The sequence below is a fragment of the Streptomyces sp. NEAU-174 genome, from assembly GCF_052665095.1.
Genome location: NZ_JBQTCE010000009.1, coordinates 146113 through 203783, shown reverse-complemented (window position 1 = coordinate 203783; position 57671 = coordinate 146113). Strand labels below are relative to the sequence as shown.

The window sequence follows — 57671 nt, the reverse complement described above, 5'->3', positions numbered from 1 at the left end:
GCGCGGTCAGCGAGACGCCACCGAGATACGCCGCTCCCAGCTCCCGCACGCCCAGCCGGAGATCGGGAGCGTCGTTTGTGCGCTCACAGGAGGCGCCCTTGGCGTCGCCGCTCAGCCGCCAGCGCCCCTCGTTCCAGGGGCAGAAGGGGTCGGTGACCTCCAGGACGGTCTCCACGGGCGTGGGGTACGTCCGCGCCTCGAGCGCGGCCCCCACGTCCACCAGGCGCACGAACAGCGAGTCGCGCAGCCTTACGGCGCACCGCCGGATGTCCGAGACCAGGAGCTGCCAGGGATCGTCGACCGGACGGGGGCCGGTCCGGACCACCGAGGTCAGGTCGAGGTCGAAGAGGAAGCGCCACAGGGCCGCGTAGGACGCCGGGTCCAGGGCCTCCAGGTCGCGCAGGACGACCGTGCCCTTCGGCCCGGCCAGATCCCAGTCGGGCTTGACCGCGAACCGCACATAGCCGCTGACCTCGCCGCCCGACTCGGCCAGCACACAGCGCAGCGGGGACGCCCCCTCGCGGTCGCCCGGCGGGTCGAGCAGCGGCACCCGCTCCCAGCCGGGGATCCGCTCCAGCATTCCCGGCCGGGTGCGCACCCGGCGGGCGTAGACGGCCTCGCACGCCTCGACGGCGGACTCCAGGGGCACGGCACGCAGCCGTACGTCGTCCACGCCCTCGGGGGCGGTCAGCCGCACCCGGGTGGTGTCGATCTCGGCGTAGGCGGACTGCGTGGCCGCGCCGTAGCCGAACCGTCCGTAGATGTCCGGTTCCGACGCGGTCAGAACGGCCAGCGGCTCATCGCCCGCCGCGCGGATGTCGTCCAACTGCCGCCGCATCATGGCCCGGAGCACCCCGCGCCGCCGGTGCGTGGCCTGCACGCTCACCATCGTGACCCCGGCCGCCGGGACGATCCCGCCGCCCGGGACCGACAGCCGGAAGCTGAACAGCCCCGCCGTGCCCACGATGTCGGCGCCGTCCCAGGCGCCGATCGAGCGCTCGCATTCGGTCAACTCCCGCCAGAGCGCGGATTCCTCCGGCGCTTCGGGAACCCCACCGAATCCGAGTACCAGTTTTCCGTACCAATCATCCCAAATCGATGGGTCGAGCACGCGCAGCTCAGTCCTCATATTCCCATCCCTAGCAGCCGTTTCCCGTACACGCGAACGAATTTCGCTTACGATTGCCCCCCTGGCTGGGTGGTTCAACGCGCCACGAATCGACGCGCGTCCGAACGGGTGGGTAGGGTCCCGATGCAATGACTGGCGGCGTGGACACTCCGTGGGCCCGGATGCGCAGAGTTCTGCACCGGGCTCGCACAGGCGTGCGCAAAGCCGGAGTGGACTACTTCCGGGGTGAGGGCTCCGACCGGCTCGCCCTGACCGCGCTGCTCCTCGGCGTCCCCGCCATCGCCGGAGGCACCATCGCCCAGCCCGACTGGTGCTCCCCGTCCGCCCTGGTCCTGCCCATCGTCGCGGGCGGGCTGCTGCTGCGCCCCGCCAGCCTGCTCGCCCTGTACGCGGCGGCCGCCACGGCCCTGATCGTGGAGTCCGCCGTGCTCGGCCCGTACACCGAGGAGGACGCCTCCTCCCGGGTCACCCCCGGCACCATCCTGGTCGTCGCCGCCGTCGGCTTCTTCGGCCTGCTGATCGCCCAGTTCCGCAGCCGCGTCGGGGTGCCCTGGCGGCGCGGCGGCACCATGCTCTTCGACCTGCGCGAGCGCATCCGCGTCCAGAGCAAGCTGCCCAACCTGCCGCGCGGCTGGCACCGCGAGATGGCGCTGCGCCCGGCCGGCGGGCAGTCCTTCTCCGGTGACTTCGTCGTGGCCGCCCGCACCGGCGGCGGCCGCACCCTCGAGGTCGTCCTCACCGACGTCTCCGGTAAGGGCATGGACGCCGCCTCGCGCGCCCTGCTGCTCTCCGGCGCCTTCGGCGGCCTCCTCGGCTCCCTGCCCCCGCACGGCTTCCTCCCGGCCGCCAACGGCTATCTCCTGCGCCAGGACTGGGACGAGGGCTTCGCGACCTCCATCCATCTCGTCCTCGACCTCGACAGCGGCGACTTCGAGCTCTTCTCCGCCGGACATCTGCCCGCGCTCCAGCTGAGCGCGGGCACCGGCAAGTGGGAGGAGAAGTCCGCGGACGGCCCGCTGCTGGGCGTCTACGACGGCGCCCAATTCGACCCCACCAAGGGCACGCTGCGGCCCGGCGACGTCCTGATGCTCTTCACCGACGGCCTCGTGGAGACCGCGGACCGGGACATCAGCGAGGGCATCGACCGCCTCACCGGCGAGGCGGACCGCTATGTCGGCTCCGGCTTCCACGGCGCCGCCTGGCATCTGATCGAGACGGTCGCGAAGGACGTCAACGACGACCGCGCGCTGCTGCTGATCTGCCGCCAGTAAGGGCGACTCGGCGCCTTACGGCTCGATCGGCCCGCCCGGCGGGGGTTAGCCCCACCCCGGATACGCCGGTGGCCGTCATGGCTGCCGAGGGGCCGTGATCCGTACGTTCGAGGGGAATCGGGCGAACTCCTCGGAAGGGTCACCACCATGGGGCTGCGCAAGCGGCGACAGACAGCGGCGGCACCGGCCCCGCACCACGCCCATGCCATCGAACTCCACGGCGTCCAGCGCCGCTACGGCCGGGGCCGTACCGCCGTCCACGCCCTGCGCGGTATCGACCTGGCCCTTCCGCACGGCAGCTTCACCGCCGTCATGGGCCCCTCCGGCTGCGGCAAATCGACATTCCTCCAGTGCGCGGCCGGGCTCGACCGGCCGACCGCCGGGACCGTCAAACTCGGCGGTATCGAAATCACCGGAATGAGTGAGAACACGCTCACCGCGTTGCGCCGCGCCCGCCTCGGGTTCGTCTTCCAGTCCTTCAACCTCCTCCCCTCCCTGACCGTCGAGCAGAACGTGCTGCTCCCGATGCGGCTCGCGGGCGCCCGCCCGGACCGTCACCGGGCCCATGAGGTGCTCGCCCAGGTCGGTCTTGGGGACCAGGCCAGGCGGCGGCCCGGTGAGCTCTCGGGTGGGCAGCAGCAGCGTGTGGCCATCGCCCGGGCCCTCGTCACCCGCCCCGACGTGGTCTTCGCCGACGAGCCGACCGGCGCCCTGGACACCAACACCGCCGCCGAGGTGCTCACCCTCCTGCGGCAGGCCGTGGACGCGCTGGGCGCGACGGTCGTGATGGTCACCCACGACCCGGTCGCCGCGAGCTATGCCGACCGCGTGCTGTTCCTCGCCGACGGCGCGATCGCCGACCGGCTCCTCCGCTCCCCGGCACATGAGATCGCCGAGCGGATGGGCCGCCTCACCGCCCGCACCCCGGCCCTCGCTTCGACCGTCGAGGGGGCCTGGTGAGGCCGCTCACCAACGGGCTGGCCCGCGCCGCCGTCCGTTTCAAGCCGTCCGCCTTCGCGGGCACCTTCGTCGCCCTGGCCATGGCCGCGGCGATCGTGTCCGCGTGCGGCATCCTGCTGGAGACCGGCCTGCGGGCCTCCGTACCGCCGCAGCGCTATGCGGGCGCCCCGGTCGTGATCGCCGCCGACCAGCGGGTGCACTACGTCATCGGCCACGGCGACGGCCGCTCGGAGGAGTCCGAGCAGGTCCCCGACCGGGCCCGGCTCGACGCCTCCCTGGTGGCCACGGCGGCCCGTACCCCCGGAGCCGCGGCCGCGGCACCGGACGTGACCTTCCCCCTACGCAGCGCCCATGGGGCGCTCACCGGCCACGGCTGGGGCGCCGCGCCCTTCACCGGGGTGGTGCTCGCCTCGGGCTCGGCGCCCCGTGAGGGCGAGGCCGTGCTCAGCCCCGGGGCCGCCCGTGCGGCGGGCACCGGCGTCGGTGGCCGGATCACGGTGACCGCGCCGGACGGCCGCCACACCTTCCAGGTCTCCGGTGTGACCCGTAAGGGGGGCGGCGCCGACGGTGACGGCCTTACGGCGTGGTTCACCGACCGCGGGGCCCGTGCGCTGAGCGGTCACCCCACCACCGTGGACGCCGTCCTCGTCCGCCCCCGCACCGGCACCGGTCCCGACCGGCTGGCCGCCCATCTGGAGCGGGCGGTGAAGGGCGCGGCGCACTCCCCTCGTGTGCACACCGGCGGCGGGCGCGGCGCCGTCGAGGAACCCTCGCTCGCCAACGCCAGGGAGACGCTCATCGCGCTCGGCGGCTCCTTCGGCGGTATCGCGACCGCCGTCGCCGTCTTCACCACAGCGGGCACCGTCGCCCTCTCCGTGGGCCAGCGCGGCCGTGAGATGGCCCTGCTGCGGGCGATCGGCGCGACCCCGCGCCAGATCCGCCGCTCGGTCGCGGCCGAGGCGCTGCTGGTCGCCCCGCTCGCGGGCGCGGTCGGCCTGCTGCCCGGATGCGCGCTCGCCCGCTGGTGGTTCGGGCAGCTCGGGGAGAAGGGCGCCATCCCGGGGCCCGTGGAGCTCTCGATCTCCTGGATCCCGCTCCTCGTCGCCGTCGGGGCGGGCCTCCTCACCTCGCTCCTGGCGGGCCTGATGGCCGCCCGCCGCCCCGCGCGGATCCCGCCGGGGCGGGCGCTCGGCGAGGCGGCCGTGGAGCGGCTGCGGCCCGGTGTGATCCGTACGGTCCTCGGCGTCGCGGCCCTGGCCGGCGGCTGTGTCATGACCGGCGTCGCCGCCTCCGCCTCCGGCGACGACGCGGCCAACGCCGCCCTCGGGGTCGTGATGCTCTTCATGCTCGCCGTGGCCCTGCTCGGCCCGGTCATCGCCCGCCTGTGCGCCTGGCTGATCGGCCTGCCGCTGCGCGCCGGACCGGCGCCGGCCCATCTGGCCTCGGCCAACAGCCGGGCCAACGCCCGCCGCCTGGCCTCGGCGATCACTCCGATCGTGCTGGCCATGGCCTTCGCCTCGACCCTCGTCTTCATGCACACCAGCGAGGACCACACGGGCGCCCGCCAGCGGCGGGCGGGCATCGTCGCCGACCAGGTGATCTCGGCCCCGGAGGGGCTGCCGTCCGGTACGGCGGCCCGCGCCGCTTCCGTACGGGGCGTGGCCGCGTCCGTGGGGCTGCTGCGCACCGGAGTGCTGGTCCCGGTGGGCTCGGGCGACGGCCGCTGGCTGCGGACCGCGTCGGCGCAGGGCGTCTCCGGCAGCGGCCGCGACCTGGCGGCCGTACAGGACCTGGACGTCCGTGAGGGGCGCCTGGACGCCCTGGGACCGGGCCGGGTGGCCGTGGACGGGCTGCTGGCGAAGGCGGCGCACGCCCGGGTCGGCCACCGCCTCGCCCTCCACCTCCCGGACGGTACGACGATCTCGCCCACCGTGGTCGCGATCTACGGGCGCGGGCTGGGGATCGCCGAGCTCACCCTTCCCCGTACGGCGCTGTCCGGCCATGTGACGTCGGCGTACGACAGCCATGTGCTGGTGCGGGACGCCGAAGGCGCCGACCGTAAGGCCGTCGCCGCCGCGCTCGGCAGGCGGCTCGGCGAGGACGTCACGGACCGGGACGGCTATGCGGCGGCCCAGGACGAGGAGCGGAAGCTGAACGCCTGGGCCAACACCGTGATGGCGGGCGTCCTCGGCGGCTTCGCGGCCGTCGCCGCCGTCAACACCCTGGTGATGACCGTGCTGGACCGCCGCCGCGAGCTGGGCATGCTGCGGCTGATCGGCACCACCCGGCGGCAGGTGCTCGGGATGGTGCGCTGGGAGGCGCTGCTGGTGGCCACGGCGGGCATCGGCCTGGGCACGGCGATCGCCCTGGCCACGCTCGTGCCGATGATGCGCGGCCTGACCGGCGAGGACCCGTACGTCCCGCCGCTCACCTACGCGGGCTTCGCGGGCACCGCCGTGGCGCTGGGCCTCGCGGCGACGGCGCTCCCGGCCCGCGCGGCGCTGCGCCGCGCGACGCCGAAGCCGTGAGCCGTGGAAGCCGTGAGCCGTGAGCCCGTGGAAGAGCCGTAGCTGAGCCATGGCTGGGCCGTAGCTGAGCCGAGAAAGGGCTGGCCCGTGGGAATCCCCGGTCCAGCCCTTCGTGTCGTGGCGGCCGTTTGGCGCGCTAGCCCGCCGTCGTCGTGCGGCTGCGGGCCTGTTCGGCGGGGTCCTTACGGAAGGCCCAGGCCATCTTCGGCTCCATGGCGAAGCGGAAGGCCCGCTGCACGGGAGGCGTGCACAGCACGGTGACCACGCTACCGGCGATGATCGTGACCGCGATCTCACCCAGCGGCTTGTGCAGCCACTCGTACTCGTCGAACCAGCCCCAGAACCGGGAGCCCTTGGCCAGGAAGCCGTGCAGCAGATAGCCGTACAGCGTCCCGGCGCCCAGCACCGTGAACCACATGTGGCGCCGCGGCACCCAGGCGAAGAAGCAGCTGACGAGCACGACCGAGCAGCCGAAGAGGGCGAGCGTCATCACCGGGCCGGTCCACGGCGGCGCACCCAGCTCCTGGACGCTGTCGCGGTGGTAGAACCACGCCGAGCTCATCCGCGGTGCCGCCCAGTAGGCGAACACGAAGGCACACGCGAAGATCGGCACCGACGCGATCCGCACCGAGCGGCGGCGGATCATCTGGAAGTGCTCGGGCTTCATGCACAGGCCGAGGATGAAGAACGGCAGGAACTGGAGCAGCCGCTGCATGTCCAGGTCGTCGCCGATGTCGGGAGAGACCGCGGCGAGCGTGGCGACGGCGAGCGCGAGCGGGAGCGGCCAGCGCACCAGCTTCCAGATCGGAGTGGTCAGCCGCCATACGAACAGCGAGACCAGGAACCAGGTGAGGTACCAGGGGTCCAGCAGGCTGAAGTCGTACGTCGGATCGTCGTCCGCCCAGCGCTTGAAGAACGTGTACGCGACCTCGAAGATCACGTAGGGCACCGCGATGCCGGTGATCAGGCGCTTGAGCCGGTCCGGCCGCATGTCGAAGCTGCGCGAGAAGTAGCCGGAGATCACGATGAAGGCCGGCATGTGGAAGGTGTACACGACCATGTACAGCGCTTCCGCGGTGCGGCTGGTGTCGGTGAGCGGCTCCCAGGAGTGGGCCATCGCGACCAGCACGATCGCGAGGTACTTCGCGTTGTCGAAGAACGCGTCCCGCTGTTTGGGCTTCTGCCCGGCGGGGGAGGCGGCCGGCGGGGTGGTCGCCTGCTGCCCTGGTTCGTCGGCCCGCGGCGAGGGGGGAGTGGGCGCCGCCTCCTGGGGGAGCGGGGTCCGCTGATAACCGTGCGGGCGCAGGGAGTTGGTCACAGGCCCTCCCACCAGGAACTGGGGGAGACCACCCGGGACCTCACTGCGCGTGGGGGAGTCATGGCAGCGTGAAACATCTGAGGCACGATAGCGCTGAAACCTGTATTGCGTAAAACCTCGTTCAGTTTGCTTTCCGTTCATAGTCTTCGCGGCGCGGCCGATAGTCGCTCCCGGTAAGTCGACCGAGGAGTCGACAAAGCGATGCGATCATTCGATATCCGGGTGCGGGCTGTCCGTTCTGGGGCTTTCATCCCGCTTAATTGGGGCATATGCCCCGCAGGAGGCTCTGGCGGAATGTCTGATTCATTGATGTTTTGTCACCCTGCCGAGTGACCGCCGAGTGAATTCCGAATTCCTGCCCGAGATCATCCGGGGTGATCGGAATTCACCGCCCGGGCGGCTCGCCGAGTTGTGGGGAGGGTCACCCGTAACCCTTTGAATGAACGCTAACCGGACGGGTACCGGAGGGGTGGGTGTCGTGTGCACATGTGACCGTTTATCGCTCCACCCCACTGCTGAGCGGCGGGAGTTGATGGCACGATGGTGGCTGCGGGGGTGTGCGGGGTCGCGTGCTTCCGGGGCCTGTGAGACGTGTGCGACCGAGGGTGGGATGTTGTGGCCATTTCCCTGTCATTGGTACTGCTGGTGGGCATCATCCTGGTGTTCATGATCCGCAATGGCCGGGTCAAGTGGGGACCGGCCCTGGTCGCGATCCTCTTCGGGTTCCTGCTCGCCTCGTCCAATGTCGCGCCGGACATCCAGAAGTTCCTCGACTCGGCCGCCGAGGCCATCGCCGACATCAACCCCTGATCGCCGACCCCGGCATCGACTCCCGAGGCATCCACCCCCGCGTCCCGGGGAGCGGGTGCCCGAACGCGTGCGAGTGTGCGCAAACGCGAACGGCCCGGCTCCGGGGAACTCCCCGGGCCGGGCCGAAAGCCATGGAGCGGGCGACGGGAATCGAACCCGCGTAGCCAGTTTGGAAGACTGGGGCTCTACCATTGAGCTACGCCCGCACACGCCGCGTACACGGATGCACCGGTCTCCCGGACACCTCCGCCCAGGCATGATCACCCGGTTCGCGGCACGGCATGCATCGTAGCGGTTCCCGACCGTTCCCCGCACACCCTTGCCCACCAGTCGAATAACCGGCAGCCGGGGCGTCCGCGGGCATGTACCCTACGTGTCGCACCGACGGGGTGTGGCGCAGCTTGGTAGCGCGTCCGCTTTGGGAGCGGAAGGTCGTCGGTTCGAATCCGGCCACCCCGACCATCCACAGGCGTCAAGATCGCGTTGTGGGGCCCGTCATGCTTGCGGTTACTATGCAAGCTGCGTGTCTGTGTCTTTTTCACCGGACGCGAATCCGCTGCGACGCGACAGCGCACCGCAGCTGAACACCACACGTCAGCCCCCAAGGAGACCGAACCGTGAAGAGCGCCGTGGAGAACCTGAACCCGACCCGGGTTCGGCTCACTGTCGAGGTGCCCTTCGAGGAGCTCAAGCCCAGCCTCGACGCGGCGTACAAGAAGATCAACCAGCAGGTCACGGTGCCTGGGTTCCGCAAGGGCAAGATCCCGGCCCGCATCATCGACCAGCGGTTCGGTCGTGGCGCCGTGCTGGAGGAGGCCGTCAACGAGGCGCTCCCGAAGTTCTACACCGACGCGGTCAACGAGGGTGAGCTGAACCCGCTCGGCCAGCCCGAGGTCGACATCACCGAGCTCAAGGACAACGAGCTGCTGACCTTCACCGCCGAGGTGGACATCCGCCCGTCGATCGAGATCCCGGACTACTCCGGCATCGAGGTCACCGTCGACGCCGTCGAGGTCTCGGACGAGGACATCGACAAGTCCGTCGAGCAGCTGCGGGAGCGCTTCGCCACCACCAGCCCGGTGGAGCGCGCCGCCGCCGAGGGCGACATCGTCGTGATCGACCTCGAGGCCAAGGTCGACGGCGAGGTCCTGGAGGACGGTGTCGCCTCCGGCGTCACCTACACCATCGGCTCGGGCGAGCTGCTGGACGGCATCGACGAGGCCGTGACCGGCCTGGAGGCGGGTGGCGAGGCCACCTTCACCTCCGAGCTCAAGGGCGGCTCCGCCCAGGGCAAGGAGGCCGAGGTCTCGGTCAAGGTCTCCGAGGTCAAGGCCCGTGAGCTGCCCGAGCTCGACGACGACTTCGCCCAGCTGGCCAGCGAGTTCGACACCCTCGAGGAGCTGCGCGGCGACAGCCGTAAGCGCCTGGAGCGGTCGAAGAAGTTCGAGCAGGCCACCCAGGCCCAGGAGAAGGTGCTGGACGCCCTGCTGGAGCTGGTCGAGGTGCCGATCCCGGAGAAGCTCCTCCAGGACGAGATCAACACCCGTAAGCACAACCTCGAGCACCACCAGCTCGGCCAGATGGGCCTCAACCTGGAGTCGTACCTCCAGATGCAGGACAAGACCGCCGAGGAGTTCGAGGCCGAGCTCAGGGAGCAGGCCGAGAAGGGCATCCGGACCCAGTTCGTCCTCGACGAGCTGGTCAACAAGGAGCAGCTGTCCGTCGGCCAGGAGGAGCTCACCGAGCACCTCATGCGCCGTGCGCAGTCCTCCGGCATGAGCCCGGACCAGTTCGCCCAGGCCGTCGTCGAGGGCGGCCAGGTGCCGATGCTCGTCGGCGAGGTCGCCCGCGGCAAGGCGCTGGCCGTGGTGGTCGAGGCCGCCAAGGTCGTCGACGACAAGGGTGAGACCGTCGACCTGGACGACGAGGAGGACGAGACCGGCGAGACGGTCGAGGCCACCTCCGAGACGGCCGAGACCGCCGAGGAGCCCGCCGCGGCCGAGGCCGCCGAGGCGCCCGCGGAGTCCGAGGAGAAGCAGGACAAGGCCGAGAGCTGATCCCGGTCCGCTCCACAGCCCGTACGAACGGGCCCGAACGTCTGCGCGCGTCCGGGCCCGTTCGTGTTCCGCGACGCCGGTCCGGCGCCGGGACATGCGCTCAGAGCGAACAGTTCCTGATGCGGGATGGCGCCCGCCGACCAGCGCGTTAGGGTCCGTAGATACGAGGGCAGGGGAGTCTCGCGAGCCCGCCGGCCACAGCGGCGGCCAGGTCCCCACACCCCAGAAGAAGACGCTGAGACGGCCAGTCAGCCGTCAGAGACGAGCAGGTGGATACGTGACGAATACGATGCCTTCCGCCGCCGGCGAGCCGACCGTCGGTGGCCTCGGCGACCAGGTCTACAACCGGCTGCTCGGCGAGCGGATCATCTTCCTCGGCCAGCCGGTCGACGACGACATCGCCAACAAGATCACGGCTCAGCTGCTCCTGCTCGCCGCCGATCCGGAAAAGGACATTTACCTCTACATCAACTCCCCGGGCGGCTCGATCTCGGCGGGCATGGCGATCTACGACACCATGCAGTACATCCAGAACGACGTGGTCACCATCGCGATGGGCCTCGCCGCCTCCATGGGCCAGTTCCTGCTGAGCGCGGGGACCCCGGGCAAGCGCTTCGCGCTCCCCAACGCCGAGATCCTGATCCACCAGCCCTCCGCGGGTCTGGCGGGTTCCGCCTCGGACATCAAGATCCATGCCGAGCGGCTGCTGCACACCAAGAAGCGCATGGCCGAGCTGACCGCCTTCCACACCGGTCAGACCGTTGAGCAGATCGTCCGTGACTCCGACCGCGACCGCTGGTTCTCCGCCGAAGAGGCCAAGGAGTACGGCCTGGTCGACGACGTCATGACGTCCGCCTCCAGCGTTCCGGGCGGGGGCGGCACCGGGGCCTGAGGCCCGCCGTCCCGTAGCCGACCTCCAGCCCTCAGATCGCCACAGGATGGTGAAGACCCAGATGAGCAACTTCCCCGGCAGCGGCCTGTACACCGGCCCGATGGCCGAATCCCGCTATGTCGTTCCGCGCTTCGTCGAGCGCACCTCTCAGGGCATCCGCGAGTACGACCCGTACGCCAAGCTCTTCGAGGAGCGCGTGATCTTCCTGGGCGTCCAGATCGACGACGCCTCGGCCAACGACGTCATGGCGCAGCTGCTGTGCCTGGAGTCGATGGACCCGGACCGTGACATTTCGGTCTACATCAACTCTCCCGGCGGCTCGTTCACCGCGCTGACCGCCATCTACGACACGATGCAGTTCGTCAAGCCCGACATCCAGACGGTGTGCATGGGCCAGGCGGCGTCCGCCGCGGCCGTGCTGCTCGCCGCCGGTACGCCGGGCAAGCGAATGGCCCTGCCCAATGCCCGGATCCTGATCCACCAGCCGTACAGTGAGACCGGGCGCGGTCAGGTCTCCGATCTGGAGATCGCGGCCAACGAGATCCTGCGGATGCGCTCGCAGCTCGAGGAGATGCTGGCCAAGCACTCCACGACGCCCATCGAGAAGATCCGCGACGACATCGAGCGTGACAAGATCCTCACGGCCGAGGAGTCCCTGGCGTACGGTCTTGTGGACCAGATCGTCTCCACCCGTAAGACCTCGGTCGGTCTCGGCTGAATCTTCGGTGGAAACACCCCCCTTGGACCGAGTAGGTCCAAGGGGGGCCCGAACCGGGGGCCCGGCAAGGTACCGTCATAGAGGGCTGAGGGCCCCGGCCCACGGGAAAAGAAGCAGAAAGCGCAGCGCAAGCACCCGGTTCCGCGCAGCAAAGCGGATCCAAGGCGAAGGGGAAGCACCTCGTGGCACGCATCGGTGACGGCGGCGACCTGCTCAAGTGCTCGTTCTGCGGGAAGAGCCAGAAGCAGGTGAAGAAGCTCATCGCGGGCCCGGGTGTGTACATCTGCGATGAATGCATCGATCTCTGCAACGAGATCATCGAGGAGGAGCTCGCCGAGACCTCCGAAGTGCGCTGGGAGGAACTCCCCAAGCCGCGCGAGATCTATGAATTCCTCGAGGGCTATGTGGTCGGCCAGGAGGCCGCCAAGAAGGCCCTCTCGGTCGCCGTCTACAACCACTACAAGCGGGTCCAGGCGGGCGAGAACGGCGGCCACAACCGCGACGACGGCATCGAGTTGGCCAAGTCCAACATCCTGCTGCTCGGCCCCACCGGCTCCGGCAAGACCCTGCTCGCGCAGACCCTCGCCCGGATGCTCAACGTGCCCTTCGCCATCGCCGACGCCACCGCGCTCACCGAGGCGGGCTATGTCGGCGAGGACGTGGAGAACATCCTCCTCAAGCTGATCCAGGCCGCCGACTACGACGTCAAGAAGGCCGAGACGGGCATCATCTACATCGACGAGATCGACAAGGTGGCTCGCAAGAGCGAGAACCCCTCGATCACCCGCGATGTGTCCGGCGAGGGCGTTCAGCAGGCGCTGCTGAAGATCCTGGAAGGGACCACGGCGTCGGTGCCGCCGCAGGGCGGCCGGAAACACCCGCACCAGGAGTTCATCCAGATCGACACCACGAATGTGCTGTTCATCGTGGGCGGCGCCTTCGCCGGTCTGGAGAAGATCATCGAGGCGCGGGCGGGCGCCAAGGGCATCGGGTTCGGCGCCACGATCCGCTCCAAGCGCGAGATCGAGGCGAGCGACCAGTTCCAGGAGGTCATGCCCGAGGACCTGGTGAAGTTCGGAATGATCCCGGAATTCATCGGCCGTCTCCCGGTCATCACCTCCGTCCACAACCTCGACCGCGAGGCGCTGCTGCAAATCCTCGTCGAGCCGCGGAACGCCCTGGTGAAGCAGTACCAGCGGCTGTTCGAACTCGACGGGGTGGAGCTGGACTTCGACCGCCCGGCCCTGGAGGCCATCGCCGACCAGGCGATCCTGCGCGGCACCGGGGCCCGGGGCCTGCGCGCGATCATCGAGGAGGTGCTGATGTCGGCGATGTACGAGGTGCCCTCCCGCAAGGATGTGGCCCGCGTCGTCATCACCGAGGACGTCGTGCACTCCAATGTGAACCCCACGCTGGTGCCCCGCACCCGCGGCACCGAGCCGGGCGAGCGGCACGAGAAGAGCGCGTAGCCGCTCCCGCACGCGCAGCCGCCCCGCTGAGGGCGTACGAAGAGGGCCCCGGTCTCCCGGGGCCCTCTTCGTGTGGTACGCGCCCTGTGGCCGCTTTACGGGCGGTTCAGGCGGGCTTGCGGGTGTCCTGGTAGATGCCCGCGGTCACCTTGGCGAAGGACTCCATGTCGGCGTCGGACGCCGAGGTGTTCTCCGCGTTGACGTCGAGCACCATCGCCGCGTCCGTCTCCTCCGCCCAGACGCAGGCCGGGGCGTAGATCCGGTCGTAGAGCTTGACCACCTCGCACTCCACCGACGGGCCGTCAGCGCCCTTCGGCTGGAACCGCTCGCGCTTGCGCTCCACCGTGGGGGAGCCGTCGCCGCCCGCGAAGCCCTTGAACATCTCGTCGCGGACCGTGTCCGGGTCGCTGATGTCGCCGTACATACCGGAGAAGGCCAGCCCCGAATTGTCGTCGTCCGACCGCTTGTACTGGGCCAGGACCGAGGTCGCGCCCTCGGGCATGCTGCCCTGCACGCTGGTGCCCTCGTTGTCGAGGTCGTCCGTGCCCTTGTCCAGCGTGTAGCTGCCGTCGGCGAGCGTCTTGGGGGTGACCAGCTTCATCGCCTTCGGGCCGTCGTCGCCACCGGTCAGCACCACGGCGCCGGTGACGATCGCGCCCACCACCACGAGCCCGGCCACCGTCACCGCGATGATCTTGGTGCGGTTGCCGCCCCCGCCGGCCGCGGGCGGCGCGGGGTAGGGCGGCTGGCCGTAGGGACCCGCCTGCTGCGGGTAGCCGTAGCCCTGCGGGGGCTGCGCCTGCGGATAGCCGTACCCCTGCGGCTGTGCCTGCGGATAGCCGTACCCCTGCGGCTGCGCGTAAGGGTTGGGCTCCGCGGGCCCCTGCTGCCCCCCGCCGTACGGATGGGGCTGGGCGCCCCCGTACGGGCCGGGTCCGCCGCCGTAGGGCCCCGGCGGCGGTGGCTGGTTGTGGCTCATGGCTGTGGGGGTCCCCCTCCGGATCGGCTGTGGCCTGTGAACTGCGCGGCCCGCTCGGCTACTTGATCTCCACGCGCGCGTCGTTGCGGACCTTCGCGGTGATCTCACCGGCCTCGTCGAGCGACATGCTCTTGCCGGACAGCGCCGCGGCCGCGTCGGAGACGACCACATAGGCCACCGTGCTGTTGTCACCCCACATGCAGATCGGGATCGAGAAGCCCTTGGTGGGTATGCCGCTGGAGCCGGAGTCCCCGGTCGGGGTGAACTTGGTGTTCTGGCACTTCATCACGGCGTTCTCGAAGCCGCTGGGCGTCACCGTCTCCGGGCTGCCCACGAGCTCGGCCTTCATCCCATTGCTGGTGGAGGGGTCCTTCTCGGCCTCTTGCGCGATCTTCGAGAAGGCGCCGTCGACGACCGCCTCGGGGTCCTTCACCTCGCCCCAGACGCCGTTGAGCTGGAGCTGCTTGGCGCTCATGCCCTCGCCGGACTTGTACTCCGCGCTCTCGGTCTTGGGGTTGGTGACGCCGAACTTCTCGAAGTCGTCCGCGTCCGAGGAGGTGAGCCCGCCGCCGCCGGAGGAGCTCTTGGTGTAGTCGCCGGCCACCGTCGCGGGGGTGGTGAGCTTGTACCGCTTGCCGTCGTCGGCGACCTTACCGCCGCCGCCGTCGCTGTCGTCCCCGCCCTGGAACATCAGGACACCGCCGACGACCGCGGCCACCACGACCACCGCGCCGATCGCGATCGCCAGGCCCTTCTTGTTGCCGCCGCCCTGGCCCGGGCCCGGCTGGTACGGCCCCGGCATGCCCGGCTGGCCGTACGGCTGCTGCTGCTGGGCGTACGGGTTCGGCTGCTGGCCGTAGGGGCCCGGCTGGCCCTGCGGCTGCCCGGGGTAGCCATAGCCGGGCTGGGGCGGCTGCTGCGGCTGTCCGTAGGGACCCGGCTGACCCGGCTGCTGCGGGTAACCGTAGCCGGGCTGGCCGGCCGCTCCACCCTGTCCGTAGGGACCCGGCTGTTGGGGCTGCTGGCCGTAGGGGCCCGGCTGGTTGTAGCTCATCTGTATCCCTCGTTAGAAATCGTGCTGTTGTGTTGCTCCGGGCCGGCCGCGGGCTAGCCCTCGACCTCGACGCGCGCGTCCTTGCGCACCTTGGCCGTGATGCCGGCGGCGTCCTCAAGGGACATGCCACCACCGAGCACCGCGGCCGCCGGATCCGCCATGACCGTGACGCCCAGGGTGTCCTTGTCGCCCCAGACGCACGCGGGGGCCTCCATGGATCCCTGATCCGAGGTGAACTTCATGGACTGGCACTTCAGGACGTCCCCGTCGAAACCGTCCGGGGAGAACGTCTGGGGGCTGCCCTTGGCCTGCGCGGTGCCGTTGTCCTGGAGCGTCTTGACGATGACCGCCAGCGCGAGGTCCGCGCCCCGCTCGGGGTCGGTCACCTCGCCCCAGACGCCGGTGAACTTCAGCATCTCCTTACCGGAGGTCTGGTAGTCGGCCGCCACCAGGTGCGGGTCCTTGACGACCGGCACCTGCTGGAGGTCCTTCCGGCCCGCCGCGGACAGATCGCTGTCGTCCGTGCCCGAGCCCTGGCGTTCGTAGTCCGAGGCCACGGTCTCGGGCGTGGTCAGCTTGTACGGGCCGCCGCTGCCGCCGCCGAACAGCGCGAACGCCCCCGCCCCCAGCGCCGCCACGACCACCACCGCGCCGACCGCGAGACCCACCTTCCTGCCCTTACCGTTGCCACCGGCCGCCGGCCCCGGGGGCGGCGGCGTCTGGGGCGCGCCGTAGTAGCCCCCCGGGCCCTGCTGGGGCACGGGGCCGGGCTGCGGCGGCTGCGGCGGCTGACCGTAGGGGTTCGCGGGCTGAGGATGGCCATAGCCGCCGCCGGACCCGCCGTACGGGCCCGGCTGGCCCTGCGGCTGCCCGGGGTAGCCGTAGCCGGGCTGCTGCGGCTGCCCGTAGCCCGGCGTCTGCGCGTACGGATTGGGCACGGGAGGCCGGCCGGCGCCGTACGGCCCCGGCTGGCCCCCATAGGGGCCGGGCTGCGGCGGCGGCTGCTGATGGCTCATGTGCCTCTCCTTATGCGCATGACAGGTACCAAACATCCTTCCCGACGCCCTCGGGCGCCTCGGCGCCGGGGCCACAACGGGTTCGTAACGGAAGGCCGCGGCCCTTTAGACTGCGGGCGTGACCGAGAACTCTTCGCAGCGCCCCACGAGCGGGCCGAACAGCCACCCCGAACTGCCGACCCAGTACGCGCCGGCCGATGTAGAGGGGCCGCTGTACGAGCGCTGGGTAGAGCGCGGTTACTTCGAGGCGGACGCGAAGAGCGACAAAGAGCCCTACACCATCGTCATCCCGCCCCCCAATGTGACCGGCTCGCTCCACCTCGGCCATGCCTTCGAGCACACGATCATCGATGCGCTCACCCGGCGCAAGCGAATGCAGGGCTTTGAGACGCTCTGGCAGCCGGGGATGGACCACGCCGGTATCGCCACGCAGAACGTGGTCGAGCGCGAACTGGCCAAGGAGGGCGTCTCCCGCCACGACCTGGGCCGCGAGGCGTTCGTCGAGCGCGTCTGGCGGTGGAAGGGCGAGTCCGGCGGGCAGATCTCCGGCCAGATGCGGCGCCTGGGCGACGGCGTGGCCTGGAACCGCGAGCGCTTCACCATGGACGAGGGGCTCTCCAAGGCCGTCCAGACGATCTTCAAGCGGCTCTACGAGGACGAGCTGATCTACCGCGCCGAGCGCATCATCAACTGGTGCCCGCGCTGCCTTACGGCCATCTCGGACATCGAGGTGGAGTACGACGACGATGACGGCGAGCTCGTCTCGATCCGGTACGGCGAGGGCGACACCTCGATCGTCGTCGCGACGACCCGTGCCGAGACGATGCTGGGCGACACCGCGGTCGCCGTCCACCCCGACGACGAGCGCTACCGCCACCTGGTCGGCACCGAGATCGAGCTGCCGCTCACCGGCCGCCGGATCCCGGTCGTCGCCGACGAGCACGTCGACCCCGAGTTCGGCACCGGCGCGGTCAAGGTCACCCCGGCCCACGACCCGAACGACTTCGAGATCGGGCAGCGGCACGGCCTGCCGAACCTGACCGTCATGGACGAGCACGCGGTGATCACCGCCCACGGCCCCTTCCAGGGCCTGGACCGGCTGGAGGCGCGCAGCGCCGTCGTCGGCGCCCTGCGCGCCGAGGGCCGGATCGTGGCCGAGAAGCGCCCGTACACCCACTCCGTGGGTCACTGCTCGCGCTGCAAGACCACCATCGAGCCGCGGCTGTCCATGCAGTGGTGGGTCAAGGTCGGCCCGCTGGCCAAGGCCGCTGGCGACGCGGTCCGCGACGGCCGGGTGAAGATCCACCCGGAGGACATGTCGAAGCGCTACTTCGACTGGGTCGACAACCTCCACGACTGGTGCATCTCGCGCCAGCTGTGGTGGGGCCACCGGATCCCGGTCTGGTACGGGCCGAACGGCGAGGTCGTCTGCGTCGGACCGGACGAGCAGCCGCCGAGCGGCGAGGGCTGGCACCAGGACAGCGACGTCCTGGACACCTGGTTCTCCTCCGGCCTGTGGCCGTTCTCCACGCTCGGCTGGCCCGAGCGGACCGAGAGCATGGAGAAGTTCTATCCGAACTCGGTCCTGGTCACCGGCTACGACATCCTCTTCTTCTGGGTCGCCCGGATGATGATGTTCGGCCTGTACGCGATGGACGGCACCCCGCCGTTCCACACCATCGCGCTGCACGGCATGGTCCGTGACCAGTTCGGCAAGAAGATGTCCAAGTCCTTTGGGAACGCGGTCAATCCGCTGGACTGGATGGACACCTATGGATCGGACGCGGTCCGCTTCACCCTGGCCCGGGGCGCCAACCCCGGTGTGGACGTCCCGATCGGCGAGGACTGGGTCCAGGCGTCCCGCAACTTCGCCAACAAGATCTGGAACGCCACCCGCTTCGCGCTGATGAACGGCGCCACGGTCGAGGGCGAACTGCCCGCCCCCGAGCGGCTGTCGGCCACCGACCGCTGGATCCTGTCCCGGCTGAACGCGGTGGTCGCCGAGGTCGACGCGTACTACGAGGACTACCAGTTCGCCAAGCTCTCCGACGTCCTCTACCACTTCGCGTGGGACGAGGTCTTCGACTGGTACGTCGAGCTGTCCAAGACCACCTTCGCCAAGGGCGGCGCGGAGGCCGACGCCGCGCGGCGCGTCCTCGGTGAGGTCCTGGACGTCACGCTGCGGCTGCTGCACCCGGTGGTCCCGTTCGTCACCGAGAAGCTGTGGACCTCGCTGACCGGCCAGGAGTCCGTCGTCATCGCGGACTGGCCGGGCGACAGCGGCTTCCGGGACGAGGCGGCCGAGCGGGAGATCGAGAACCTCCAGCAGGTGGTCACCGAGGTCCGCCGGTTCCGCGCCGACCAGGGCCTCCAGCCCGGTCAGCGGGTCCCGGCCCGGCTGGAGCTCTCCGGCACCTCGCTGGCCGCCCATGAGGACGCGATGCGGTCCCTGCTGCGCCTCCAGCCGGCCGGTGAGGACTTCACGGCCACCGCGTCGCTGCCGGTGGCGGGCGCGACCGTGGCGCTGGACCTGTCCGGCGCGATCGACGTCGAGGCCGAGCGCAAGCGGCTGGCCAAGGACCTCGCCGCGGCCGAGAAGGACAAGGCGCAGACGACCGCGAAGCTGTCCAATGAGGGCTTCCTGGCCAAGGCCCCCGACCATGTCGTGGAGAAGATCCGCGCGCGGCAGGCGACCGCCGATGCCGACATCGCCCGGATCACCGCCCAGTTGGCGGCCCTCCCCAAGGGCTGACCACCGAGGAGCACCGATAGCGCCACAGCGCCCCCGCCGGAATCCGGCGGGGGCGCTGTGGCGCGTGAGGCGTGTGCGATGTGCCACAGACGCCCCGGAGAAGCCCACAGACGCCTCACAGCCACCACACGGCAAGGCCGCACCGGGAACCAAACACTGCCTTCAGGGAGTTATCCGGCCGTACGTCCCGGAAGGAGCTCCCCCTCCATGAACAAGCCGCTGAGAAGGGCATCGGTGTTCTCGCTGCTGCTCGTCCTGGCCCTGCTCGCCTGGACCACCTATGTGCAGTTGGCGAGAGGCGAGAGTCTCCGGGAAGACCCGCGCAACGCCCGGGTGGCCATCTCCGAGTACGCCGGGCCGCTGGGCGACATCATCGCCGGCGGCAAGCCGGTCACCGGCTCGGCCGCCACCACGGGCGACCTGAAGTACAAGCGCACCTACACGGACGGGAAGCTCTGGGCGCCGATCACCGGCTACGCCTCCCAGTCCTACGGCAGCACTCAGGTGGAGGCCCTGGAGCGGCAGGTGCTCGACGGCTCCGACAGCCGGCTGAAGAACCCGCTCGAGGCGGTGACGCGGGAGCGGTCCAAGCCCGGCGACGTGCTCACCACGGTCGACCCGGCCGTGCAGAAGGCCGCCTACGAGGGGCTGGGGAACAAGACCGGCGCGGCCGTGGCGCTCGACCCCACCACCGGCGCCGTCCTGGGCATGGCCAGCACCCCCTCGTACGACCCCGGTACCTTCGCGGGCTCCTCCACGGCGGACCAGAAGGCGTGGACCGCGCTCCAGAAGGACGACAAGCAGCCGATGCTGAACCGCGCGCTGCGCCAGACCTACCCGCCGGGCTCGACCTTCAAGGTCCTGGTCGCCGCCGCGGCGCTGGAGAACGGGCTGTACTCGTCGGTGGACGAGCCGACCAAGAGCCCCGATCCGTACCGGCTGCCGGGCACGGTCACCGATATGCGCAACGAGAACAGGTCGGCGCCCTGCGAGAACGCCAACATACGCACCGCCTTGCAGTACTCGTGCAACACCGTCTTCGCGAAGATGGCCGTGGACCTCGGCCAGTCCAAGGTGGCGGCCGAGGCCAAGAAGCTGGGCTTCGACGATGCCAAGCTGGACATCCCGGTGCGCGCCGCGAAGAGCACCTACCCGAGCGGCATGAACGACTCGCAGACGGCCCTGAGCGGTATGGGGCAGTTCGATGTGACGACCACTCCGCTCCAGATGGCGATGGTCTCCTCGGCCATCGCGAACGACGGCAAGCTGATGACCCCGCACGAGATCGACCGCACCACGGACGGCAGCGCGTCCGCCCTGGACCGGACCTCGGCCAAGACCTACAGCCAGGCGATGTCCGAGCACACCGCGTCCGAGCTCCAGTCCGCGATGCGGACGGTCGTGGACCAGGGCACCGGGACCAACGCGAAGATCCCCGGGGTGACGGTGGGCGGCAAGACCGGCACCGCCCAGCACGGTGAGAACAACAGCGCCAATCCGTACGCGTGGTTCATCAGTTACGCGGACGCCGGCGACGGCCACAAGGTCGCGGTCGCGGTGGTGGTCGAGGACAGCGACGCGGCCCGCGCCGACATCTCCGGCGGCGGTCTGGCGGGGCCGATCGCCAAGTCGATGATGAAGGCGGCGTTGGCTGATACCGGCTCGTGACCTGGGTGGGGATGGCGCTGGGCCGGGTTGTCACCCCTCCCTCGTAGACTGGTCGGCGTGAGCGAGGAGCGCCCCCAGAACGAGTCCGATGAGTTCGAAGAGATCGTCGGAGCAGAGACCGACCGCGACCCCGATCTGGCGGTGATCGAGGCCGGCAGCCGGACGCTGCGCGCGCAGTCCGGGCCGCCGCAGGGGGACGGCATCCCGGCCCGCCCGGCCGACCCCGAGGTGGACCGCGCCCTGCGGGAGGTGGAGGGCGAGCTGGCCCGGCGCTGGCCGGAGACCAAGCTGGATCCGTCGCTGGTGCGGATCGAGTCGCTGATGGACATCCTGGGTTCGCCGCAGCGGGCCTATCCGTCGATCCACATCACCGGTACGAACGGCAAGACCAGCGCCGCCCGCATGATCGAGTCGCTGCTGGGCGCCTTCGAGCTGCGCACCGGCCGCTACACCAGTCCCCATGTCCAGTCGATCACCGAGCGGATCAGCCTGGACGGGGCGCCGATCTCCGCCGAGCGGTTCATCGAGACGTACCAGGACATCCGGCCGTACATCGAGATGGTCGACGCCCAGCAGGAGCACCGGCTGTCCTTCTTCGAGGTGCTCACCGGAATGGCGTACGCGGCCTTCGCGGACGCGCCGGTGGACATCGCGGTGGTCGAGGTCGGCATGGGCGGCTCGTGGGACGCCACCAATGTGATCGACGCGGGCGTCGCGGTGATCATGCCGATCTCGCTGGACCACACCGACCGGCTCGGCACCACTCCGGAGCAGATCGCCGTGGAGAAGGCCGGCATAGTGAAGCAGGACGCCACCGTGGTCCTCGCGCAGCAGCCGGTGGAGGCCGCTTCCGTGGTGCTCAAGCGCGCGGTCGAGGTGGACGCCACGGTCGCCCGTGAGGGCATGGAGTTCGGTGTGCTGTCCCGGGAGGTGGCGGTCGGCGGTCAGCTGCTGACCCTGCGCGGCCTCGGCGGGGAGTACACCGATGTCTTCCTCCCGCTGCACGGCGCCCACCAGGCGCACAACGCGGCGATGGCGCTGGCGGCCGTGGAGGCGTTCTTCGGCGTCGGCTCCCAGCACGCCCGTCCGCTCGACATCGACACCATCCGCTCCGCCTTCGCCTCCGTGACCTCGCCCGGCCGGATGGAGGTCGTGCGCCGCAGCCCCACCGTGGTGCTGGACGCCGCGCACAACCCCGCGGGCGCCCGTGCCGCCGCCGCGGCGGTCACCGAGTCCTTCGACTTCAGCCGGCTGATCGGGGTGGTCGGGGCCAGTGACGGCAAGGACGTCCGCGGTCTGCTGGAAGCCTTTGAGCCGATCTTCGCCGAGGTCGTGGTGACCGGCAATTCCAGCCACCGCGCCATGGACCCGGACGAGCTGGCCGCGATCGCCGTCGAGGTCTTCGGCTCCGACCGGGTCCAGGTCGAGCCGCGGCTGGACGACGCCCTGGAGGCCGCCATCACCCTGGCGGAGGAAGAGGGCGAATACGCCGGGGCGGGCGTGCTGGTGACCGGGTCGGTGATCACGGTCGGCGAGGCCCGGCTCCTCCTGGGAAAGGGCTGATATGCGAACGCTGTGCGCTTCCACCCTCATCGGCGAGTTCTTCGTGATCGGCTTCGCCGGGCTGGTCGCGATGAAGACGTCCGGGCTGTCCATGGGCACCGTCTGGACGGTCAGCGGAATCGCCATGGGGCTGTGTGTGCTGCTGTGCGGGCTGCTGAGCCGTCCGGGTGCGGTGCAGATCGGCTGGGCCTTGCAGATCGGCCTGGTGCTGAGCGGTTTCGTGGTGCCCACCATGTTCTTCCTCGGGGCGGTCTTCGCCGCGCTGTGGTGGGCCTCGGTCCATTTCGGCCGCAAGGTCGACGAGGCCAAGGCGCGGTTCGCGGCGTCCTCGGCCGCCTCACCTGACACTGCGTGACGTGGCCCTCTTTCCCCCATGTAGCCTCTGCCTCACAGCCCCCGCATGTCTTTTCCCGAAGGAGCCCGCACCGTGAGCCAGCGCACGCTCGTCCTGCTCAAGCCCGACGCCGTCCGACGCGGACTGGTGGGCGAGATTCTGGGGCGGATCGAGAAGAAGGCGGGCTGGACGATCAGCGCCCTCGAGCTGCGTCAGCTGGACCGTGAGGTCCTGGAGCAGCACTACGCCGAGCATGTCGGCAAGCCGTTCTACGAGCCGCTGGTGGACTTCATGGCCTCCGGCCCGGCCGTGGCGCTGGTGGTCGAGGGCGAGCGGGTGATCGAGGGTGTCCGGGCGCTGGCCGGGCCGACCGACCCGATCGCCGCGGCGCCCGGCTCCATCCGTGGCGATTTCGGCACCATCGTTCGGGAAAATCTGATCCATGCCTCCGACTCGGCGGAGTCCGCCGAACGGGAAATCAAGATTTTCTTTCCCGGGCTCGCCTGATCCCGATCCAAGCGGTACTGATCGGCCATCAGTTTGATCATCTGCTTGCCACACCCCTGCTGACCTGGGGGCGGCCGAATTACCCGGCCGCCCTTCGGCATATGCGAGCCAATCGGGGGAACGCATCTCCGCGACACGACGTCACCATTAGAGGAGGCGGGGTCGTGTTCTGCTGACAATGGCGGAGGACCCCCGCAGCGTGTTCGAGCGGGCGTGACTACGATGAAGCCTCCGCGCCTCGCAGCGCACACCCATCCTGCCGACCTCAAGCAAGCAATCGCTCCAGCAGGGAAGGCCTGACGTATCCTCATGGGGAACAACATGTCGTTCATCGGCCGTGACATGGCTGTCGACCTCGGGACCGCCAACACGCTGGTGTACGTCAGGGGCCGCGGGATCGTCCTCAACGAGCCATCCGTCGTCGCCATCAACACCAACACCGGCGGAATTCTCGCCGTGGGCGCCGAGGCGAAGAAGATGATCGGCCGCACCCCTGGCAACATCGTCGCTGTGCGTCCGCTCAAGGACGGCGTTATCGCCGACTTCGAGATCACCGAGCGGATGTTGCGGTACTTCATCCTCAAGATCCATAAGCGACGGTATCTCGCCCGGCCCCGGGTGGTCGTCTGTGTGCCGTCCGGTATCACCGGGGTCGAGCGCCGTGCCGTCATCGAGGCGTCCACCCAGGCGGGCGCCCGTCAGGTGCACATCATCGAGGAACCCATGGCGGCGGCCATCGGCTCCGGCCTTCCGGTCCACGAGGCCACCGGCAACATGGTCGTGGACATCGGCGGCGGCACCACCGAGGTCGCCGTCATCTCGCTGGGCGGCATCGTCACCGCGCAGTCCATCCGGGTGGCGGGCGATGAGCTGGACAACGCGATCATCCAGCACATCAAGAAGGAGTACAGCCTGCTGCTCGGCGAGCGCACCGCCGAGAACATCAAGATCACCATCGGCTCGGCGTACGAGGGCGACGAGGAGGAGCACACCGAGATCCGCGGCCGCGACCTCGTCAGCGGCCTCCCCAAGACCGTGGTGATCTCCGCCGCCGAGGTCCGCAAGGCCATGGAGGAGCCGGTCAACTCGATCGTCGACGCGGTCAAGACCACCCTCGACAAGTGCCCCCCGGAGCTCTCCGGCGACGTCATGGACCGCGGCATCGTGCTCACCGGCGGCGGTGCGCTGCTGCGCGGCCTGGACGAGCGGCTGCGCCGCGAGACCGGGATGCCGATCCACATCGCCGAGGACCCGCTGGACTCCGTCGCACTCGGGTCCGGCAAGTGCGTGGAGGAGTTCGAGGCGCTCCAGCAGGTGCTGGACGCCCAGCCCCGCAGATGACAACCCGGCGGACCGGCCGTGCGGGTGGTTGGCTGCCCGTGCGGCGGAACGCTGATATACAGGCATAAGGCTCCCCAGGACCGACCGGGTCACGTTCACCCCGGCACCGGTCCGACTTCGACGAGGAAGGCACGTCGCCGCACGTGAGGGACACACGAGAGAGCCGGCTGCTGCTGGTGCTGCTGGTCGCCATCGCGTTCGCGCTGATCACGGTGGATATCCGCGGCGGCGAGGACTCACCCCTCGACGGCGCCCGGCACGCCGCCGCTTCCGTCTTCGGGCCCGTGGAGGACGGCGTCGCCTCCGCCGTGGACCCGGTCGGCAACGCGGTCGCCGCCGTACGGGAATCCGGTGACCGGCACGACCGGGTCCGCCGGCTGGAGGAGGAGAACACCAAGCTCAAGCAGCGGCTCGGCAACAACGCCCGCGACCGCGCCCGCTCCGCCGAGCTCGACAAGCTGCTCAAGACCGCCGGCGCCGGTCAGTACGGCATCAAGGGCGCTCAGGTCATCGGCATCGGCGCCGCCCAGGGCTTCTCCTGGACCGTCACCATCGACATGGGCAGCGGCGACGGCATCCGCCGCGACATGACCGTCATCAACGGGGACGGGCTGGTCGGCCGGGTCACCACCGTCGGCTCCTCGACGGCCACCGTGCTGCTCGCCATCGACCCGGACTTCACCGTCGGCACCCGTATGGAGGGATCGGGCGAGCTCGGTTTCGCCACCGGGCGCGGCGACCGCTCGCTCCATGTGCAGCTCCTCAACGGCAAGGCCCGGATCAAGAAGGGCGACCGGATGGTCACCTTCGGCTCCCAGGCGGACAAGCCGTTCGTCCCCGGGGTCCCGGTCGGCAAGGTCGTCGGCGTCGATCCCACCGGGGGCGACCTGACCCGCACGCTCCGGGTGCGCCCGTACGTCCGGTTCAGCAAGCTGGACATCGTCGGGGTGGTCGTCCAGCCGCCGCGCGTCAATCCACGGGACAGCGTGCTCCCGCCCAAGCCCGCGAAGCCCAAGCCGACGCCCACGGTCACCGTCACGGCCAACCCCTCCGCCTCCGCCACCAGCCCGGCCGCCAACAGGAGCTGACCGATGCTGCACCTCAACCGGATCGTCCTGTCGACCTGCCTGGTGGTCTTCGCCCTCGTCGTCCAGATCTGCGTACTGGCCCGCCTCCAACTGCCCGGCGCCGTGCCGGACCTGCTGCTGCTCGTCGTGCTCGGCCTCGCGCTCGTCTACGGCCACACCGGTGGCGCGCTCATCGGCTTCGGCGCGGGGCTGCTCGCCGACTTCGCCCCGCCCGCCGACCACGCCGCGGGCCGCTATGCCCTGGTGCTGTGCGTCGTCGGCTATCTGGCCGGGCTCGCCAAGCCGGAGAGCGGCCAGCTCAGGTCGGCCACCGGGCCGATGCTGGTGGTCGTGGCGGCGGCCATCGGCGCCACGCTGCTGTACGCCGGGGTCGGCATCCTCGTCGGCGACGACGCGGCCCGTCAGGTGGGCCTGGGCAAGCTGCTGTTCACCGCGGCCCTCTACGACCTGCTGCTGGCACCCTTCACGGTGCCGCTGATCATGGGGCTCGCCAGACGGAGTGAGAACGATCCGATGGCCGACAGCGCGGGCGGCGGCGAGAGCCCGTCCCGCTGGATCAGTACGGCGGGCGGCGTCAGCACCGGCCGGATCGGCCGGATGAGCCGGCTCAGGCGCCCGGGCCGGGCGCCCCGGATCGGCAGCCAGCGCGGCGGGCTGCTGGCCCGCACGGGGAAGAACAGGACGACACGCATCAAGGGGGTCAAGCGCCTGTGAGCAATGCCCTCCCGTCGCCCGCCACCACCCTCAACGGAGGCGCTACGCGCCATGAGTAATATCCCTGAGACCGGACGGACCTCCCGGGTCACCATCCGGCTCGTCGGCCTCCAGATCCTGGTCTTCTCGCTGCTGCTGACCCTCGGCGGACGCCTGTGGTACCTCCAGATCCGCAACGGTGACGAGTACACCGCCGAAGCCGCCAACAACCACGTCCAGCAGGTCGTCCACCCCGCCGTGCGCGGTTCCATACTGGACGCCCGCGGGGTGCCGCTCGCCGACAACGAGACCCGTCTGGTGGTCTCCGCCAGCCGCACCGAGCTGATGAAGATGCCGGACGAGGGCAAGGCCGTCCTCACCCGCCTCGCCGACGTCCTGGGCATGAAGCCCAAGGACGTCATGGACAAGGTCCGGCTGTGCGACGCCAAGACCCCGCAGCCCTGCTGGAACGGCTCCCCGTACCAGCCCATCCCGATCACCGACGAGGCCAGCGCCAAGCAGGCGCTCCAGATCCGCGAGCGCGAAGAGGACTTCCCCGGCATCAGCGCCGAGCCCACCGCCGTACGCCGCTACGCCGCGCCCGCCGGCTCCAACGCCGCCCAGGTGCTCGGCTATCTCTCCCCGGTCACCGATGAGCAGGTGAAGGCGGCCGAGCACACCAAGTCGCCCCTGCTCCGCTCCGACCAGGTCGGCAGCAACGGTCTCGAGCGCCAGTACGACAACGAGCTGCGCGGCAAGGCGGGGGTGACCCGCTACGAGGTCGACAACCTCGGCCGGGTCATCGGCCAGCGGGAGAGCCAGCAGGCACGCCCCGGCGCCAACGTCGTCACCAGCATCGACTCCCGGGTCCAGGCCGTCGCGGAGAAGGAGCTGGACCAGGCGATGCGGGACGCCCGCAAGCAGCACGACCGGAACACCGGCACCAACTACAAGGCGGACTCCGGCGCGGTCGTGGTCATGGAGGCCAAGACCGGCCGGGTGGTGGCCATGGCGTCCAACCCGACGTACGACCCCAACGCCTGGGTCGGCGGCATCTCCGGCAAGGACTACAAGCAGCTCACCGGCAAGAAGTCCAACTACCCGCTGCTCAACCGGGCCATTCAGGGCCAGGCGGCCCCCGGCTCGATCTTCAAGGTCATCCCGACGACCGCCGCGGTCAACGCCGGCTACGACTTCAACGGCCCCTACGCCTGCACCAGCTCGTTCAACATCGGCAGCCAGGTCTTCAAGAACTTCGAGTCCGAGAACTACGGCGGGATCAGCCTCGGCCGCGCGCTGGAGGTCTCCTGCGACACCGTCTTCTACCGGATCGCCTACGACGAGTGGAAGAAGGACGGCGGCAACAAGCCCAAGAAGAAGCCGGGGGACTGGTTCTACCGGACCGCCCACCAGTTCGGCCTCGGCAAGGAGACCGGGATCGACCTGCCCAACGAGGTCACCGGCCGGGTCCCGGACCGCCAGTGGAAGAAGGACTACTGGAAGGCCAACAAGGACGCCTGGTGCAGGACCGGCAAGAAGGACGGGTCCTACGGCCAGCGGATCGCCTACGAGAACTGCCTCGAGGGCATGAAGATGCGCGCCGGTGACTCCGTGAACTACTCCATCGGCCAGGGCGACACCCTCGTCACCCCGATCCAGATGGCCACCATCTACGCGGCGATCAGCAACGGCGGCACGCTCCACGACCCGTCCGTCGGCAAGGCGATCGTCAGCCCCGACGGCAAGGACATCCAGGAGATCAAGCCGAAGGCGCACGGCAAGCTGCCGATGAGCGCCAGTCTGCACAAGAGGATCGACAGCGCGCTCGCGGGCGTGGCCACCCGGGGCACCGCCGCCTGGCGGTTCCAGGGCTGGCCGCAGAGCAAGATCCCGATGCACGCCAAGACCGGTACCGCGGAGGTCTACGGCAAGCAGACCACCTCGTGGTTCGCCACGTACACCAAGGACTACACGGTCGTCATGACGATCTCCCAGGGTGGTACCGGCTCCGGCGCCTCCGGCCCCGCCGTGCGCAAGATCTACAACGCGCTGTACGGGGTGGACGCCAAGGGCGGCATCGACAAGAAGAAGGCGCTGCTGCCCCAGCCGCAGGCCAAGCTGCCGAAGATCTCGTCGGACGGCTCCATCGAGTCCCAGCCCCTGGGCAAGCAGTTCGAGGCGGCGTCGCGGGAGCGGCGGCGGGGAGCTGATTCATGAGCGCGTCCACGCATGGGTACTCCGTCCGCCGCTTCACCCCGGAGCGCGGCGCCTGGAGCAAGCTCATGGCGCGCGACTCGGTCGTCCGCCGCCTCGACTGGGTGCTGCTGCTCACCGCGCTGGCCCTGTCGGCGATCGGCGGGGCGCTCGTCTACTCCGCCACCCGCAACCGCACCGAGCTGAACCAGGGCGACCCGTACTACTTCCTGGTCCGGCACGCCCTCAACACCGGCATCGGGCTGCTGCTCGCCATCGGCACCGTCTGGCTGGGCCATCGCACCCTGCGCGGCGCGGTCCCGGTCCTCTACGGGCTGTCCGTGATCCTCGTCCTCGCCGTGCTCACCCCGCTGGGCTCGACGATCAACGGCGCCCACGCGTGGATCGTGATCGGCGGTGGATTCTCCCTTCAGCCGGGTGAGTTCGCCAAGATCACGATCATCCTGGGGATGGCGATGCTGCTGGCCGCGCGCGTGGACGCGGGCGACCGGCTCAACCCCGACCACCGCACCGTCGTCCAGGCGCTCGGCCTGGCCGCGCTGCCCATCGCGATCGTGCTGCTGATGCCGGACCTCGGCTCGGTGATGGTCATGGCGATGATCGTGCTCGCCGTGCTGCTCTCCTCCGGCGCGTCCAACCGCTGGATCGCGGGACTCATCCTCACGGCCGTGGTGGGTGCGCTGCTCGTCTGGCAGCTGCACGTCCTCGACCAGTACCAGATCGACCGCTTCGCCGCCTTCGCCAACCCCGCCCTCGACCCGGCCGGCGTCGGCTACAACACCAACCAGGCGCGCATCGCGATCGGCTCGGGCGGGCTCACCGGTAAGGGGCTCTTCCACGGCACCCAGACCACCGGTCAGTTCGTCCCCGAGCAGCAGACCGACTTCGTCTTCACGGTCGCGGGGGAGGAGCTCGGCTTCCTCGGCGCGGGCCTGATCATCCTGCTGCTGGGGGTCGTGCTGTGGCGCGCCTGCCGGATCGCGCGCGACACCACGGAGCTGTACGGGACCGTCGTCGCGGCCGGGATCATCGCCTGGTTCGCCTTCCAGTCGTTCGAGAACATCGGGATGACGCTGGGCATCATGCCGGTGGCCGGTCTGCCGCTGCCGTTCGTCTCCTACGGCGGATCCTCGATGTTCGCCGTATGGATCGCGATCGGACTGCTCCAGTCCATCCGGGTGCAGAGGCCCGTCTCGGCATAGGGCCCGCATAGGGGTCCGCATAGGGACGGGTCCGCATAGGGCCCGCATCGGGTCCGCTGGGTATCGCGTCTCCGCTTAGGCTGATAAGCCCGAGTTTGGGTACGTGACTCACATGGTGGACATGAAGCAGGAGATAGAACGGAAGTACGAGGCCACCGCCGAGGAAGCCGGCCCGTCCGGGCGGCCCGACCTGCCGGGCCTGCCCGAACTGACCGGAGCGGGGCCGGTCGCGACCGTGGTGAGCCGGGGAGTCGCCACCCTGGACGCCACCTACTACGACACCCCCGGGCGGCGGCTGCTGGCCGACGGCATCACCTTGCGCCACCGCACGGGCGGCGACGACGAGGGCTGGCATCTGAAGCTGCCCGTCGGACCGGACACCCGGGAGGAGCTGCGGGCGCCGCTCGGCGACGAGGTGCCCGCCGAGATGGCCACCCTGCTGCGCTCGCGGGTCCGCCACGATCCGCTGCGCCCGCTCGCCCATCTGCACACCGAGCGGGATCGCAAGGATCTGGTGGCCGCCGACGGCACCGTGCTCGCCGAGGTGTCCGTCGACCGCGTGACGGCCCGGCGGCTGGCGCCCGGGGAGAGCGAGCCAGCCCGATGGACCGAGGTCGAGGTCGAGCTCGCCGAAGGCCGTGGCCACGATCAGCGGCTGCTCGACGCGGTCGAGGTACGGCTGCGCGACGGCGGTCTGCACCGCGCCGACACCCCTTCCAAGCTCGCCAAGGCCCTCGCCGAGACGGAGAAGGCCGCGGGCACGGTCGAGAGCGACGGAGACGGGCCAGGCGGGCCCGCCAAGCCCGGCAAGCCCGCGAAGACCGCCCGTCAGGTCGCACAGGCGGCGTCGGAGCCCCGGCGGCCGCTCGGCGCCGACGATGTCGTCCTGGACTACATACGCCGTCAGATCGACGCCCTGGTGCGGCTCGACCCGGCCGTGCGCGGGGATGTGCCGGACGCGGTGCACCGGATGCGGGTCGCCACCCGCCGGCTGCGCAGCGCGTTCCGCTCCTACCGCAAGGTCCTGGACCGTTCGGTGACCGATCCGATCGGCCACGAGCTGAAGTGGCTGGCCGGTGAGCTCGGCGTGGAACGCGACCGCGAGGTGCTCACCGAGCGGCTCCAGGGCCGTCTCGCGGAGCTGCCGGAGGAGCTCCGGCGCGGCCCGGTGGGCGAACGGCTGCACCACTGGTCGCACGGGCGGCGCGACGGCGCCCGCGCCACCGTCCTGGGCGCGCTGGACAGCGAGCGCTACCTGACGCTCCTGGACACCCTCGACGCCCTGGTGGCCGATCCGCCGCTGCGCCGCGACGCCGCGAAGCCGGCCGCGCCGGTGGTCGCCGAGGCCGTGCTGCGCGACTACGAGCGGCTGGCGGGCCGTATGGCCACCGCGCTGGAGACGCCCCCGGGGCCGGATCGCGACATCGCCATCCACCAGGCCCGTAAGGCCGCCAAGCGCGTGCGCTACGCCGCCGAGACGGCCCGGCCCGCGCTCGGCAAGTCCGCCAAGCGGTTCGCCCGGCGTATGCAGGCGGTGCAGGACGTGCTCGGCGACCACCAGGACAGCGTCGTGGCCCGCGAGGCGCTGCGGCAGCTGGCCACCCAGGCCCATGTGGCGGGGGAGAGCGACTTCACCTTCGGGCTGCTGTACGGCAGGGAGGAGGAGCGGGCGGCCGCCCGCGAGCGTGAGCTGCCGGAGCTGTGGGCCGAGACCTCGCGCAAGAAGCACCGGGCGGACCTGGAGGTGTGACCGGGCGGGCCCGGAGATCTGGTCCGTGGCGAGGGCGCCGGGCGGGGCAGGTACGCTAGAGGGTCACCCCTGTCAGCTTCACGAAAGTCCGCGATGTCTGTCGAGTCGGTCTTCCCACAGCTCGAGGCCCTGCTGCCGCATGTGCAGAAGCCCATCCAGTACGTAGGCGGTGAGCTCAATTCCACCGTCAAGGACTGGGACTCCTGCGACGTCCGCTGGTCGCTCATGTACCCGGACGCCTACGAGGTCGGGCTCCCCAACCAGGGCGTCATGATCCTCTACGAGGTCCTCAACGAGCGCGAGGGCGTGCTCGCCGAGCGCACCTACAGCGTGTGGCCGGACCTCGAGGAGCTGATGCGCGAGCACAACGTGCCGCAGTTCACCGTGGATTCGCACCGCCCGGTCTCCGCGTTCGACTTCCTCGGCGTCTCCTTCTCCACCGAGCTGGGGTACACCAACCTGCTCACCTCGCTGGACCTCGCCGGCATCCCCCTGGACGCCGTGGACCGCACCGAGGACCACCCCGTGGTGGTCGCGGGCGGCCACGCCGCGTTCAACCCCGAGCCGATCGCCGACTTCATCGACTGCGCGGTGATCGGCGACGGTGAGCAGGCCGTGCTCGACATGACCGGGATCATGCGGGACTGGAAGGCCGAGGGCCGCCCGGGCGGCCGCGATGAGCTGCTCTTCCGCCTCGCCCGCACCGGCAGCGTCTACGTCCCGAAGTTCTACGACGTGGAGTACCTGCCCGACGGGCGGATCTCGCGCGTGGTGCCGAACCGCTCGGGCGTGCCGTGGCGGGTGTCCAAGCACACCGTCATGGACCTCGACGAGTGGCCCTACCCCAAGCAGCCGCTGGTGCCGCTGGCCGAGACCGTCCATGAGCGGATGTCGGTGGAGATCTTCCGCGGCTGCACCCGGGGCTGCCGGTTCTGCCAGGCGGGCATGATCACCCGCCCGGTGCGCGAGCGGTCGATCACCGGGATCGGCGAGATGGTCGACAAGGGGCTGAAGGCCACCGGCTTCGAGGAGGTCGGCCTGCTGTCGCTGTCCTCCGCCGACCACACCGAGATCGGTGACATCGCCAAGGGCCTCGCCGACCGGTACGAGGAGGACAAGATCGGCCTGTCCCTCCCGTCGACCCGGGTGGACGCCTTCAACATCGACCTCGCCAACGAGCTGACCCGCAACGGGCGCCGCTCGGGCCTCACCTTCGCGCCCGAGGGCGGCAGTGAGCGCATCCGTAAGGTCATCAACAAGATGGTCTCGGAAGAGGACCTCATCCGTACGGTGGCCACCGCGTACGGCAACGGCTGGCGGCAGGTGAAGCTGTACTTCATGTGCGGTCTGCCCACCGAGACCGACGACGACGTGCTCCAGATCGCCGACATGGCCACCAAGGTCATCGCCAAGGGCCGTGAGGTGTCCGGCAAGAACGACATCCGGTGCACGGTCTCCATCGGCGGCTTCGTCCCCAAGCCGCACACCCCCTTCCAGTGGGCCCCGCAGCTGAGCGCCGAGGAGACCGACGCCCGGCTGGAGAAGCTGCGCGAGAAGATCCGCGGCGACAAGAAGTACGGCCGCTCGATCGGCTTCCGCTACCACGACGGCAAGCCCGGCATCGTCGAGGGCCTGCTCTCGCGCGGCGACCGCCGGGTGGGCGCGGTCATCCGCGCCGTCTACGAGGACGGCGGCCGCTTCGACGGCTGGCGCGAGCACTTCAGCTACGACCGGTGGATGGAGTGCGCCGCGCGGACCCTGCCCGACTTCGGCCTCGACGTCGACTGGTACACCACGCGCGAGCGCACCTACGAGGAGGTCCTGCCCTGGGACCACCTCGACTCGGGCCTCGACAAGGACTGGCTGTGGGAGGACTGGCAGGACTCCCTCGACGAGACCGAGGTGGACGACTGCCGCTGGACCCCCTGCTTCGACTGCGGCGTCTGCCCGCAGATGCAGACCGAGATCCAGATCGGCCCCACCGGGCGGAAGCTGCTGCCGCTGTCGGTGAAGTAGCCGGGCAGCCGAGCTGCCGTACGCCGGTGACATGGCGGCCGGGCGGTGACGTGGCCGCCCGGCGGCCCTCCGCCACCGGGCCGCCCGCGGCGCCCACAAAGTAGGCTGGAAGACATCAGGGCCCCGTGGCCCTGATGTTCGACGGCAAGGAAGTACAAGGAGACAGTCCCCTGGGCAAGCGACAGCCCGAAGGCCCGCCGCCCGCACCCGCGGTGCAGCGCATCCGTTTGCGTTACACCAAGCGCGGCCGCCTCCGGTTCACCAGCCACCGCGACTTCCAGCGCGCCTTCGAGCGGGCGCTGCGCCGCGCCGAGGTGCCGATGGCGTACTCGGCGGGGTTCACCCCGCATCCGAAGGTGTCCTACGCCAATGCCGCACCCACCGGCACCGGCAGCGAGGCGGAGTACCTGGAGATCCAGCTGACCGAGGCGCGCGACCCCGAGAAGCTGCGGGCGGTCCTCGACGAGTCGCTGCCCGAGGGCCTGGATGTGATCGAGTCCGTGGAGGCCCGTACCTCGGGGCTCGCCGACCGGCTCCAGGCGTCCGTATGGGAGATCCGGCTCGACCGGGTCGCCCCGGCGGACGCCGAGCGTGCCGTCGCGGCCTTCCTGGAGGCCGACACGGTCGAGGTGGAGCGCCGGACGAAAAACGGGTTGCGAACCTTCGACGCCCGTGCCGCGGTGGCCCGGCTGGAGACGCTTCCGGCTCGGGCCGATAGGCCCGGCGACGGTGGCTGTGCGATACTGCGGCTGGTGGTACGGCATCTGACACCTGCCGTGCGACCCGACGACGTCCTGTCCGGTCTCCGCGCTACGGCCGACCTGGCGCCGCCGGTCCCCGCAGCGGTGACCAGGCTGGCGCAGGGGCTGCTCGATGAGGAGTCCGGCACGGTGACCGACCCGCTCGCGCCCGATCGCGAGGCAGCTCAGGCCGCTCCATCCACGGCCGCCGAGCTGACCGCCGCGATGGCGCCGGAAGGTCCCGCGTAGGGCCGCCGTCGATGCGCCGCCGATGCACTTGGGAGCCACCCGGGTCCGGCTGGCGCACTGACCAGAAGACTTTCGCCGGTCCCGACAGATCCGGTCCCGGCGAGCGAGACGACAGCTCCCGTGCGGCGCCCGCGCCCCGGACGGCGGCACTCGCGCACAGTGCGCGGGTGGCCGGCCGGAAGCAGGCGCGGCGCCCGGGAGCGTGACGGGAGAAACGCCCGCATGCTCGAACCTATTGAGCCGACCCAACCTGTCCAGCCCCTGGGGACATCCGCGCCGAGTGCCGCGGTGCCCGGGGAATCCATCGAGAACACGCCCAGCGACACGCTGCCGCCGCGCCGCCGCCGCGCGGCCTCCCGCCCGGCCGGTCCGCCGCCCGGCGCGGTGAGCGGGGCCGAGGTCACCACGCCCTCGGTACCGGCCATAGCCGCGGAGCAGACCGGTGCCGTCGTCGCCCCCGAGACGGCCTCCGAGCCCGTCGCCGCCGGTGCCGCCATGGCCGCCACGAGTGGATCCGTATCCGGATCCGACACCGAATCCGCCGCTCCGCCCGCCCGTACGCGGCGCCGGGTCGCCCGTAAGGCGACCGCCCCGGCGGGTTCGCCGGAGGCCGCGGAGACCGTGGTCCCGGCTGACGCCGGGCGTGAGGAGCCCGAGGCCGCCGCAGAGCCGGTCGCGGAGCCCGTGGTGGAGGCCGCCGCCGAGGCCGCTCCGCCTGCCCGTACGCGTCGCCGTGCCACCCGTAAGGTGACGGCTCCGGCCGGTGCCCCGGCGGAGTCGGAGGCCGCGGAGGCCGTGGCGCCGCAGGAGCCGGTGGAGCCGGAGGAGACCGAGGAGTCCGCGGCGGCTGCCGAGGCCGAGACCGTGCCCCCGGCCCCCGCCCGTACGCGCCGTCGTGCGACCCGTAAGGCCGCCGCCCCCGAGGGCGCGCCGCAGGCGGAGGCCGCCGACGCGGACGCGTCGTCTGCGGCGGCCGCTGGTGGCAGTGGTGACGAGGCCACGGCCCCAGCCGCAGTCGCAGCCGATGCCCCGGCCGAGGCCGACGAGGCCCCGCGTGCTCGTACGCGCCGTCGTGCGGCCCGTAAGGTGACGGCTGCGGCCGGTGCCCCGGCGGAGTCGGAGGTCGCGGAGGCCGTGGCGCCGCAGGAGACCGAGGAGGCCGCGGCGGCCGCTGAGGCCGAAGCCGAGGCCGAGACCGTGCCCCCGGCTCCCGCCCGTACGCGTCGCCGTGCGACCCGTAAGGCCGCCGCCCCCGAGGGCGCGCCCGCGGAAGCCGCCGAGGAGCCCGCCGCCGCGCAGACCGAGGCCGCGCAGGTCGAGGAAGAGGCGCCGCGCGGCCGTACTCGCCGCCGCGCCGCCCGGAGCGCCGCCCCCGCCGCCGAGGAGCCGAGCGGCGCTCAGGAGCCGCAGGCCGCCGAGGGCGAGACCCCGGCCGCCGAGGCCGCGTCCGAGCCGGAGCCCGCGCCCCGTTCGCGGCGCCGGGCGGTCCGTCCGCCGACGGCCGTGTTCCAGGCGCCGGTCTTCACCGAGCCGGTCTTCCAGACGCCGGAGAGCGCCGCCGCCGAGGCCGCCGCCGCGCTGGAGGAGCCCGAGGAGGAGGACGAGGAGCAGCCGACGGCCGAGGCTGTCGAGCCCGAGGCGCCCGCCGGCCGCCGTCGGCGCCGCCGCCGTGGCGCCGCGCCCGTCGAGGAGCAGCCGGAGGCCGAGGAGCCCGAGGCCGCCGAGGAGACCGAGCCCGAGGCCGAGGCCGGTCAGCCCGAGGGCGAGCCCGGCGAGGAGGAGTCGGGCGACCGTCCGGCCCGTCGCCGCCGCCGTGGCGGCCGTCGTCGCCGCCGGGGCGAGACCGCCGAGGGCGAGGGCGCCGAGGGGCGTTCCGAGACCGGTGAGCGGTACGAGGACGAGTCGGCCGCCGAGGGCGAGGGCGCCGAGGAGCAGGCCGAGGGCCGGGACGAGCCGGGCGCCGAGGCCGGTGAGTCCGGCGGTTCCAGCAGCAGCCGTCGCCGCCGCCGTCGGCGCCGTCGCAGCGGCGACGCCGCCGAGCCCGAGGCGACCGGTGACGACCCCGAGCGCACGGTCGTCAAGGTCCGCGAGCCCCGCGAGCGGCGCGGCAAGGAAACCGAGTCCGGCGCCGACGAGGTGCAGTCGATCAAGGGGTCGACGCGTCTGGAGGCCAAGAAGCAGCGCCGCCGCGAGGGCCGTGAGCAGGGCCGCCGCCGTGTGCCGATCATCACCGAGGCCGAGTTCCTGGCCCGCCGCGAGGCGGTCGAGCGGGTCATGGTCGTCCGGCAGAACGGCGATCGCACCCAGATCGGGGTGCTGGAGGACAACGTCCTCGTCGAGCACTTCGTGAACAAGGAGCAGGCCACCAGCTACGTCGGCAACGTCTACCTGGGCAAGGTCCAGAACGTGCTGCCGTCCATGGAGGCCGCCTTCGTCGACATCGGCAAGGGCCGCAACGCCGTGCTGTACGCGGGCGAGGTGAACTTCGAGGCGCTGGGGCTCTCCGGCGGACCGCGCCGCATCGAGACCGCCCTGAAGTCCGGCCAGTCCGTGCTGGTGCAGGTCACCAAGGACCCGATCGGCCACAAGGGCGCCCGGCTGACCAGCCAGGTCTCCCTGCCCGGCCGCTATCTGGTGTACGTGCCCGAGGGCTCGATGACCGGCATCAGCCGCAAGCTGCCCGACACCGAGCGGGCCCGGCTGAAGCAGATCCTCAAGAAGATCGTTCCCGAGGACGCGGGCGTGATCGTCCGCACCGCCGCCGAGGGCGCGAGCGAGGACGAGCTGTCCCGCGACGTCGCCCGGCTCCAGGCGCAGTGGGAGGAGATCAAGAAGAAGGCGAAGAGCGGCAGCGCCCCGTCGCTGCTCTACGGCGAGCCCGACATGACCGTCCGGGTCGTCCGCGACATCTTCAACGAGGACTTCTCCAAGGTCATCGTCAGCGGTGACGACGCCTGGGAGACCATCCACGGCTATGTCTCGCACGTGGCGCCCGACCTCGCGGACCGGCTCCAGAAGTGGACCTCGGACGTCGACGTCTTCGCCACCTACCGGATCGACGAGCAGCTGATGAAGGCGCTGGACCGCAAGGTCTGGCTGCCCAGCGGCGGCTCGCTGGTGATCGACCGGACCGAGGCGATGGTCGTCATCGACGTCAACACCGGCAAGTTCACCGGTCAGGGCGGCAACCTCGAGGAGACGGTCACCAGGAACAACCTGGAGGCGGCCGAGGAGATCGTGCGCCAGCTGCGGCTGCGCGACCTCGGCGGCATCATCGTGATCGACTTCATCGACATGGTGCTGGAGTCCAACCGGGACCTGGTGCTGCGGCGACTGCTGGAGTGCCTGGGCCGGGACCGTACGAAGCACCAGGTGGCCGAGGTCACCTCGCTCGGCCTGGTCCAGATGACCCGTAAGCGGGTCGGCCAGGGGCTGCTGGAGTCCTTCTCCGAGTCCTGTGTGCACTGCAACGGCCGCGGCGTGATCGTCCACATGGACCAGGCGTCGTCCGCCGGTGGCGGTGGCGGCAAGCGCAAGAAGAAGAAGTCCGCCGCCGGTGGCGTTCAACAGCAGGAGCGGGCCGCGGTTGCCGCGGCCGAGGCGGAGGCCGAAGCCGAGGCGGAGTCCGAGGACGTCACCGAGGCGGCGGCCGAGATCGCGGCGGAGGCCACCCAGCCCAAGCCGCTGCCCGAGCCGGTCTTCGCGGCCGACGAGGAGCTGTACAGCAGCGCCGCGGAGGCCGAGGCCGCCGCGAGCCGTGGGCGTACGCGCCGCCGTGCCACCCGTAAGGTGTCCGCCCCGGCGGGCGCCCCGAAGGCCGCCAAGGAGCCGGAGGGCGTGGTGGTCGTGGTGGCCGACGAGCGTCGGGAGGCGGCCCGGACGGAGCCGGAGGCGGCCGCCGAGGCCCCCGCCGCCGCTCCCGCCGAGGAGCAGGCCCCGCTCGAGGGCGTTCCCGCGCCGCGTACGCGCCGCCGTGTGACCCGTAAGGTGAGCGCCCCCGCGGGCTCGCCGACGGGCTCCGAGGAGGCGGCCGTGGTGGTCGTGAGCGGGTCTTCCGCGGAGTCGGAGCCGGAGCCGGAGTCCGGGGCGAAGCCCGAGCCGGAGGCGGCGCCCGAGAGCGCGTCCGCCGAGGGCGGGGCCGAGGCCGAGGCACCGGCGAAGAAGTCCGCCCGTAAGGCGGCCAAGAAGGCTCCCGCCAAGAAGACGGCGGCCAAGAAGACCGCGGAGAAGAAGACGGCGGCGAAGAAGACGGCCGCCAAGAAGACCACGGCCAAGAAGACGACCGCCAAGAAGTCGGCGACGAAGAAGACCGCGGCGGCGGAGCAGCAGACTCCGCAGTCGGTCTCGGCCGCCGCCGACGACTGATCCGGCCGACCGGGAGGGCACGCTGTCACGTGGCAGTGTGCCCTTCGGGCTCTGGTAGCCTTAGCCCTTGGCGTCTGTACGCCAAACCCCTGAGCACATCCCTTCCGCTTCGCCGGAAGAGGCCGTTCGGCCGATGGTGAATCGCATGATCACTCGGTTGTCGCGACCCTCGTGGGTCGTGTTGGGCGGCTGGCATCAGAGGTCCCGTTTTCTAGCGAGAGAGTGAGAACCGCGTGTACGCAATCGTGCGCACCGGCGGCCGCCAGCAGAAGGTGGCCGTGGGCGATGTCATCGAGGTCGACCGTCTGGCCGGCAACAAGGTCGGCGACACCGTCGAGCTTTCCACTCTGCTCGTTGTCGACGGCGATGCCGTCACCAGCGACCCGTGGGTCCTGGCCGGTGTGAAGGTTCACGCCGAGGTCGTCGACCACCACAAGGGTGGCAAGATCGACATTCTGAAGTACAAGAACAAGACCGGTTACCGGAAGCGGATCGGCCACCGCCAGCTGCACACCGCGCTGAAGATCACCGGCATCGACTCGGCTGCGAAGTAAGGGACTGAGAAGAGATGGCACACAAGAAGGGCGCATCGTCCACTCGGAACGGTCGCGACTCCAACGCCCAGCGGCTCGGCGTCAAGCGCTTCGGCGGCCAGGTCGTCAACGCGGGTGAGATCCTGGTCCGTCAGCGCGGCACGCACTTCCACCCGGGCACGGGTGTCGGCCGCGGCGGCGATGACACGCTGTTCGCGCTGGCCGCCGGTGCGGTGCAGTTCGGCACCAGCCGTGGCCGCAAGGTCGTGAACATCGTTCCGGTCGCTGAGTAATCAGCCCGGGCGACATCGCACAGCCTTTTCCGAGGGCGGACCGCTCTTCCCGTGACGGGAAGCGGGTCCGCCCTCGGCGCGTTACGAGCGTGAGGCACATCAGAACAACCCCGAACCCGTATGTAACTGGAGGCACCCGTCATGACCACCTTCGTGGACCGCGTCGAACTGCATGTCGCCGCGGGTAACGGAGGCCACGGCTGCGCCTCCGTGCACCGCGAGAAGTTCAAGCCGCTCGGGGGACCGGACGGCGGCAACGGCGGCCGGGGCGGCGATGTGATCCTGGTCGTGGACCAGTCCGTCACCACCCTGCTCGACTACCACCACAGCCCCCACCGCAAGGCCACCAACGGCAAGCCCGGCGAGGGCGGCAACCGCTCCGGCAAGGACGGCACCGACCTGGTCCTGCCGGTCCCGGACGGCACCGTCGTCCTCGACAAGCGGGGCAACGTCCTGGCCGATCTGATCGGGGAGGGCACCACCTACATCGCCGCCCAGGGCGGCCGCGGCGGCCTCGGCAACGCCGCGCTCGCCTCGGCCCGCCGCAAGGCGCCCGGCTTCGCGCTGCTGGGCGAGCCGGGCCACTCCGGGGACGTCATCCTGGAGCTGAAGACCGTCGCGGACGTGGCCCTCGTCGGCTATCCGAGCGCCGGCAAGTCCTCACTGATCTCGGTGCTCTCGGCGGCCAAGCCGAAGATCGCCGACTATCCGTTCACCACGCTGGTGCCCAACCTCGGGGTGGTCACGGCCGGTTCGACCGTCTACACCATCGCCGACGTCCCCGGTCTGATCCCCGGCGCCAGCCAGGGCAAGGGCCTCGGCCTGGAGTTCCTGCGCCATGTCGAGCGCTGCTCGGTGCTGGTGCATGTGCTGGACACCGCGGCGCTGGAGTCCGAGCGCGATCCGCTGACCGACCTCGATGTGATCGAGGCGGAGCTGGCCCAGTACGGCGGTCTGGACGACCGGCCGCGGGTCGTCGTGCTCAACAAGGTCGACATTCCCGACGGCAAGGACCTCGCCGACATCATCCGGCCCGATCTGGAGGCCCGCGGCTACCAGGTCTTCGAGGTCTCGGCGGTCGCCCATCTCGGCCTCAAGGAGCTGTCCTTCGCCCTGGCGAAGATCGTCGCGGAGGCGCGGGAGGCGAAGCCGAAGGAGGAGGCGACCCGGATCGTCATCCGGCCGAAGGCCGTGGACGACGCGGGCTTCAGGGTCGTCGCCGAGGAGGGCTTCTACCGTGTGCTGGGCGAGAAGCCCGAACGCTGGGTCCGCCAGACCGACTTCGCCAACGACGAGGCCGTGGGCTACCTCGCCGACCGCCTGGCCCGTCTCGGCGTCGAGGAGGAGCTGATGAAGGCGGGCGCCCACTCGGGCGACGAGGTCGTCATCGGCCCCGAGGACGACGCGGTCGTCTTCGACTGGGAGCCGAGCCTCGCGACCGGCGCGGAGATGCTGGGCCGCCGTGGCGAGGACCACCGCTTCGACGCCCCGCGCCCGGCCGCGCAGCGGCGGCGGGACCGGGATGCCGAGCGGGACGAGGCGGACGAGGAGTTCGACACGTTCAAACCGTTCTGAGGGCCGTAGGGCCGTAGCGGGCGCCCCTCGGCCGTACGGGCGGTAGCGGGCGCGTCTGGAGTCCGGACGCTTCCGGGTGCCCCGCGCGGGCGGACGGCTCCGGGGCCCCGCACGGGCTCTGAGCGGGCTGCTCGGCGCCGCCCGGCAGGTGGCATGACGAAGGGCCCGGGAGATCTCTCCCGGGCCCTTCGTCATGCTCTGGTGCCTGCCGTCGGCTAAGGCTGTCGCCTAAGGCCGTCGGCTCGGACCGTCGGCCAGGACCGTCGGACGTCAGACCGTCGCGGTCTCCTCCGGCTCCGGCGAGCCGGACTCCAGCTCCATCTCCTCCGCCGCGTCCCGGGCCTCGCGCTGCGAGGGGATCTCGTCGGTGAGCCGGGTGGCCATCCGGGCCCGGCGCTCGTCGGCCTTGCGGCACAGGTCCTGCGTGGCCTGGTTGAAGCGCACCAGCGACGGCGGGTCGGACGGGCCGAGCAGATGCACCTTCAGCTCGGCGCGGGCGCTCGCGAGGGTGTCCTTCTCGGGGTCGCGGACCGCTTCCAGCAGTCCGGCCACGCCCGCGGCTTCCGGCGTGAGGATCGTGGCGGCGCGCACGGTCGGGAAGCCCGCCCGGAACTCCTCCTCCGTCATCCCGCTGGTGTTCGCCACCGCGTACGGCTTCTCGCTCGTCAGGTAGTCCGAGACCACGCTGGAGACATCGCTGATCAGCACGTCGGCCTGGTTGAAGCAGGTGAAGATCGCCGGACGCGGGCCGGTGATGATCTGGTGCTCCCAGACCGGCAGCGAGGCCCAGTAGGCGCTCTCCCAGGCGGCGGTGGCCGCGGCGACGGCCGCCGCGCGGTCGCCGTCCGGGGCTCCCTGGAGCATCATGCGCTCGGTCTCGTCCGCGCTGGGGCGGAAGGAGGTGCTGGTGAGCCGGTTGAGCTCTTCGGCGCACCGGGCCAGCTCGGCGGCGGCCTCCGCGCCGGGGCGGTCGCCGCCGCGCTTGGTGTTCGCCTCGGCGATCATCGCCTTGATGCGGTCGTTGGCACGGCCCGCGCGCGGGTCCACGGAGCCGGTCATCGGGTGCGGCTTGTACAGCAGGCGCACCTTGGGGTCGGCGAGCAGTTCGCGGACGATGTTCTCACCGGCCAGGATCACCGAGGTGTTGCCGGGGTTCCCGTCCCAGCCCTCCCAGGTCGGCGCGTACAGCACCGTCGTCAACTCACCGGTGGGCACGCCCGCGTAGGGGCGGATGGGGGCCAGCTGCGGCCGGCCGACCTCCACGACGTCCTTGTCCTCGACGCCGATGTCGGCGAGCTGGTAGCGCTCGCGCGCCGCCGGGCCCGCGACCCACACCTCGTCGTACGCCTTGGCGTACGGGTTGCAGCTGGAGAGCTTGTCGCTCTCGCCGTGGTTGATGAACGCGTGCTTGATCGAGGGGATGCGCAGCACCTGTGAGGTCTTGCCGGAGTTCGCCGGGTGCAGCAGCACCTTGAGCGTCGAGTGCTCAAGACGCATCAGATGCGCGACCTTGGGGAGGCAGACGATCGGCACGTCCGTCGCGTCCACCTTCTGCACCATGAACCGCTCACGGAGCACGATGATCGGCTTGCCGTCGAGCGCGGCGAGCGTGGAGAGCCACATGTTCGCCTGGTACGCCGAGGAGTTGCCGCCGGAGAAGTACATGCCCACGGTCGGCTGGTAGTCGGCCAGCCACTGGTCCAGCCAGCGCAGGGCCGTGGCCTCGTTCGCCACGCGCTTGCGCGGCAGCAGCCAGCTGGCGAGGTGGGCCGTGCCGCCGATGCCGATCAGCAGCGCGATCGTCAGGCCGACGCCGCCCCAGACGGCGTTCTTGGTGGCGGCGGTGACCAGCAGACCGGCGGTGACCGGCACGGCCAGCCGCAGCAGACGGCGCCCGTGCTGACGGGCGAACAGCCGCGGCGGGGCCTCGCTCAGGCGCAGCGCGGACGCGTCGATGTTGCGCGTGACGAACGGCAGCTGGCGGGTCCGGCGGACCAGGACGGCCGCCGCCTGGCAGGCGAAGTGCACCAGGTAGAAGAGCAGCAGCCCCGCGGTCAGGGGCGCCTGCTCATGCAGGGGATTGATGCCCTCGATGCGCAGCAGCCCGACCATGATGAGCATGTCGCGGAACAGCTGGCGCACCGTGACGTCGAGACGGATCTTCCCCAGCAGCGACAGCAGACCGGGCTGCTTGTGCTGCAAGAAGAGATCGAGCGCGAGTCCGCACGCCGAGGCGGCGATGAAAAGCGGTACGTTCGGAAGCACGGCGCCGACGAGCTGTGTGGCGAAGAACACGAGCATCGCGAGCAGCGCCGTCAGCTGTACGACCCGGCGTGGGGCGATTCCGGCAGAGGGCACGGGGTGGGCTCCTGGCAGGAGGGCAACGGACTGGGGGGACCCCTGACCGTATGCCGACGCCCCGCCCGGTGACAATCCGCGCCGGTGCCAACCGGTCGCAATCGGTGTCAAAGGTCCCCCGAGTGGTGTCCGTGGGGCGCTTATGGCGGTGCGTGAGGCGATGTGCGCGGGCGGTGTCCGGGGGCTGAAATGCCGAGGCGGGCGAGGGCCGACTGTCGTAGATTGCCCCCTTGTCATGATGAGTGTGTAAGGCATGCGTTTCTTCGGGGCGTGTGATGGGCCGGGGACGAACGAGGAGCGGCGTGGCGGAGCAGGACGGGTCGGCGGTACGGGACGAGGTGGCCGCCGCCCGCAGGATCGTGGTCAAGGTCGGCTCGTCCTCCCTCACCACCGCGGCGGGGGGCCTGGACGCGGACCGCGTGGACGCGCTGGTCGACGTGCTCGCCAAGGTGCTCGACGGCGACGGTAAGGGCGACGGCGGCAGGGACGGCGACCGTAAGGGCGGCGACGGTAGAGGTGGTGACGGTAAAGGTGGCGACGGTAAGGGCGGCGCGAACGGCAAGGAGATAGTCCTGGTCTCCTCCGGTGCCATCGCCGCCGGGCTGGCACCGCTGGGCCTGGACCGGCGCCCCCGCGACCTCGCCCGCCAGCAGGCGGCCGCGAGCGTCGGACAGGGGCTCCTGGTGGCCCGCTACACGGCCTCCTTCGCGCGCTACGGGCGCCGGGTCGGCCAGGTGCTGCTCACCACGGACGACACCAGCCGCCGCGGCCACTACCGCAACGCCACCCGCACCCTGGACCAGCTGCTGGCCATGGGCGCGCTGCCGATCGTCAACGAGAACGACACGGTGGCCACGGACGAGATCCGGTTCGGCGACAACGACCGGCTCGCGGCCCTGGTCGCCCATCTCGTCCGGGCGGATCTGCTGGTGCTGCTGTCCGATGTGGACGGCCTGTACGACGGGGACCCCAGGACCCCCGGCACCTCCCGGATCGACGAGGTCCGGGGCCCGCGGGACCTGGACGGCGTCTCCATCGGCAGCGCGGGCCGCTCCGGGGTGGGCACCGGTGGCATGGTCACCAAGGTCGAGGCGGCCCGGATCGCCACCGCGGCCGGGGTCCCGGTGGTGCTCACCTCCGCAAGCCGGGCCGGGGACGCCCTGCTCGGCCGCCATACGGGCACGTTCTTCCACCGCACCGGCCGCCGCTCGGCGAACCGGCTGCTCTGGCTCGCCCACGCCTCCGCGCCACGCGGCGCCCTCACCCTGGACGACGGCGCGGTACGGGCCGTCGTGGAGCGCCGCACCTCGCTGCTGCCCGCCGGGATCGCGGCCGTGGAGGGCGAGTTCACCGCCGGTGACCCGGTCGAGCTGAGGGACACCGAGGGCCGCCCCGTGGCCCGTGGCCTGGTCAACTTCGACGCCAAGGAGATCCCGCAGCTGATCGGCCGCTCGACCAGGGACCTGGCCCGCGAGCTCGGCCCGGCCTATGAACGCGAGGTGGTCCACCGCGACGACCTCGTCGTCCTGGACTGAGCCGCTCTGGCGGCACGGTCCACCCTCGCGGGGGCACCTCCCAGCGGTAGCCGGGGGAGAACCGGGCCGCCGGAAAAATAACCCCCCTCCGAAAAACCTCAAAAGCGCCCCGCGGGCGGGCGTGGGCTGGTCAACTTTGTTCAACGGGGTCGCGCGGGGCAGCGCGCCGGCTGTGGGAGACGCGGCGGAGTCCGAGCGGAAGGCCGCGGCCATGGCACCGTCACGAGATGCTCCGCCCGCGCGTGAGCGGAGCAGCGAGTTACAGGAGGCCGCCGGTGAGACGAGGGCGCCCGGGGGCGTCGCCCAGAGGGGCGGCGGAGCGCACCCTGACCAGTGTCGGAGCGGGCGACGCCGGATCCGGCGACGCCGTGGCGCACGGTGCCGTGGCGCACGACGCGGGGCGTGCCGAGGCGTCCCGGCTGTGGCACATCACCCTCAGCGTCTCGGGGCGCGAGGCGCCGCTGCCGGAGGTCCGCAGGGCGCTCGAGCAGCTGGCCCATGACCATCCGTTCCTGCTGACCAGCCGCTATGCCACCGATCACGCCGAGATCCGCTACTGGGAAGAGGCCCGTGATCTGCACGACGCGGCGGCGGTCGCGCTGCGGCTGTGGGGTGAGCACCGGGCCTCGGCCAAGCTGCCGCCCTGGGAGATCGTGGGGCTCGAGGTCATCGACCGTGATACGTATCACCAGCGGGTCGCGGAGGGATACGGGCCGCCACCGGCCTCTCCGGTGGGTGTGCACCCGTTCTGAGGACGGATGTGCGGCGCCGAGATGTGAGAACGCCATCTCGAAGTGCGGAATAGTGCGTGGATCTCCGCTCCCGGCTCAGTACGCTTCGGGCATGACCAGCGCACCCACGTCGCCGCTCACCGACCCCTGGCCGAAGTCCCCGGTCCTCCAGGCCGCCTACCGGGCCCAGGTCGCGGCCGCCGATCTCGCGCCACTGCCGCGCGCCGTCAAGGACGACGCGCTGCTCGCGATGGCCGACGCACTGGAGGTGCGCACCAAGGAGATCGTGGAGGCCAACGCGGCCGATGTGGAGCGAGCCCGCGAGGCCGGCACCAGCGACGCCATCGTGGACCGGCTGACGCTCACCCCCGAGCGGGTGCGGGCCATCGCCTCCGACGTCCGCGACGTGATCGCGCTGCCCGACCCGGTCGGCGAGGTGGTGCGCGGCTCCACGCTGCCCAACGGCATCGACCTGCGCCAGGTGCGCGTGCCGCTCGGCGTCGTCGGGATCATCTACGAGGCCCGGCCGAATGTGACGGTGGACGCCGCGGCGCTCTGCCTGAAGTCGGGCAACGCGGTGCTGCTGCGTGGCTCCTCGTCGGCGTCCCACTCCAACGCGGCGCTGGTGAAGGTTCTGCGGGACGCCGTCGGCGGGGCGGGGCTGCCCGCGGACGCGGTGCAGCTGGTGCCGGGCGAGAGCCGGGAGTCGGTGCGCGAGCTGATGCGTGCCCGCGGCCTGGTGGACGTGCTGATCCCGCGCGGCGGCGCGTCCCTCATCCGTACGGTCGTCGAGGAGTCCACGGTCCCGGTCATCGAGACCGGCACCGGCAACTGCCATGTGTACGTGGACGCCGAGGCCGACCTCGACATGGCGGTCGACATCCTGGTGAACTCCAAGGCCCAGCGGCCGAGCGTGTGCAACGCGGCGGAGACGCTGCTGGTGCACCAGGACATCGCCGACCGGTTCCTGCCCCGCGCCCTGGACGCGCTGGCCGAGGCCGGGGTCACGGTCCACGCCGACGAGCGGGTCATGGCGCTCGCGGAGGGCTCCAAGGCCACGGTGGTCCCGGCGGTGGTCGACGACTGGGAGACCGAGTACCTCTCGTACGACATCGCGGCGGGCGTCGTGGACTCCCTGGAGGCCGCGGTGAGCCACATCCGCCTGTGGTCCTCCGGGCACACCGAGGCCATCGTCACCTCGTCCCAGCAGGCCGCCCGCCGCTTCACCCAGCTCGTGGACTCCACCACGGTCGCCGTGAACGCCTCCACGCGGTTCACCGACGGCGGGCAGTTCGGCTTCGGCGCCGAGATCGGCATCTCCACCCAGAAGCTGCACGCCCGGGGGCCCATGGCGCTGCCCGAGCTGACCTCGACGAAGTACATCGTCACCGGCGACGGCCACACCCGCTGACTCACCCGTTCGGGGGATGGTCGATTTCCGGCGCCGCTGGGGTGGATCTTCCCCCGAATACCATTTCACCCTGCCCAAATTGACCCGTCCGGTCTACTCTGAATGGGTGCCGGACGACGTGGGGGGCAAGCCGTTCCCGGACGGCGACGAGCCCGACGACCGCAGCCACGGCGAGACGAACGACGAGTTCGCCGCCGTGGTCTTCGACGAGGACTTCGTACGGTCGGCCCCGATCCATGAGCCCACCGCCATCGAGCGGATGCTGGCCGCCGCCGAGGCCCGTGCCGAGGCCGAGGCGTCCCGGCGCGGCAGGGCCGGGGTCCCGCCCGAGGACGAGCTCTTCGAGGACGGGTTCGGCGCGGAGGCCGACTTCTACGGCGCGGACGACCCCGACCGCTTCGGCCCTGGGCGGGGCGGGGACGACGCCTACGGCCCTTATGGGCGTTACGGCAGCGCGGGGCGCCCTTACCGCGGCCATGCCCGCTGGCACCGCCCGGTGGCCTGGCTGCTGGCCGTCCTGATGGGCATCGGCGTGGTCGCCCTGGCCTTCACGGCCGTCTACCGGGGCGCCTCGGGCAACCGCCAGGACCCCGCCCCGCCGCCCGCCACCAGCGGTGTCGACGGATCGCCCTCGGGGCAGCCGCGCCTGGAGCCCTCGGGGTCGGAGTCGGCCCAGGCGCCGACCGGGGCCAAGGGCTCGCCCGCCTCCGCCGTACCGCCGTCGCAATGACGTCCTCGCACCCCGCTAGCACGGCGCGGCCTATGGGGCGTTTCCTCCGCACTCGCCTCCCAAGTTGTGGAGTACCACCGCGTTTACCGTCGCCCCTGGCGACCTACTCTTGAGGTATGACCGGGCGTGGAGACCCTCCCGAGGGGACACCCGAAGGCGTCCCGGGAGGTGGTGAGGACGAGTACCGCTCCGTCGTGTTCGACGAGTCGTTCGTCCGTGCTGCCCGGCTCCAGGAGTTCTCCGCCGACGAGCGCATGGGCGAGCACGCACGGGCGGTGCGCAGCCGGCACGCCTGGGCCAGGGCCGGGGCGTCGCGCCAGGCCGTCGCGCTCGTCCTGCTGATCGCCATCGCCTTCGCCGCGGCCGTCTACATGGGGGTGCGCCACCCGTACCAGACGCCGCAGCCGCAGACCGTGGAGCCGCTGCACAGCAGCGTGGTGCCGCTCGCGCCGCGCGGTGAGGTGCCCGGAGGGCCGCCGGACCGGCTGTTCCGCAACAGCCCGGCCGCCGAGTTCCGCACCGGCGCCGAAGGGGTCACCGTGCCCGGCGCCCGCCGCACCCAGAGCTTCTCCGAGAGCCAGGTGATGACGGCGCTCACCACCGCCAAGGACTACCTGGTCAGGTCCGCCATCGACCCGGGTGTGCTCACCGGCGGCCCGGTGCAGGCCGTAAGGCTGCTGCTGGACCCGGCCCAGCAGACCCAGTTCGACCAGAGCTTCCAGCACCCGGTCGACGACGGACGGCATGCGGCCACCGGCTGGCTGAACCGCTTCAACCCGGCCGAGGTGACCCTGGCCGACACCCCGGTGCGGGTCCGCGGCACCCTTACGGTCATCGAGCGCAGCGCCGCGACCCTGGAGGTCGCCGCCGACCACGTCTTCGTCTACGCGCTCCAGCCGGCCCATGAGCGCGGACCGGACCATGCCTCGCTGTTCACCGTGCGCCGTGAGACGCGGTTCCGCTTCGACCGGGACGATCTGCGCGACCACCACCTGGAGCTGGTGCAGAGCACGGTGCTGGCGGGCCCGCAGGCATGCGCCGCGAACGCCTCCGGCTATCTGCGCCCGATGCTCGCCGGTCAGAGCGCCAAGGGCGACGCCCCGACGGGCACCGACCCGTACACCACGGGCCGGACCACGGTCTCGCTGTGCGGCGTCCTGGCCCCCGGGACCCAGCCCGCCGCCGACGGGCGGTCCTGAGGGCCGTCAGAGGCCGTCTCAGCGGCCCGACGGAGTGTCCCCGGGACCCCCGGGGTCGTCGTTCCCCGGACGCTCCTCCGCCCCGTCTCCGGGCCGCCGGCCCTCGGCCGCGTCCTGAGCCCCGTCCTGAGCACCATCATGGCGCTCGTCCCTGGGCTCGTCCCTGGGCTCCTCCCGGGGCGGCGCGCCCTCCTCGGCGGTCTCACCGTGCTTGCCCGCGCCACCGGTGAACCGGTCGCGCAGCTTGCTGCCCAGGTCCCCGGCGCCGCCCGCCACGTCCCTGACGAAGGCGAACAGCGGGTCCTTGCTGCTGCGGACCGACTCCGCGTAGTGGCTGGCGGACTCCCGGAACGAGTCGCTGACCGAGGTGTCCCTGTCCTCGTCGCGGCGCGGGTAGTGGCCGTCCATGAGCCGCTGGTAGTCGCGGGTCGCGGCCCACTTCTTGAGCTCGGCGGCGCGCACGGTGGTGAACGGATGGCTGCGCGGCAGCATGTTCATGATCTTCAGGACGGAGTCCCGCAGATCGCCGCTCGACTCGTACTCCTCCGCCTGCTCCAGGAAGGCGTCCACGTTCATCTCATGCAGGTGATGGCCGCCCGCGAGCTTCATCAGCCCGCGCATCGAGGCCCGCAGATCCTGCCCGACCAGCAGTCCCGCCCGGTCCGCCGACAGCTCCGACTTGCGGAACCACTCCCGCAACGCCGTGACCAGCGCCAGCACCGCCACATTGCCGAGCGGAATCCAGGCGACCTTCATGGCGAGGCTGGTGAGGAAGAGCAATATCGTCCGGTAGACCGAGTGCCCCGACAGCGCATGGCCCACCTCATGGCCGATGACCGCCCGCATCTCCTCCTCGTCGAGCAGCTCGACAAGACCCGTGGAGATCACGATGATCGGCGCGTCCATGCCGATGCACATCGCGGTCGGCTGCGGGTTCTGGGTGACGTACATGGCCGGGACCCGCTCCAGGTCCAGGATGTAGCAGGCGTCCCGCAGCATGTCGTGGAGATGGGCGAACTGCCGCTCGCTGACCCGCACCGAGTCGGAGAGGTAGAGCAGCCGCAGACTCCGCTCGGGCAGCAGACCGCTCATCGCCTTGAAGACGGTGTCGAAACCGGTCAGCTTGCGCAGCGCGACCAGCGCGGAGCGGTCCGCCGGATGTTCGTACGCCCGTGAGGAGATCCCGGGGAACCGCCGCCGCTCTCGGCTGGGCACATGCTCCCGGGCGTCTCCCGTCCCGTTTCCACCACCGGTCTCGTGGCTGTCGCTCATGTCGCCCCCTCGTTGATGGCCCGCTCGACGAGGCGCCCGGCGCGGGTCCTCGTCCGGCGGCCCCCAGCCTAGGCCCTGAGCGGCTGGGGGTTAGCGTGGAGACATGCCCGAAATGACTGGCCTCACCGAAGCCCTCGCCGCCACCTCCCACAGCAACGACGGCCCGGGAGCGCTGCTGCGCGTCGTCATCGTGGTCGGCGTGGTGGGCGCCGCCCTGCTCGCCTGGTTCCTGCTGCGCGGTTACAAGCAGGACTGACAGGACTGAGCGGTGACGAGCGGGACCGAGCGGATTCAACCAGGACCGATACGAGCAGGACTGATACGGGCGGGGCTGCCACCGGCAGGACGGACATCGGGACCGAAAACCGCCTCGCATACGATGTGGCCGACGTGTTGTGACGCCTAGACCCGGAGTAGGTACTGCCGCGATGACCGCTTTCAGCACCGCACATGCCGCCCTGACCACGCTCGCGTCCGAGGGCGGTGAGCACACCGACACCCACCCGAGCATCAGCCCCTTCATGACCGGCGGTGCGGCCCTGGTGATCCTCTTCCTGCTGCTGTGGATCACCACGCGCTTCAACCGGGACCGCTGACCTGGGCGATTGCCCCTATGGGCCCCGGCTCCGGGCCGGGCCCAGTAGGGTCTGCACGCATGGAAGAGCAGAAAGGGTCCGGCAAGCGGCGACTGGGTGTGATGGGCGGGACGTTCGACCCGATCCACCACGGCCACCTGGTCGCGGCGAGCGAGGTGGCCTCGCAGTTCCACCTCGACGAGGTGGTGTTCGTGCCCACCGGGCAGCCCTGGCAGAAGAGTCACAAGAAGGTCTCCCCGGCCGAGGACCGCTACCTGATGACGGTCATCGCGACCGCCTCGAACCCGCAGTTCTCGGTCAGCCGTATCGACATCGACCGCGGCGGGCCCACCTACACCACCGACACGCTCCGGGAACTGCGCGCGCTCAACGGTGACGCCGATCTGTTCTTCATCACCGGGGCCGACGCACTCAACCAGATCCTCACCTGGCGCGACGCCGAAGAGCTCTTCTCGCTGGCCCACTTCATCGGGGTGACCAGACCCGGGCACATACTGGCCGACCCGGGGCTGCCGGAGGGCGGGGTGTCGCTGGTGGAGGTCCCGGCGCTGGCGATCTCGTCATCGGACTGCCGGGCGCGGGTCGCTCATGGCGACCCCGTCTGGTACCTGGTGCCGGACGGCGTGGTGCGCTACATCGACAAGCGCGAGCTGTACCGGCACGACTGCTGAAGGGGTACCGGTGAACGACCGGCAGGATCCGTACGACCCGTACGCACAGGACCCGTATGGCCAGGAGCCGCAGATCTACGGCTATGACGCCTATGGGCGTCCGGTTTACCAGCCGCAGGCGGAACAGCAGCAGAGTTACGACCCGTACGCGCAGCAGCAGGCGCAATACGGGGAGCAACAGCAACAGCCGCAGCAACACGACGGGTACGGATACGACCCTTACGGCCGGCCGCAGCAGCCCCAGCCCCAGCAGCCCCAGCAGCACACCCAGACGCAGAACTACGACCCGTACGTTCAGCAGCAACAACAGCAGCAGTACCAGCAGCAGTACCAGCAACAGCCGCCGCAGGGTTACGGCTACGGCTACCAGCAGGCGGCCGCCGCCCCGACCGTCCCCCCGCAGCGCGAGGAGCCCGGCCCCGAGTCCAACAACCCCTACGAGGAGCTGAGCCCGGAGCAGCTGCGCCCCGGGTCCGAGGCGCCTCCGGCCGAGGAGTCCCGTTCCGCCGGGCCCCGGTCCCCGGAGCGGAACCGCCCCGGGGGTGCCGACCAGGAGGAGTACCACACCGAGCAGTTCTCGTTCGTCGAGGAGCAGGACGAGGAATCCGACGACGTCATCGACTGGCTGAAGTTCGCCGAGACCCGCTCCGAGCGCCGTGACGAACGCCGCCGTAAGGGCCGCAACCGCCTTATAGCGCTCGTCGTGGTCCTGGTTCTCGCCGCGGCGGGCGGGGTCGGTTACCTCTGGTACGCGGGCAAGCTCCCGGGGCTGTCCGACGACGCCCAGGACCAGGCGGCCGCGGGCGGCCCGCAGAAGCGCGACGTGATCGTCGTCCATCTGCGCGAGACCAAGGGCGGCCGCACCTCCACGGCCCTGCTGGTGGACAATGAGACCACCAAGAAGGGCACCACCGTCCTGCTGCCGAACTCGCTGGCCATCTCCACCGAGGACGGCGCCTCCACCACGCTCGGCAAGTCGGTGACCGACGAGGGCTCCGACTCCACCCGGGACTCCCTGAGCACCCTGCTGGGGTCGCGGATCCAGGGCACCTGGCGGCTGGACACGCCGTATCTGGAGAACCTCGTCGAGCTGGTCGGGGGGATCAGCCTCGACACCGACGCGACCGTCCCCAGCCCCCAGAAGGGCGAGGACCCCCTGGTCAAGCGGGGCAAGGACCAGATCCTGAGCGGCCAGGCGGCCGTGGCGTACGCCACCTACCGCGCGCCCGGCGAGGCACAGTCCAAGCAGCTCGCGCGGTTCGGGCAAGTCATGCACGCGTCGCTGAAGAAGCTCTCCAGCGACGAGAAGGGCGCCACCAGCACCGTGGAGTCGCTGGCCCAGATCCCCGACCCGTCGCTGTCCGAGCAGCAGCTGGGCGCGTCGCTGGCGAAGCTGGCCGGGCAGGCCAAGAGCGGCGCGTACGACACCGCGATGCTGCCGGTCCAGCCGGACGGGACGCTCAGCAGCCAGGCGACCGACCATGTGGTCAAGGACATCCTGGGCGGCACGGTCAAGAACTCCGACAAGAACACCGCGCCCCGGGTCAGCGTGACCAACGCCGGAGGCCCCAAGGACGCGTCGAGCGCCGCGCGGGTGGCGCTGGTCAACGGCGGCTTCACGGTCGTCACGGCCTCCGAGGGCGGCGATGCGCAGTCGGCCTCGCGGGTGACCTACGCGGACGCCGCCCAGGCGGGCCAGGCCAAGGAGGTCGCCAAGACGCTCGGGCTGCCGGAGACGGCGGTGCGGAAGGGCAAGGGCGCGGCCAACGCGGACATCACGGTCCTCCTCGGCCCGGACTACGACGCCACGGGGTGAGCCGGCCCCGGCCGTGGTCCGGGCCGAGCCGGCCCGGACCACGGCCGCCCGGCGTGACAGTGGGGCGTGAGACCCTGGGGGGAACCAGACCTTCGAGGTACCACCGATCGAAAGCCTTGCCTGTGACCGCCACGGACCGCTCCCTCGAGCTCATCAACGCCGCCGCCCAGGCGGCCGCCGACAAGCTCGCGCACGACATCATCGCGTACGACGTCAGCGACGTGCTCTCCATCACCGACGCCTTCCTGCTGGCCTCGGCGCCCAACGACCGCCAGGTCAAGTCGATCGTCGACGAGATCGAGGAGCGGCTCAACAAGGACCTGGACGCCAAGCCGGTGCGTCGCGAGGGCGACCGCGAGGCCCGCTGGGTGCTGCTGGACTACGTGGACATCGTGGTGCACGTCCAGCACAGCGAGGAGCGGGTGTTCTACGCCCTGGAGCGGCTCTGGAAGGACTGCCCGCAGCTGGAGCTCCCGGCCGACGCCGAGGCCACCCGAGGCAAGGCGCAGGAGTACGCGCAGGCGCAAGGTCCGGACGGCGGCGCGGGCGGTGAGCTGAGCTGAACGGCACCCAAGGCGCCCGTGGCCGCCGCATCGTCCTGTGGCGCCACGGCCAGACGGCCTGGAACATAGAACGCCGCTTCCAGGGCTCCCTGGACATCGAGCTCACCGACACCGGTGTCGCGCAGGCGCACCGCGCGGCCCGGCTGCTGGCCGCGCTGAAGCCGGACGCGATCATCGCCTCCGATCTGAAGCGGGCGGCGGCCACGGCCGCCGAGCTGTCCGCCGTCACGGGGCTGTCGGTCGCGCATGACGCGGGCCTGCGGGAGACCTACGCGGGCAAGTGGCAGGGGCTCACCCACGAGGAGATCATCGAGCGCTTCGGCGAGGAGTACGCGGCGTGGAAGCGCGGGGAGCCGATCCGGCGCGGCGGCGGTGAGCTGGAGACCGAGGTCGCCGACCGGGCGGCGCCGGTGGTGCTCGAGAGCGCCGACAAGCTGCCCGACGACGGCACGCTCGTGGTGGTGAGCCACGGCGGCACGATCCGCACCACCATCGGCCGGCTGCTCGGCCTGGAGCCCCGCACCTGGGAGGCGCTGGGCGGCCTGTCCAACTGCTGCTGGTCCGTTCTGGGCGAGGGCGCGCGGGGCTGGCGGCTCCTGGAGCACAACGCCGGATCGCTGCCCGAGCCGGTGCTCGGCGACGACGACTGAGCGGATTTCCTTTTCCGGCAGGTCACCGGCTATGCTCCTTCTCGTTCGAAGCGCTACGGCGCCGAGAAGAGCGGGGCTATAGCTCAGTTGGTAGAGCGCCTGCATGGCATGCAGGAGGTCAGGAGTTCAATTCTCCTTAGCTCCACAGCACCAGGATCCCGTCTCCCTCACAGGGAGGCGGGATCGCTGCTTTCCGCACCGCTTCCGGCCCGGGGCTCCGCCGCGGCTCTCTCCTCCCGCAGTACGGAGAGCGGCTTGGCGTGCATCGTGCAGCCGAGGACGCCGGCGGGGTGTTGGTGACGGCGGCTCAACTCGGCCTGCTCACCGGCGTCGCGGTCTTCGGGGGGCGGTGTTCCTGGGCGCCGCGGACGATACGGTGCCCAGTGCGGGTGCCTCCGCGGACGCCCTGTGGGTGACCTGCGTCGCCTTGGCCGGGGCCGCGCTGTGCGGAGCGCTGATGAGTCTGGTGAGACGAGTGGGGCATCTCCGCTGACCTGCGCGTCGTCCCGTGGCAGAATCGGACGGCCGGAGGGGGATGGGGCCGACACGTCCGATGGGGAGGGCAGGTGGGATGCGGACCAGCATCCTCGATGCGATCGAGGACCCGTCCCGCAGGGCACGAGCGGGCATCGTGTGCCCGGCCTGCGGCTCCGGACATGTGGCACAGGTCCTCGGTGACAACGGCGGTGTTTCCTACGTGTGTACGGCCTGCGGCCATAGCTGGAGCTGAGTGAGATGGGAGCCCACAGCCGGAAGTGCGACTGGTGCGGCACCGGCACACCGATCGTCCGCGACATGGAGCCGCTCAACCCCGACTACCAGTACTGGTGTGCGGAGTGCGCGCGGGCGCTGATCATCAGGGGCGACCCCATCGAGACCTACCGTGAGCTCGAAGGGGAGCCGATCTACGGTCGGCTCCTCGACGAGCACTGCACGCTGAAGCGTTTCTATTCGTTCGCGACGGCGTAACGGGGAGCTGCTCCGGTCTCCGGCCAATCGATTTGGCGGAAGGCCGGGGCATCCGTGTAATGTAGGCGTCGCCGCCGGGGAAACCCGGCGGGGCAAGACCTGGGGCTATAGCTCAGTTGGTAGAGCGCCTGCATGGCATGCAGGAGGTCAGGAGTTCAATTCTCCTTAGCTCCACATTGAGGAGGCGAGTCGTCCGCAAGGGCGGCTCGCCTTTCGCGTCCCGTGACGAGGGTCACCACCTCCGTGCGGCCCGTCCGCGCCCTGCGGTAACCTGGCTCCATGCGTGCCGTACGCCTTCTGCTTAGCGGGCCGCGCTGATCACTACCGGCCGAGTACAGCTCCGGTCGGCATCAGCGCGGCGTCCCCTCCTGTGCGAGGGGTCTTTTTGTTTCGGAAGCAGGGATCCGCTGCGTTGCCGCAGGCAGAGACGACCGATGGAGCTTTGAGGACCATGAGCGAGACCAACGCCGCGGCCGAGGTGGCCGCGCCGCACCGCTACACGGCCGCCCTGGCCGCCGACATCGAAGCCCGCTGGCAGGACTTCTGGGACGCGCACGGCACGTATGAGGCGCCCAACCCCGGCGGCGACCTGGCCGGCGACGCCGAGGCCGTCGCCCGGCCCAAGAAGTTCGTCATGGACATGTTCCCGTACCCCTCGGGCGCGGGACTGCACGTGGGCCATCCGCTGGGCTACATCGCCACCGATGTGTTCGCCCGCTACCACCGCATGACGGGCCACAACGTCCTGCACACCCTGGGCTTCGACGCCTTCGGCCTGCCCGCCGAGCAGTACGCGGTGCAGACCGGCACCCACCCCCGGGTCAGCACCGAGGCCAACATCGAGAACATGCGGCGGCAGCTGCGCCGGCTGGGCCTGGGCCACGACAAGCGCCGCTCGTTCGCGACGATCGACCCGGACTACTACAAGTGGACCCAGTGGATCTTCTTGCAGATCTTCAACTCCTGGTACGACCCGGAGGCGAAGAAGGCGCGCCCCATCGACACCCTGGTCCAGCAGTTCGCCTCCGGTGAGCGCCCGACCCCCGACGGCCGCTCCTGGGCCGAGCTGACCGAGTCCGAGCGCGCCGACATCCTGGGCGACTACCGCCTGGCCTACGCCTCGGACGCGCCCGTCAACTGGTGCCCCGGCCTGGGCACCGTGCTGGCCAACGAGGAGGTCACCGCGGACGGCCGCTCCGAGCGCGGCAACTTCCCGGTCTTCAAGGCCAAGCTGCGCCAGTGGAACATGCGCATCACCGCCTACGCCGACCGGCTGCTGGGCGACCTGGACGAGCTGGACTGGCCCGAGGCCATCAAGCTGCAACAGCGCAACTGGATCGGCCGCAGCGAGGGCGCCCGGGTCGACTTCCCGGTGGCCGAGCACCCCGACGCCAGGATCACGATCTTCACCACCCGCCAGGACACCCTGTTCGGCGCCACCTACATGGTCCTGGCGCCCGAGCACGGCCTGGTGGACGAGATCGTTCCGGCCGCCTGGCCCGAGGGCACCCACGACGTCTGGACCGGCGGCCACGCCACCCCGGCCCAGGCCGTCGACGCCTACCGCAAGCAGGCCGCGGCCAAGTCGGACGTCGAGCGGCAGGCCGAGGCCAAGGACAAGACCGGCGTCTTCACCGGCGCCTACGCCGTCAACCCGGTCAGCGGCGACCGGGTGCCGGTCTTCATCGCCGACTACGTCCTGATGGGCTACGGCACCGGCGCGATCATGGCCGTCCCGGCGCACGACAGCCGCGACTTCGCCTTCGCTCGCGCCTTCGAGCTGCCCATGCGCTGCGTCGTCGAGCCGTCCGACGATCGCGGCACCGACCCGTCGACCTGGGACGACGCCTTCAGCTCGTATGACGCCAAGATCGTCAACTCGACGGGGGAGTCCGTATCGCTGGACAGGCTGGGCGTCGTCGAGGCCAAGGCGCGCATCACCGAGTGGCTGGAGTCCCGCTCCATCGGCGAGGGCACCGTCAACTACCGGCTGCGCGACTGGCTGTTCAGCCGCCAGCGCTACTGGGGCGAGCCCTTCCCGATCGTCTACGACGAGGAGGGCGTGGCCCACCCCCTGCCCGAGTCG

The 57671-nt window shown here is 70.9% G+C and carries 45 protein-coding genes and 4 tRNA genes (2 of these 49 only partly in view); 41 read left to right on the top strand and 8 right to left on the bottom strand.

The annotated features are described in order from the left end of the window. Positions 1-1129 carry the 5' portion of a GNAT family N-acetyltransferase gene (locus ACT2CW_RS26730; protein WP_445518518.1) on the bottom strand. The gene continues 104 nt to the left of window position 1, outside the view, so 1129 of the gene's 1233 nt are visible here — the first part of the coding sequence; it begins with the start codon at positions 1127-1129; its stop codon lies off the left edge, out of view. 128 nt (positions 1130-1257) lie between these two features. Here ACT2CW_RS26730 and ACT2CW_RS26725 point away from each other — a divergent pair, with 128 nt between their 5' ends. The 3 genes from ACT2CW_RS26725 (at position 1258) to ACT2CW_RS26715 (ending at position 5888) form a co-directional block, all read left to right on the top strand. Further along, positions 1258-2400: a PP2C family protein-serine/threonine phosphatase gene (locus ACT2CW_RS26725; protein WP_044575252.1), complete on the top strand. Its 1143-nt coding sequence runs from the start codon at positions 1258-1260 to the stop codon at positions 2398-2400. A gap of 147 nt (positions 2401-2547) precedes the next feature. Continuing rightward, positions 2548-3360 carry an ABC transporter ATP-binding protein gene (locus tag ACT2CW_RS26720; protein WP_182470350.1) on the top strand — a complete coding sequence of 271 codons (813 nt, stop codon included), beginning with the start codon at positions 2548-2550 and terminating at the stop codon, positions 3358-3360. Continuing rightward, positions 3357-5888 carry an ABC transporter permease gene (locus ACT2CW_RS26715; RefSeq protein ID WP_445518517.1) on the top strand — a complete coding sequence of 844 codons (2532 nt, stop codon included), beginning with the start codon at positions 3357-3359 and terminating at the stop codon, positions 5886-5888. Before ACT2CW_RS26720 ends, ACT2CW_RS26715 begins: the two co-directional genes overlap by 4 nt. Before the next feature lie 136 nt (positions 5889-6024). On the opposite strand, the gene ACT2CW_RS26710 is transcribed toward ACT2CW_RS26715, so the two are convergent. Further along, complete coding sequence (locus ACT2CW_RS26710) at positions 6025-7206, bottom strand: acyltransferase family protein (protein WP_164428848.1); 1182 nt, start codon at positions 7204-7206, stop codon at positions 6025-6027. A 615-nt stretch (positions 7207-7821) separates the two neighbouring features. Here ACT2CW_RS26710 and ACT2CW_RS26705 point away from each other — a divergent pair. Further along, positions 7822-8016 carry a hypothetical protein gene (locus ACT2CW_RS26705; RefSeq protein ID WP_037945927.1) on the top strand — a complete coding sequence of 65 codons (195 nt, stop codon included), beginning with the start codon at positions 7822-7824 and terminating at the stop codon, positions 8014-8016. A gap of 132 nt (positions 8017-8148) precedes the next feature. On the opposite strand, the gene ACT2CW_RS26700 is transcribed toward ACT2CW_RS26705, so the two are convergent. After that, positions 8149-8222: transfer RNA gene (locus ACT2CW_RS26700), tRNA-Gly, on the bottom strand. Positions 8223-8401: 179 nt separating this feature from the next. On the opposite strand from ACT2CW_RS26700, the gene ACT2CW_RS26695 reads away from it, so the two are divergent. The 5 genes from ACT2CW_RS26695 to clpX all read left to right on the top strand — a co-directional run bounded on the left by ACT2CW_RS26695 (position 8402) and on the right by clpX (position 13152). Continuing rightward, a tRNA-Pro gene (locus ACT2CW_RS26695) sits at positions 8402-8478 on the top strand. Positions 8479-8633: 155 nt separating this feature from the next. After that, complete coding sequence (tig, locus tag ACT2CW_RS26690; protein WP_445518516.1) at positions 8634-10073, top strand: trigger factor; 1440 nt, start codon at positions 8634-8636, stop codon at positions 10071-10073. A 289-nt stretch (positions 10074-10362) separates the two neighbouring features. Further along, positions 10363-10965 carry an ATP-dependent Clp protease proteolytic subunit gene (locus ACT2CW_RS26685; RefSeq protein WP_166483499.1) on the top strand — a complete coding sequence of 201 codons (603 nt, stop codon included), beginning with the start codon at positions 10363-10365 and terminating at the stop codon, positions 10963-10965. Positions 10966-11011: 46 nt separating this feature from the next. Next, a complete protein-coding gene (locus tag ACT2CW_RS26680; RefSeq protein ID WP_171072707.1) occupies positions 11012-11683 on the top strand; it encodes an ATP-dependent Clp protease proteolytic subunit in 672 nt (223 codons plus the stop codon). A gap of 182 nt (positions 11684-11865) precedes the next feature. After that, positions 11866-13152: an ATP-dependent Clp protease ATP-binding subunit ClpX gene (gene clpX, locus ACT2CW_RS26675; RefSeq protein ID WP_037945935.1), complete on the top strand. Its 1287-nt coding sequence runs from the start codon at positions 11866-11868 to the stop codon at positions 13150-13152. Positions 13153-13258: 106 nt separating this feature from the next. On the opposite strand, the gene ACT2CW_RS26670 is transcribed toward clpX, so the two are convergent. Genes ACT2CW_RS26670 through ACT2CW_RS26660 form a run of 3 tightly spaced genes read right to left on the bottom strand, consistent with a single transcriptional unit; the run spans position 13259 to position 16201 of the window. Then, the gene (locus tag ACT2CW_RS26670) at positions 13259-14131 is read right to left on the bottom strand and encodes a hypothetical protein (RefSeq protein WP_445518515.1); all 873 of its coding nucleotides are present in this window, start codon (positions 14129-14131) and stop codon (positions 13259-13261) included. Between the two features lie 58 nt (positions 14132-14189). Then, entirely contained in the window at positions 14190-15185 is a 996-nt protein-coding gene (locus ACT2CW_RS26665) for a hypothetical protein (RefSeq protein ID WP_445518514.1), read from the bottom strand. Positions 15186-15238: 53 nt separating this feature from the next. Beyond that, the gene (locus ACT2CW_RS26660; RefSeq protein ID WP_445518513.1) at positions 15239-16201 is read right to left on the bottom strand and encodes a hypothetical protein; all 963 of its coding nucleotides are present in this window, start codon (positions 16199-16201) and stop codon (positions 15239-15241) included. A gap of 118 nt (positions 16202-16319) precedes the next feature. Here ACT2CW_RS26660 and ACT2CW_RS26655 point away from each other — a divergent pair, with 118 nt between their 5' ends. The 17 genes from ACT2CW_RS26655 (at position 16320) to obgE (ending at position 41084) form a co-directional block, all read left to right on the top strand. Beyond that, positions 16320-18953 (top strand): valine--tRNA ligase, encoded by a 2634-nt coding sequence (locus ACT2CW_RS26655; RefSeq protein WP_182470355.1) that lies wholly within the window; start codon positions 16320-16322, stop codon positions 18951-18953. Between the two features lie 207 nt (positions 18954-19160). After that, positions 19161-20621 carry a peptidoglycan D,D-transpeptidase FtsI family protein gene (locus ACT2CW_RS26650; protein ID WP_445518512.1) on the top strand — a complete coding sequence of 487 codons (1461 nt, stop codon included), beginning with the start codon at positions 19161-19163 and terminating at the stop codon, positions 20619-20621. A gap of 57 nt (positions 20622-20678) precedes the next feature. Then, entirely contained in the window at positions 20679-22184 is a 1506-nt protein-coding gene (folC, locus tag ACT2CW_RS26645; protein WP_164428880.1) for a bifunctional tetrahydrofolate synthase/dihydrofolate synthase, read from the top strand. 1 nt (position 22185) lies between these two features. After that, positions 22186-22539: a DUF4233 domain-containing protein gene (locus ACT2CW_RS26640; protein ID WP_413809500.1), complete on the top strand. Its 354-nt coding sequence runs from the start codon at positions 22186-22188 to the stop codon at positions 22537-22539. Between the two features lie 72 nt (positions 22540-22611). Next, on the top strand, positions 22612-23025 hold the full coding sequence (gene ndk / locus ACT2CW_RS26635; RefSeq protein WP_164428882.1) for a nucleoside-diphosphate kinase: 414 nt from the start codon (positions 22612-22614) through the stop codon (positions 23023-23025). 321 nt (positions 23026-23346) lie between these two features. Next, positions 23347-24366: a rod shape-determining protein gene (locus ACT2CW_RS26630; protein WP_037946248.1), complete on the top strand. Its 1020-nt coding sequence runs from the start codon at positions 23347-23349 to the stop codon at positions 24364-24366. A gap of 143 nt (positions 24367-24509) precedes the next feature. Further along, positions 24510-25454, top strand: a complete 945-nt coding sequence (gene mreC, locus ACT2CW_RS26625) for a rod shape-determining protein MreC (RefSeq protein WP_164428884.1) — start codon at positions 24510-24512, stop codon at positions 25452-25454. Between the two features lie 6 nt (positions 25455-25460). Further along, positions 25461-26168, top strand: coding sequence for a rod shape-determining protein MreD (mreD, locus tag ACT2CW_RS26620; protein ID WP_164428909.1), 708 nt, complete (start codon positions 25461-25463; stop codon positions 26166-26168). Between the two features lie 51 nt (positions 26169-26219). Beyond that, positions 26220-28364 carry a penicillin-binding protein 2 gene (gene mrdA, locus ACT2CW_RS26615; RefSeq protein WP_445518511.1) on the top strand — a complete coding sequence of 715 codons (2145 nt, stop codon included), beginning with the start codon at positions 26220-26222 and terminating at the stop codon, positions 28362-28364. Further along, the gene (rodA, locus tag ACT2CW_RS26610) at positions 28361-29563 is read left to right on the top strand and encodes a rod shape-determining protein RodA (protein WP_138915676.1); all 1203 of its coding nucleotides are present in this window, start codon (positions 28361-28363) and stop codon (positions 29561-29563) included. Before mrdA ends, rodA begins: the two co-directional genes overlap by 4 nt. Positions 29564-29675: 112 nt before the next feature. Further along, positions 29676-31313, top strand: a complete 1638-nt coding sequence (locus ACT2CW_RS26605; RefSeq protein WP_445518510.1) for a CYTH and CHAD domain-containing protein — start codon at positions 29676-29678, stop codon at positions 31311-31313. Positions 31314-31406: 93 nt separating this feature from the next. Then, complete coding sequence (locus ACT2CW_RS26600; protein ID WP_445518509.1) at positions 31407-33329, top strand: TIGR03960 family B12-binding radical SAM protein; 1923 nt, start codon at positions 31407-31409, stop codon at positions 33327-33329. 212 nt (positions 33330-33541) lie between these two features. Further along, positions 33542-34318 carry a TIGR03936 family radical SAM-associated protein gene (locus ACT2CW_RS26595; protein ID WP_445518570.1) on the top strand — a complete coding sequence of 259 codons (777 nt, stop codon included), beginning with the start codon at positions 33542-33544 and terminating at the stop codon, positions 34316-34318. Between the two features lie 222 nt (positions 34319-34540). Beyond that, positions 34541-38683 carry an Rne/Rng family ribonuclease gene (locus ACT2CW_RS26590; protein WP_445518508.1) on the top strand — a complete coding sequence of 1381 codons (4143 nt, stop codon included), beginning with the start codon at positions 34541-34543 and terminating at the stop codon, positions 38681-38683. A gap of 233 nt (positions 38684-38916) precedes the next feature. Further along, complete coding sequence (gene rplU, locus ACT2CW_RS26585; protein ID WP_164429553.1) at positions 38917-39237, top strand: 50S ribosomal protein L21; 321 nt, start codon at positions 38917-38919, stop codon at positions 39235-39237. 14 nt (positions 39238-39251) lie between these two features. Further along, positions 39252-39509: a 50S ribosomal protein L27 gene (rpmA, locus tag ACT2CW_RS26580; RefSeq protein WP_020871349.1), complete on the top strand. Its 258-nt coding sequence runs from the start codon at positions 39252-39254 to the stop codon at positions 39507-39509. Between the two features lie 141 nt (positions 39510-39650). Beyond that, positions 39651-41084 (top strand): GTPase ObgE, encoded by a 1434-nt coding sequence (gene obgE / locus ACT2CW_RS26575; RefSeq protein ID WP_445518507.1) that lies wholly within the window; start codon positions 39651-39653, stop codon positions 41082-41084. Between the two features lie 270 nt (positions 41085-41354). Here the strand turns inward: obgE and ACT2CW_RS26570 are convergent, their stop codons facing one another. Beyond that, complete coding sequence (locus ACT2CW_RS26570) at positions 41355-43442, bottom strand: hypothetical protein (RefSeq protein WP_445518506.1); 2088 nt, start codon at positions 43440-43442, stop codon at positions 41355-41357. Positions 43443-43744: 302 nt separating this feature from the next. Here ACT2CW_RS26570 and proB point away from each other — a divergent pair, with 302 nt between their 5' ends. The 5 genes from proB to ACT2CW_RS26545 all read left to right on the top strand — a co-directional run bounded on the left by proB (position 43745) and on the right by ACT2CW_RS26545 (position 49048). Continuing rightward, positions 43745-44977: a glutamate 5-kinase gene (gene proB / locus ACT2CW_RS26565; RefSeq protein WP_414081037.1), complete on the top strand. Its 1233-nt coding sequence runs from the start codon at positions 43745-43747 to the stop codon at positions 44975-44977. A gap of 275 nt (positions 44978-45252) precedes the next feature. Next, positions 45253-45729, top strand: a complete 477-nt coding sequence (locus ACT2CW_RS26560) for a hypothetical protein (RefSeq protein WP_138915682.1) — start codon at positions 45253-45255, stop codon at positions 45727-45729. 91 nt (positions 45730-45820) lie between these two features. Further along, a complete protein-coding gene (locus tag ACT2CW_RS26555; RefSeq protein ID WP_164429547.1) occupies positions 45821-47119 on the top strand; it encodes a glutamate-5-semialdehyde dehydrogenase in 1299 nt (432 codons plus the stop codon). 106 nt (positions 47120-47225) lie between these two features. Continuing rightward, the gene (locus ACT2CW_RS26550) at positions 47226-47849 is read left to right on the top strand and encodes an SCO2584 family spore wall biosynthesis protein (protein WP_445518505.1); all 624 of its coding nucleotides are present in this window, start codon (positions 47226-47228) and stop codon (positions 47847-47849) included. A 116-nt stretch (positions 47850-47965) separates the two neighbouring features. Then, on the top strand, positions 47966-49048 hold the full coding sequence (locus ACT2CW_RS26545) for an SCO2583 family membrane protein (RefSeq protein WP_445518504.1): 1083 nt from the start codon (positions 47966-47968) through the stop codon (positions 49046-49048). 18 nt (positions 49049-49066) lie between these two features. On the opposite strand, the gene ACT2CW_RS26540 is transcribed toward ACT2CW_RS26545, so the two are convergent. After that, positions 49067-50320 carry a M48 family metalloprotease gene (locus ACT2CW_RS26540; protein ID WP_445518503.1) on the bottom strand — a complete coding sequence of 418 codons (1254 nt, stop codon included), beginning with the start codon at positions 50318-50320 and terminating at the stop codon, positions 49067-49069. Between the two features lie 103 nt (positions 50321-50423). Between ACT2CW_RS26540 and ACT2CW_RS26535 the strand changes: the two genes are divergently transcribed. From ACT2CW_RS26535 to leuS, 10 genes are all read left to right on the top strand, one after another. Continuing rightward, on the top strand, positions 50424-50576 hold the full coding sequence (locus ACT2CW_RS26535; RefSeq protein ID WP_046086606.1) for a hypothetical protein: 153 nt from the start codon (positions 50424-50426) through the stop codon (positions 50574-50576). A gap of 172 nt (positions 50577-50748) precedes the next feature. Then, positions 50749-50916 carry a hypothetical protein gene (locus ACT2CW_RS26530; protein WP_037945979.1) on the top strand — a complete coding sequence of 56 codons (168 nt, stop codon included), beginning with the start codon at positions 50749-50751 and terminating at the stop codon, positions 50914-50916. 59 nt (positions 50917-50975) lie between these two features. Next, a complete protein-coding gene (gene nadD, locus ACT2CW_RS26525) occupies positions 50976-51587 on the top strand; it encodes a nicotinate-nucleotide adenylyltransferase (RefSeq protein WP_037945980.1) in 612 nt (203 codons plus the stop codon). A gap of 10 nt (positions 51588-51597) precedes the next feature. Further along, the gene (locus ACT2CW_RS26520) at positions 51598-53403 is read left to right on the top strand and encodes an LCP family protein (RefSeq protein ID WP_445518502.1); all 1806 of its coding nucleotides are present in this window, start codon (positions 51598-51600) and stop codon (positions 53401-53403) included. Positions 53404-53525: 122 nt separating this feature from the next. Beyond that, positions 53526-53966, top strand: a complete 441-nt coding sequence (gene rsfS / locus ACT2CW_RS26515) for a ribosome silencing factor (RefSeq protein ID WP_164429537.1) — start codon at positions 53526-53528, stop codon at positions 53964-53966. Further along, entirely contained in the window at positions 53963-54616 is a 654-nt protein-coding gene (locus ACT2CW_RS26510; RefSeq protein ID WP_086879899.1) for a histidine phosphatase family protein, read from the top strand. The genes rsfS and ACT2CW_RS26510 overlap by 4 nt, the downstream gene beginning before the upstream one ends. A gap of 72 nt (positions 54617-54688) precedes the next feature. Then, a tRNA-Ala gene (locus ACT2CW_RS26505) sits at positions 54689-54761 on the top strand. A gap of 590 nt (positions 54762-55351) precedes the next feature. Then, positions 55352-55585: a hypothetical protein gene (locus ACT2CW_RS26500; RefSeq protein WP_037945988.1), complete on the top strand. Its 234-nt coding sequence runs from the start codon at positions 55352-55354 to the stop codon at positions 55583-55585. Positions 55586-55686: 101 nt separating this feature from the next. Then, a tRNA-Ala gene (locus tag ACT2CW_RS26495) sits at positions 55687-55759 on the top strand. 277 nt (positions 55760-56036) lie between these two features. Continuing rightward, positions 56037-57671, top strand: the 5' portion of a protein-coding gene (gene leuS, locus ACT2CW_RS26490) for a leucine--tRNA ligase (protein WP_445518501.1). The gene runs 1242 nt beyond the window's last position; the window shows 1635 of its 2877 coding nt (coding positions 1-1635); the start codon lies at positions 56037-56039; its stop codon lies off the right edge, out of view.

Excerpts from the sequence above, each read along its gene's own strand:
- ACT2CW_RS26725 (WP_044575252.1), top strand. The coding sequence starts at position 1,258 with ATGACTGGCGGCGTGGACACTCCGTGGGCCCGGATGCGCAGAGTTCTG.
- ACT2CW_RS26720 (WP_182470350.1), top strand. The coding sequence starts at position 2,548 with ATGGGGCTGCGCAAGCGGCGACAGACAGCGGCGGCACCGGCCCCGCAC.
- ACT2CW_RS26685 (WP_166483499.1), top strand. The coding sequence starts at position 10,363 with ATGCCTTCCGCCGCCGGCGAGCCGACCGTCGGTGGCCTCGGCGACCAG.
- ACT2CW_RS26680 (WP_171072707.1), top strand. The coding sequence starts at position 11,012 with ATGGTGAAGACCCAGATGAGCAACTTCCCCGGCAGCGGCCTGTACACC.
- ACT2CW_RS26670 (WP_445518515.1), bottom strand. The coding sequence starts at position 14,131 with ATGAGCCACAACCAGCCACCGCCGCCGGGGCCCTACGGCGGCGGACCC.
- ACT2CW_RS26665 (WP_445518514.1), bottom strand. The coding sequence starts at position 15,185 with ATGAGCTACAACCAGCCGGGCCCCTACGGCCAGCAGCCCCAACAGCCG.
- ACT2CW_RS26660 (WP_445518513.1), bottom strand. The coding sequence starts at position 16,201 with ATGAGCCATCAGCAGCCGCCGCCGCAGCCCGGCCCCTATGGGGGCCAG.
- ACT2CW_RS26650 (WP_445518512.1), top strand. The coding sequence starts at position 19,161 with ATGAACAAGCCGCTGAGAAGGGCATCGGTGTTCTCGCTGCTGCTCGTC.
- ACT2CW_RS26640 (WP_413809500.1), top strand. The coding sequence starts at position 22,186 with ATGCGAACGCTGTGCGCTTCCACCCTCATCGGCGAGTTCTTCGTGATC.
- ACT2CW_RS26630 (WP_037946248.1), top strand. The coding sequence starts at position 23,347 with ATGTCGTTCATCGGCCGTGACATGGCTGTCGACCTCGGGACCGCCAAC.
- mrdA (WP_445518511.1), top strand. The coding sequence starts at position 26,220 with ATGAGTAATATCCCTGAGACCGGACGGACCTCCCGGGTCACCATCCGG.
- rodA (WP_138915676.1), top strand. The coding sequence starts at position 28,361 with ATGAGCGCGTCCACGCATGGGTACTCCGTCCGCCGCTTCACCCCGGAG.
- ACT2CW_RS26605 (WP_445518510.1), top strand. The coding sequence starts at position 29,676 with ATGGTGGACATGAAGCAGGAGATAGAACGGAAGTACGAGGCCACCGCC.
- ACT2CW_RS26600 (WP_445518509.1), top strand. The coding sequence starts at position 31,407 with ATGTCTGTCGAGTCGGTCTTCCCACAGCTCGAGGCCCTGCTGCCGCAT.
- ACT2CW_RS26590 (WP_445518508.1), top strand. The coding sequence starts at position 34,541 with ATGCTCGAACCTATTGAGCCGACCCAACCTGTCCAGCCCCTGGGGACA.
- rpmA (WP_020871349.1), top strand. The coding sequence starts at position 39,252 with ATGGCACACAAGAAGGGCGCATCGTCCACTCGGAACGGTCGCGACTCC.
- obgE (WP_445518507.1), top strand. The coding sequence starts at position 39,651 with ATGACCACCTTCGTGGACCGCGTCGAACTGCATGTCGCCGCGGGTAAC.
- ACT2CW_RS26555 (WP_164429547.1), top strand. The coding sequence starts at position 45,821 with ATGACCAGCGCACCCACGTCGCCGCTCACCGACCCCTGGCCGAAGTCC.
- ACT2CW_RS26545 (WP_445518504.1), top strand. The coding sequence starts at position 47,966 with ATGACCGGGCGTGGAGACCCTCCCGAGGGGACACCCGAAGGCGTCCCG.
- ACT2CW_RS26540 (WP_445518503.1), bottom strand. The coding sequence starts at position 50,320 with ATGAGCGACAGCCACGAGACCGGTGGTGGAAACGGGACGGGAGACGCC.
- ACT2CW_RS26535 (WP_046086606.1), top strand. The coding sequence starts at position 50,424 with ATGCCCGAAATGACTGGCCTCACCGAAGCCCTCGCCGCCACCTCCCAC.
- ACT2CW_RS26530 (WP_037945979.1), top strand. The coding sequence starts at position 50,749 with ATGACCGCTTTCAGCACCGCACATGCCGCCCTGACCACGCTCGCGTCC.
- nadD (WP_037945980.1), top strand. The coding sequence starts at position 50,976 with ATGGAAGAGCAGAAAGGGTCCGGCAAGCGGCGACTGGGTGTGATGGGC.
- ACT2CW_RS26500 (WP_037945988.1), top strand. The coding sequence starts at position 55,352 with ATGGGAGCCCACAGCCGGAAGTGCGACTGGTGCGGCACCGGCACACCG.